At 74.3% G+C, this 53,260-nt stretch carries 45 protein-coding genes and 1 riboswitch (1 of these 46 only partly in view); of the genes, 18 read left to right on the forward strand and 27 right to left on the reverse strand.

Translation table 11 applies throughout. The features are described 5' to 3' along the window. Positions 1 to 682, forward strand: partial view of a 1-aminocyclopropane-1-carboxylate deaminase gene (locus tag E0F75_RS20785; protein ID WP_187624036.1) — the 3' portion only. The gene continues 338 nt to the left of window position 1, outside the view; only the last 682 of its 1,020 coding nucleotides appear in the window; its start codon lies off the left edge, out of view; its stop codon occupies positions 680 to 682. 17 nt (positions 683 to 699) lie between these two features. On the opposite strand, the gene E0F75_RS20790 is transcribed toward E0F75_RS20785, so the two are convergent. Both E0F75_RS20790 and E0F75_RS20795 read right to left on the reverse strand, forming a co-directional pair. Further along, positions 700 to 1,938, reverse strand: a complete 1,239-nt coding sequence (locus E0F75_RS20790) for a TerD family protein (RefSeq protein ID WP_187624037.1) — start codon at positions 1,936 to 1,938, stop codon at positions 700 to 702. Positions 1,939 to 1,974: 36 nt separating this feature from the next. Beyond that, positions 1,975 to 2,214, reverse strand: coding sequence for a hypothetical protein (locus E0F75_RS20795; protein WP_187624140.1), 240 nt, complete (start codon positions 2,212 to 2,214; stop codon positions 1,975 to 1,977). A 148-nt stretch (positions 2,215 to 2,362) separates the two neighbouring features. Between E0F75_RS20795 and E0F75_RS20800 the strand changes: the two genes are divergently transcribed. Next, positions 2,363 to 3,298 carry an AraC family transcriptional regulator gene (locus E0F75_RS20800; protein ID WP_187624038.1) on the forward strand — a complete coding sequence of 312 codons (936 nt, stop codon included), beginning with the start codon at positions 2,363 to 2,365 and terminating at the stop codon, positions 3,296 to 3,298. A gap of 309 nt (positions 3,299 to 3,607) precedes the next feature. Here the strand turns inward: E0F75_RS20800 and E0F75_RS20805 are convergent, their stop codons facing one another. Together E0F75_RS20805 and E0F75_RS20810 are read right to left on the reverse strand one after the other, a co-directional pair. Beyond that, positions 3,608 to 4,366, reverse strand: coding sequence for an SDR family oxidoreductase (locus tag E0F75_RS20805; protein WP_187624039.1), 759 nt, complete (start codon positions 4,364 to 4,366; stop codon positions 3,608 to 3,610). Positions 4,367 to 4,386: 20 nt separating this feature from the next. Next, positions 4,387 to 5,196: an NAD(P)-dependent oxidoreductase gene (locus E0F75_RS20810; RefSeq protein WP_187624040.1), complete on the reverse strand. Its 810-nt coding sequence runs from the start codon at positions 5,194 to 5,196 to the stop codon at positions 4,387 to 4,389. Between the two features lie 261 nt (positions 5,197 to 5,457). Between E0F75_RS20810 and E0F75_RS20815 the strand changes: the two genes are divergently transcribed. Both E0F75_RS20815 and E0F75_RS20820 read left to right on the forward strand, forming a co-directional pair. Beyond that, a complete protein-coding gene (locus E0F75_RS20815) occupies positions 5,458 to 6,390 on the forward strand; it encodes a 5-dehydro-4-deoxyglucarate dehydratase (protein ID WP_187624041.1) in 933 nt (310 codons plus the stop codon). Positions 6,391 to 6,437: 47 nt separating this feature from the next. Further along, on the forward strand, positions 6,438 to 7,637 hold the full coding sequence (locus E0F75_RS20820) for a hypothetical protein (RefSeq protein ID WP_229312764.1): 1,200 nt from the start codon (positions 6,438 to 6,440) through the stop codon (positions 7,635 to 7,637). Here E0F75_RS20820 and E0F75_RS20825 read toward each other — a convergent pair. After that, positions 7,634 to 8,341: a GntR family transcriptional regulator gene (locus E0F75_RS20825; RefSeq protein WP_187624042.1), complete on the reverse strand. Its 708-nt coding sequence runs from the start codon at positions 8,339 to 8,341 to the stop codon at positions 7,634 to 7,636. The two genes, E0F75_RS20820 and E0F75_RS20825, sit on opposite strands and share 4 nt — an antisense overlap. Positions 8,342 to 8,553: 212 nt before the next feature. Here E0F75_RS20825 and E0F75_RS20830 point away from each other — a divergent pair, with 212 nt between their 5' ends. Beyond that, positions 8,554 to 9,810, forward strand: coding sequence for an amidohydrolase (locus E0F75_RS20830; RefSeq protein ID WP_187624043.1), 1,257 nt, complete (start codon positions 8,554 to 8,556; stop codon positions 9,808 to 9,810). Further along, on the forward strand, positions 9,807 to 11,321 hold the full coding sequence (locus E0F75_RS20835; protein ID WP_187624044.1) for an APC family permease: 1,515 nt from the start codon (positions 9,807 to 9,809) through the stop codon (positions 11,319 to 11,321). The genes E0F75_RS20830 and E0F75_RS20835 overlap by 4 nt, the downstream gene beginning before the upstream one ends. Positions 11,322 to 11,382: 61 nt before the next feature. Here E0F75_RS20835 and E0F75_RS20840 read toward each other — a convergent pair whose 3' ends face one another. The 9 genes from E0F75_RS20840 to E0F75_RS20880 form a co-directional block, all read right to left on the reverse strand. Then, entirely contained in the window at positions 11,383 to 12,645 is a 1,263-nt protein-coding gene (locus E0F75_RS20840) for an amidohydrolase (RefSeq protein WP_187624141.1), read from the reverse strand. 186 nt (positions 12,646 to 12,831) lie between these two features. Further along, positions 12,832 to 15,618, reverse strand: coding sequence for a SpoIIE family protein phosphatase/ATP-binding protein (locus E0F75_RS20845; RefSeq protein WP_187624045.1), 2,787 nt, complete (start codon positions 15,616 to 15,618; stop codon positions 12,832 to 12,834). Further along, positions 15,615 to 17,681, reverse strand: a complete 2,067-nt coding sequence (locus E0F75_RS20850; protein WP_187624046.1) for a SpoIIE family protein phosphatase — start codon at positions 17,679 to 17,681, stop codon at positions 15,615 to 15,617. Before E0F75_RS20850 ends, E0F75_RS20845 begins: the two co-directional genes overlap by 4 nt. Before the next feature lie 129 nt (positions 17,682 to 17,810). Beyond that, complete coding sequence (locus E0F75_RS20855) at positions 17,811 to 19,007, reverse strand: MFS transporter (RefSeq protein ID WP_187624047.1); 1,197 nt, start codon at positions 19,005 to 19,007, stop codon at positions 17,811 to 17,813. Between the two features lie 94 nt (positions 19,008 to 19,101). Then, positions 19,102 to 19,542: a hypothetical protein gene (locus E0F75_RS20860; protein WP_187624048.1), complete on the reverse strand. Its 441-nt coding sequence runs from the start codon at positions 19,540 to 19,542 to the stop codon at positions 19,102 to 19,104. 220 nt (positions 19,543 to 19,762) lie between these two features. Beyond that, positions 19,763 to 21,211: a penicillin-binding protein 2 gene (locus E0F75_RS20865; RefSeq protein ID WP_187624049.1), complete on the reverse strand. Its 1,449-nt coding sequence runs from the start codon at positions 21,209 to 21,211 to the stop codon at positions 19,763 to 19,765. 199 nt (positions 21,212 to 21,410) lie between these two features. Continuing rightward, positions 21,411 to 22,070 (reverse strand): response regulator transcription factor, encoded by a 660-nt coding sequence (locus tag E0F75_RS20870; protein WP_187624050.1) that lies wholly within the window; start codon positions 22,068 to 22,070, stop codon positions 21,411 to 21,413. After that, positions 22,067 to 23,314, reverse strand: coding sequence for a histidine kinase (locus E0F75_RS20875; RefSeq protein WP_187624051.1), 1,248 nt, complete (start codon positions 23,312 to 23,314; stop codon positions 22,067 to 22,069). Before E0F75_RS20875 ends, E0F75_RS20870 begins: the two co-directional genes overlap by 4 nt. After that, the gene (locus E0F75_RS20880; protein WP_187624052.1) at positions 23,311 to 24,318 is read right to left on the reverse strand and encodes a hypothetical protein; all 1,008 of its coding nucleotides are present in this window, start codon (positions 24,316 to 24,318) and stop codon (positions 23,311 to 23,313) included. The genes E0F75_RS20875 and E0F75_RS20880 overlap by 4 nt, the downstream gene beginning before the upstream one ends. A gap of 175 nt (positions 24,319 to 24,493) precedes the next feature. Here E0F75_RS20880 and E0F75_RS20885 point away from each other — a divergent pair, with 175 nt between their 5' ends. Continuing rightward, positions 24,494 to 24,991: a cupin domain-containing protein gene (locus E0F75_RS20885; protein ID WP_187624053.1), complete on the forward strand. Its 498-nt coding sequence runs from the start codon at positions 24,494 to 24,496 to the stop codon at positions 24,989 to 24,991. 42 nt (positions 24,992 to 25,033) lie between these two features. On the opposite strand, the gene E0F75_RS20890 is transcribed toward E0F75_RS20885, so the two are convergent. Continuing rightward, positions 25,034 to 25,804, reverse strand: coding sequence for an IclR family transcriptional regulator (locus E0F75_RS20890; RefSeq protein ID WP_187624054.1), 771 nt, complete (start codon positions 25,802 to 25,804; stop codon positions 25,034 to 25,036). Between the two features lie 150 nt (positions 25,805 to 25,954). On the opposite strand from E0F75_RS20890, the gene E0F75_RS20895 reads away from it, so the two are divergent. After that, entirely contained in the window at positions 25,955 to 27,454 is a 1,500-nt protein-coding gene (locus E0F75_RS20895; RefSeq protein WP_308189591.1) for an aldehyde dehydrogenase (NADP(+)), read from the forward strand. Between the two features lie 15 nt (positions 27,455 to 27,469). On the opposite strand, the gene E0F75_RS20900 is transcribed toward E0F75_RS20895, so the two are convergent. Further along, entirely contained in the window at positions 27,470 to 28,477 is a 1,008-nt protein-coding gene (locus E0F75_RS20900; protein ID WP_187624056.1) for a zinc-dependent alcohol dehydrogenase family protein, read from the reverse strand. Between the two features lie 101 nt (positions 28,478 to 28,578). Between E0F75_RS20900 and E0F75_RS20905 the strand changes: the two genes are divergently transcribed. Then, a complete protein-coding gene (locus E0F75_RS20905) occupies positions 28,579 to 29,493 on the forward strand; it encodes an AraC family transcriptional regulator (RefSeq protein ID WP_187624057.1) in 915 nt (304 codons plus the stop codon). Between the two features lie 51 nt (positions 29,494 to 29,544). Here the strand turns inward: E0F75_RS20905 and E0F75_RS20910 are convergent, their stop codons facing one another. Then, a complete protein-coding gene (locus E0F75_RS20910; RefSeq protein ID WP_187624058.1) occupies positions 29,545 to 30,909 on the reverse strand; it encodes an MFS transporter in 1,365 nt (454 codons plus the stop codon). Between the two features lie 72 nt (positions 30,910 to 30,981). Here E0F75_RS20910 and E0F75_RS20915 point away from each other — a divergent pair, with 72 nt between their 5' ends. From E0F75_RS20915 to E0F75_RS20930, 4 genes are all read left to right on the forward strand, one after another. Next, positions 30,982 to 32,025 (forward strand): GlxA family transcriptional regulator, encoded by a 1,044-nt coding sequence (locus tag E0F75_RS20915; RefSeq protein ID WP_187624059.1) that lies wholly within the window; start codon positions 30,982 to 30,984, stop codon positions 32,023 to 32,025. A 68-nt stretch (positions 32,026 to 32,093) separates the two neighbouring features. Then, positions 32,094 to 32,570 carry a GNAT family N-acetyltransferase gene (locus tag E0F75_RS20920; RefSeq protein ID WP_187624060.1) on the forward strand — a complete coding sequence of 159 codons (477 nt, stop codon included), beginning with the start codon at positions 32,094 to 32,096 and terminating at the stop codon, positions 32,568 to 32,570. A 73-nt stretch (positions 32,571 to 32,643) separates the two neighbouring features. Next, positions 32,644 to 33,351 carry a DsbA family oxidoreductase gene (locus tag E0F75_RS20925; protein WP_187624061.1) on the forward strand — a complete coding sequence of 236 codons (708 nt, stop codon included), beginning with the start codon at positions 32,644 to 32,646 and terminating at the stop codon, positions 33,349 to 33,351. Between the two features lie 127 nt (positions 33,352 to 33,478). Beyond that, positions 33,479 to 34,537, forward strand: coding sequence for an aminotransferase class V-fold PLP-dependent enzyme (locus E0F75_RS20930; RefSeq protein WP_187624062.1), 1,059 nt, complete (start codon positions 33,479 to 33,481; stop codon positions 34,535 to 34,537). 139 nt (positions 34,538 to 34,676) lie between these two features. On the opposite strand, the gene E0F75_RS20935 is transcribed toward E0F75_RS20930, so the two are convergent. Then, positions 34,677 to 35,186: a MarR family winged helix-turn-helix transcriptional regulator gene (locus E0F75_RS20935; RefSeq protein ID WP_187624063.1), complete on the reverse strand. Its 510-nt coding sequence runs from the start codon at positions 35,184 to 35,186 to the stop codon at positions 34,677 to 34,679. A gap of 116 nt (positions 35,187 to 35,302) precedes the next feature. Here E0F75_RS20935 and E0F75_RS20940 point away from each other — a divergent pair, with 116 nt between their 5' ends. Continuing rightward, complete coding sequence (locus E0F75_RS20940; protein WP_187624064.1) at positions 35,303 to 36,370, forward strand: alkene reductase; 1,068 nt, start codon at positions 35,303 to 35,305, stop codon at positions 36,368 to 36,370. Between the two features lie 120 nt (positions 36,371 to 36,490). Here the strand turns inward: E0F75_RS20940 and E0F75_RS20945 are convergent, their stop codons facing one another. After that, positions 36,491 to 37,594: an aminotransferase class V-fold PLP-dependent enzyme gene (locus tag E0F75_RS20945; protein WP_187624142.1), complete on the reverse strand. Its 1,104-nt coding sequence runs from the start codon at positions 37,592 to 37,594 to the stop codon at positions 36,491 to 36,493. Between the two features lie 106 nt (positions 37,595 to 37,700). Here E0F75_RS20945 and E0F75_RS20950 point away from each other — a divergent pair, with 106 nt between their 5' ends. Next, on the forward strand, positions 37,701 to 38,786 hold the full coding sequence (locus E0F75_RS20950) for an amidohydrolase family protein (protein WP_187624065.1): 1,086 nt from the start codon (positions 37,701 to 37,703) through the stop codon (positions 38,784 to 38,786). 21 nt (positions 38,787 to 38,807) lie between these two features. Here E0F75_RS20950 and E0F75_RS20955 read toward each other — a convergent pair whose 3' ends face one another. Continuing rightward, positions 38,808 to 39,377, reverse strand: a complete 570-nt coding sequence (locus E0F75_RS20955) for a GNAT family N-acetyltransferase (protein WP_187624066.1) — start codon at positions 39,375 to 39,377, stop codon at positions 38,808 to 38,810. After that, on the reverse strand, positions 39,374 to 41,647 hold the full coding sequence (locus E0F75_RS20960) for a penicillin acylase family protein (protein WP_187624067.1): 2,274 nt from the start codon (positions 41,645 to 41,647) through the stop codon (positions 39,374 to 39,376). Before E0F75_RS20960 ends, E0F75_RS20955 begins: the two co-directional genes overlap by 4 nt. Positions 41,648 to 41,739: 92 nt before the next feature. Between E0F75_RS20960 and E0F75_RS20965 the strand changes: the two genes are divergently transcribed. Both E0F75_RS20965 and E0F75_RS20970 read left to right on the forward strand, forming a co-directional pair. Continuing rightward, positions 41,740 to 42,459 (forward strand): siderophore-interacting protein, encoded by a 720-nt coding sequence (locus tag E0F75_RS20965; protein ID WP_187624068.1) that lies wholly within the window; start codon positions 41,740 to 41,742, stop codon positions 42,457 to 42,459. 311 nt (positions 42,460 to 42,770) lie between these two features. Further along, on the forward strand, positions 42,771 to 43,781 hold the full coding sequence (locus tag E0F75_RS20970; protein ID WP_187624069.1) for an SCO1860 family LAETG-anchored protein: 1,011 nt from the start codon (positions 42,771 to 42,773) through the stop codon (positions 43,779 to 43,781). Between the two features lie 165 nt (positions 43,782 to 43,946). Here the strand turns inward: E0F75_RS20970 and cobC are convergent, their stop codons facing one another. Continuing rightward, entirely contained in the window at positions 43,947 to 45,503 is a 1,557-nt protein-coding gene (gene cobC, locus E0F75_RS20975) for an Rv2231c family pyridoxal phosphate-dependent protein CobC (protein ID WP_187624070.1), read from the reverse strand. Positions 45,504 to 45,524: 21 nt separating this feature from the next. Here cobC and E0F75_RS20980 point away from each other — a divergent pair, with 21 nt between their 5' ends. Then, positions 45,525 to 46,253 carry a ZIP family metal transporter gene (locus tag E0F75_RS20980; RefSeq protein ID WP_187624071.1) on the forward strand — a complete coding sequence of 243 codons (729 nt, stop codon included), beginning with the start codon at positions 45,525 to 45,527 and terminating at the stop codon, positions 46,251 to 46,253. Positions 46,254 to 46,255: 2 nt separating this feature from the next. Here the strand turns inward: E0F75_RS20980 and E0F75_RS20985 are convergent, their stop codons facing one another. The 5 genes from E0F75_RS20985 to E0F75_RS21005 form a co-directional block, all read right to left on the reverse strand. Beyond that, positions 46,256 to 47,668 (reverse strand): cobyrinate a,c-diamide synthase, encoded by a 1,413-nt coding sequence (locus E0F75_RS20985; RefSeq protein ID WP_187624072.1) that lies wholly within the window; start codon positions 47,666 to 47,668, stop codon positions 46,256 to 46,258. Beyond that, the gene (cobO, locus tag E0F75_RS20990) at positions 47,662 to 48,270 is read right to left on the reverse strand and encodes a cob(I)yrinic acid a,c-diamide adenosyltransferase (RefSeq protein ID WP_187624073.1); all 609 of its coding nucleotides are present in this window, start codon (positions 48,268 to 48,270) and stop codon (positions 47,662 to 47,664) included. The genes E0F75_RS20985 and cobO overlap by 7 nt, the downstream gene beginning before the upstream one ends. Then, the gene (locus E0F75_RS20995; protein ID WP_187624074.1) at positions 48,270 to 50,333 is read right to left on the reverse strand and encodes a putative cobaltochelatase; all 2,064 of its coding nucleotides are present in this window, start codon (positions 50,331 to 50,333) and stop codon (positions 48,270 to 48,272) included. Before E0F75_RS20995 ends, cobO begins: the two co-directional genes overlap by 1 nt. Positions 50,334 to 50,445: 112 nt before the next feature. Beyond that, positions 50,446 to 51,993, reverse strand: a complete 1,548-nt coding sequence (locus E0F75_RS21000; protein WP_187624075.1) for a cobyric acid synthase — start codon at positions 51,991 to 51,993, stop codon at positions 50,446 to 50,448. Beyond that, complete coding sequence (locus tag E0F75_RS21005) at positions 51,990 to 52,967, reverse strand: cobalamin biosynthesis protein (RefSeq protein WP_187624076.1); 978 nt, start codon at positions 52,965 to 52,967, stop codon at positions 51,990 to 51,992. The genes E0F75_RS21000 and E0F75_RS21005 overlap by 4 nt, the downstream gene beginning before the upstream one ends. A gap of 33 nt (positions 52,968 to 53,000) precedes the next feature. After that, positions 53,001 to 53,133: riboswitch (cobalamin riboswitch) on the reverse strand. Positions 53,134 to 53,260 lie beyond the last annotated feature (127 nt).

A 53,260-nucleotide genomic window follows, 5' to 3' on the forward strand; every position in this document is an offset into this window, starting at 1 on the left:
CAACATCCTGATCAGCCGCCTCGCGGGCGCCGACGTACGCCTGGTGAAGGCGGGCTTCGGGATCGGCTTCAAGGAGAGCTGGGAGCTGGCCCTGAGGGAGGTCGAGGAGAGCGGCGGGACGCCGTACGCGATCCCGGCGGGCGCCTCCGACCACCGGCTCGGCGGGCTCGGCTTCGCGAACTGGGCGTACGAGGTGGCGGAGCAGGAGCGCGATCTCGGCGTCTTCTTCGACACGGTGGTCGTCTGCTCGGTGACCGGCTCCACCCAGGCCGGCATGGTCGCGGGCTTCGCCGCGCTCGCCGAGGAGGAGGGCGGACCGGCCCGCCGGATCATCGGCGTCGACGCCTCCGCGAAGCCCGTTCCGACGCACGAGCAGATCACCCGGATCGCCCGGGACACCGCCGTCCTCCTCGGCGTCGAGCGCCCGGTGACGGCGGCCGACGTCGAGCTGGACGAGCGCTACCACGCCGGGGTGTACGGCATCCCGGACGAGGCGACGCTCGACGCGATGAGGCTCGCCGCCCGCACCGAGGGCATGATCACCGACCCCGTGTACGAGGGGAAGTCGATGGCGGGACTGATCGATCTGGTGGACCGGGGGGAGATCGGCCGGGACTCGACCGTGCTCTACGCCCACCTCGGCGGCCAGCCCGCCCTCAACGCGTACAGCGCCCTGTTCTGAACCGGGGACCCGGCCGCTCAGAGTGCCTGGGCGGCCGGCTTCACCATGCCCCGGACGGTCCGCGACTTCACGAACTCGCCCATCGCCGTCATCTCCCACTCGCCGGTGAACTGCTTGATCAGCTTGGCCATCATCACGCCGGTCTGCGGCTCGGCGGTGGTCAGGTCGAAGCGGACCAGCTCCTCGCCCGTCGCCGCGTCGATCAGCCGGCAGTAGGCCTTGGCGACCTCGGTGAACTTCTGGCCGGAGAACGAGTTCACCGTGAAGACCAGACCGGTCGCATCGGCGGGCAGCCGGCCGAGGTCGACGACGATCACCTCGTCGTCGCCCGCGCCCTCACCGGTGAGGTTGTCGCCGGAGTGCTTCACCGAGCCGTTGAGGATGGACAGCTTGCCGAAGTAGCAGCTGTCCAGGTGGTTGCGCTGTGCCCCGTACGCGATGACGGAGGCGTCCAGGTCGATGTCCTTGCCCCGGTACGCGGGCTCCCAGCCGAGGCCCATCTTGACCTGGGAGAGCAGCGGACGGCCGCCCTTGACCAGGGACACCGTCTGGTTCTTCTGGAGGCTGACCCGGCCCTTGTCGAGGTTGATCTTGCCCGAGGGGGCGGGGGCCGCGGGAGCGGACGGCGTGGCGGCCGCGATCCGGGGGTCCACCGGGGCGACGGGCGGCGCCGGCGGGACCGGGGGCGCCACCGGCGGGGCGACGGGGGCGGGCGGGGCGACGGCGGCGGGCGCGGCCGGGGCGGCGGCGGGCTCGTCGTCCACCGAGACGCCGAAGTCGGTCGCGATGCCCGCCAGGCCGTTCGCATAGCCCTGGCCGACGGCGCGGGCCTTCCACGCGCCGTTGCGCAGATAGATCTCGACGACGACGAGCGCCGTCTCGTTGGCCAGCTGCGGCGGGGTGAAGGTGGCGAGGACGGTGCCGTCGTCCGCGTTGCGAAGGGTGGCGGTGGGCTCGATGCCCTGGAAGGTCTGGCCGGCGGCGTCGGGGCTCGCGGTGACGACGATCCTCTCGATGCCGGCCGGGACGGCGCCGGTGTCCACCAGGATCGCGTCGGGGGCGGCACCGCCGCCGGAGCGGTAGGTGACACCGGGGCCGGACGGCTGGTTGTAGAAGATGAAGTCGTCGTCCGAGCGCACCTTGCCGTTGGCGCCGAGCAGCAGGCCCGAGACGTCGAGCCGCACCGGGGCGGCGACGTCCACCGCCACGCGAGCGACGGTGAGGGGGATGTTCGAGCCGGGGGTCATAGCGGTCATGCCAGGGCTAACGATCCGGGCGCCTTTGCCGTTCCCTTACCCTCGGCCGGTTCGGCCACCTTGATTACGGGGGTGGTTCCTGGCCTGCCGCTCGTTGCCGAAGCGGTACGAGCCCGTCCACCGGGCCATGACGAGCTGGGCGTCGCCCGACCCGACCTCGGCGAGGAACTTCTCCGCGCGGGCACCGCGCAGCACGCCCGCGGCCCGGCCCAGGTGGGTGAGGACCACCGAGCCGTCCCGGCGCTGTTCGTACGTGAATCCATGAGGTCGTGGCATGCCGGGCATCCTGCCGTTCCCGGTCAGATCCGTCATATGAATATTCTTTCGACCCATGGGTGCAGTGGGGGCGGAGGGGCCGGTGGAACCGGCGGGGGCGGGGGGCGCTGTGGGCACGGTCGACGGGAACTGTTTTCGGACACAGGACGTGGACGAGGCGCGCGTCGAGCTCGACGCCCGCTACTACGCGAACCGGATGGACCTCGTCGACCGTGAGCGGCGCCCCTTCGCGGCGCGCTTCGACACGGTCGTGCTCGGCCCGCTCGTCATCGGCGACCTGAGCTGCGGGGCCGATGTGCGGATGAGCTTCGGGGAGCTGGGCGCGTACCACCTGAACGCGCCGCTCAGCGGGCGGATGGAGATGCGCCAGGGCGGGGCCCCGATCGTCGCGACGGAGACCGAGGCCCTGCTGCTCGACCCGGCGGGCGACACCTTCCTCGACCGCTGGACCGGGGACTGCCGGACCCTGTCGGTGAAGGTCGGGGCGGCCGAGCTGCGCGACCGCCTGGAGGCGCTGACCGGCCGCCCGCCCCGGGGCCCGCTGGTCTTCGCGCCCGGCCTGGACATCACCCGCGGACCCGGTCTGAGCTGGGTGCGCTTCGCCCGCCAGGTCGCCGCGGAGGCGCTCGCGGGCGAGGGCCTCGCCCGGCACGAGCTGGTGGCACGCCCCTTGCAGGAGGCGCTGCTCAACGGGCTGCTCCTGGCCGCCGAGCACCCCTGGCGCGAGGCGCTCGCGCATCCGGGGGAGCCGCGGCGGCCGGCCCCGGTCAAGCGGGTGATGGACGCGGTGCGGGAGCGGCCCGAGCATCCCTTCACGACCACCGAGCTGGCCGCCCTGGCCCGGGTGAGCGTGCGCCGCCTGCAGGAGTCGTTCCGCGAGTACGTGGGGATGTCGCCGATGGCGTACGTACGGGAGGTCCGCCTCGACCGGGTCCGCGAGGAGCTGCGGGCGGCCGCGCCGGACGAGGTGGGCGTGAGCGAGGTGGCCTGGCGCTGGGGCTTCGCCCATCAGGGCCGCTTCGCGGCGCGCTACCGGGCGAAGTTCGGCGAGTCGCCGTCGGAGACCTTGCGCGGGTGCCGCTGAGGGTGTCGTCCGCACCCGCGCCGGGGGCCGTGCGCCGGTCGGCAGAGGTCCGGCGTGCGCCGGGGCGCGCAAGGGGGCGCGTAATTCGCTGACCGGCGGGGTTCCACGCTTCAACCCACCGCGCATTCCGGACAGAGGTCGCGTTCCGCGGCTCGCGATGATCTTCATCCGGGCCTACGGTGAGCAGGTCCGGCCGCCAGCGTGTGCGCCGTGACCCGGGCCCCGGCCGGCTCCCCCGTATCAGTCCGGCCGGGTCCTGCGTATCCCTCCTGCCCGCCTCCGCGGCTCCCGCCGCTCACGCCGGGACTCTCACGCGAGCCCTCCGTTGCTCATCAGCAGCTGCCCGTTGATCCACTGCCCTTCGGGCGAGCAGAGGAAGTCGACCAGGTGCGCGGTGTCCCGGGGGGTGCCGAGGCGGCCGAGCGGCGTCTGCCGCGCCAGCTCCTCCCGGAGCGGCTCCGTCATCCAGCCGGTGTCCACCGGACCCGGATTGACGACGTTGGCGGTGACCCCGAGGTGTGCGAGCTCGCGCGCGGCGGCCAGCGTGATGCGGTCGAGAGCGCCCTTGCTCGCCCCGTACGGGAGGTTCCCCACGGTGTGGTCGCTCGTCAGGGCGACGACGCGGCCGGTCCCCGGAGGGCCGGCGAAACGCCGGCCGTACTCCCGGATCAGCAGCCAGGACGCGCGCGCGTTGACCGCGAAATGACGGTCGAAGCTCTCGACGGTGGTGTCGAGGAGCCCGGAGTCGACCGACTCGCAGTGGCACATGACGAGGGCCGTGACCGGGCGCCCGAGCCGCTCCTCGGCCGTGTCGAAGACGCGCCCGGGCGCCTCGGTGTCGGCGAGGTCGGCCTCGACGGCCGTGCAGGCGGCGCCCCGCGCGGCGAGCCGCCGGGTGACGGCCGCGGCCGCGCCCCGCTCCTCGCCCCACTCCATGCGCCGGTCGTACGGGGTCCAGTACGTGAACGCGATGTCCCAGCCGGACTCCGCGAGGCGGTCGGCGATGCCCGCGCCGATGCCGACCGTACGGCCGACGCCGGTCACGAGGGCGAGCGGACGGTGGTCCATGGGGATGCTCCTGTCGTCGTTCAGTGCGGCCACCGGGGCGGGGTCACGCAGAAGTGGCCGCCCAGGTAGAGGGCGTCGGCGCTGTCCTCCGGGGGGAAGCCCTTGTCGGCGATGAGCTTCTCCGCGTAGACCTCCGAGTCGTCCCGGGGGGCGAAGCCGAGCGCCCGGGCCGAGGAGAGGTCCCACCACGCGCGCGTGTTGGCGGACGAGCCGTAGACGACCGTGTGGGCCACCTCCTCGGCGGTGAGCGCGGCGTGCAGGAGACGGGCGCAGTCGGCCGGGCTGAGCCACATCGACAGCATCCGGACCGAGGTGGGCTCGGGGAAGCAGGAGCCGATGCGGACCGAGACGGTCTCGACGCCGTGCAGGTCCCAGTAGAGCTGGGCCAGGTCCTCGCCGAAGCACTTGGACAGGCCGTAGAAGGTGTCGGGGCGGTGCGGGGTGCCGACCGGCACGAGCGGGTCGCCCTCGCGCGGCTGCCGGGTGAAGCCGACGGCGTGGTTGCTGGAGGCGAACACCACGCGCGGGACGCCCTCCTCGCGGGCGGCCTCGTAGAGGTGGTACGTCCCGGCGATGTTGGCGGCCATGATCTTGTCGAAGGTCGACTCCAGGGAGATGCCCGCCAGGTGCACGATCGCGTCGACGCCCCGGACCGCCTCGCGCAGCGCAGCGCGGTCCGCGAGGTCGGCGACGATCGCGTCCGGCGCCCCCGGCACGGGGGCGACGTCCAGGAGGCGGAGCTCGTAGCCGTACGGGGGCAGCAGCTCCCGCATCAGCGTGCCGACGCCTCCGGCGGCGCCGGTGAGCAGGACGGTGCGGGGTACGGCCATGGAGCGGATCTCCTCCGTCGAGCGGCACGCGGTGATGTCCCTCCGCGCACCCGTGGCATTCACCTGAGTGGCATTCACAACCGTGGACACGCTAGGGAGCGGCCCGACGGAGCGTCAAGAGTGTGCGACAGGGCGCGTTCTCTCCTTGACCGGCCCTTCCGCACTGTTCTAGCGTGCGAGGCGTCAGCGTTCAAGAATATGGATGACAGTCATAACTGTGCACGAGATGGCCCTGCACGACGGACTTCCCTGGGAGCGACCGTGACCACTGCCCCGCTCGCCGGCCGGCTCGACGGCCTGCTGTTCTTTCCCGTCACCGCCTTCGCGCCGGACGGCTCCGTCGACCTCGACACCTTCCGCGCCCATGTGCGCGCGGGCGTCGACGCGGGCGCCGCCGCCGTGTTCGCCTGCTGCGGCACCGGCGAATTCCACGCCCTCACCCCCGAGGAGTTCCGGGACTGCGTCGCCGCCGCCGTCGAGGAGACCGCCGGCCGCGTCCCCGTCGTCGCGGGCGCCGGCTACGGCACCGCCCTCGCCGTCCAGTACGCCCGGCTCGCCGAAGAGGCCGGCGCCGACGGGCTCCTCGCCATGCCGCCGTACCTCGTCGTCGCCGACCAGGCCGGACTGCTCCGCCACTACACCGAACTCGCCGCCGCGACCTCGCTCGACGTCATCGTCTACCAGCGCGACAACGCGATCCTCACCCCCGCCACCGCCGTCGCCCTCGCCCGTACCGACGGGATCATCGGCCTCAAGGACGGCCTCGGCGACCTCGACCTGATGCAGCGGATCGTCAGCGCCGTCCGCGCCGAGGGCCTCGACCTGCTCTACTTCAACGGCCTGCCGACCGCCGAACTCACCGGCCCCGCCTACCGGGGCATCGGCGTCACCCTCTACTCCTCCGCCGTCTTCTGCTTCGCCCCCGACATCGCCCTCGCCTTCCACCGCGCGCTCACCACCGGCGACGACACCACCGTGAACCGGCTCGTCGACGACTTCTACCGGCCGCTCGTCGAACTCCGCGCCCAGGGCCGGGGATACGCCGTCTCGCTCGTCAAGGCCGCGGTACGGCGGGGAGGCCTGGACGTGGGACACGTACGGCCGCCGCTGAGCGAGCCCGCGCCCGAGCACGTCGACGCCCTCATGCTGCTCGTCGAGCAGGGACGGGCCGCCCTGAAGGAGCTCGGCGCGTGAGCGGGGACGCGGCGGTCGCCGGGACCGCCGGGACCGGTGGCGGTGGCATGCGCGCCGGTGCCTTCGTCTACCCCTGGGACGTCGACGGCGATCCCGCCGCGCCCGGACTGCTCGCCGAGCTCGGCCTCGCGCAGGTCACCCTCGCCGCCGCCTACCACTCCACCCGGGCACTGACCCCCCGTCACCCCGCCCACCGGATCGTCACCGCCGAGCACGCCGCGGTGCTCTACCCGCCGGACCCGGACCGCTGGGCCGGCCGGCCGCTCCGCCCGTACCCGGCGGGGGAGTGGGCCCCCGGCGACGCCTTCGGGCGGGCCGCCGAGGCCCTCGCGCCCACCGGCCTCGAGGTGCACAGCTGGGTCGTGCTCGCCCACAACTCCCGGCTCGGCGCCGAACATCCGGAGACCTCCGTCGTCAACGCCTACGGCGACCGCTACCCCTGGGCGCCCTGCGTCGCCCGCCCCGAGGTCCGCGCCCTGCTCGTGGACCTGGCCGCCGAGGCCGCCGTACGGCCGGGCGCCGCCGGCACCGAGCTGGAGTCCTGCGGCTGGTACGGCCTCGCGCATCTCCACGCCCACGACAAGACCGGCGGCGTCGCCCTCGGCGAGCGCGAGCAGTACCTGATGTCGCTCTGCTTCTGCCCCTCCTGCCGGGAGGGGTACGGAGGCGAGGGCGCCGATCCCGACGAGCTGGCCGCCGCCGTGCGGGGCGCCCTTGAGCCGGTATGGGCCGGATCGGGTCCGCCGGGCGGGCTCGGCGCCCTGGAGGCCGCGGCCGGGACCTGGCGCGCCGGGACCGCCCGCACCTTCCAGGAGGCCGCCGTGGCCGCCGTACGGGCCGCGGCCCCGCCCGGCTTCCGGGTCCTGCTGCACGCCGACCCCGCCCCGTACCGCTGCGGCGCCGACACCGGCACCGACCCGGCGCACGTCCTCGGTCTCGCGGACGGGGTGGTCGCCCGGCCGCACCGGGTCGCGGAATTCGCGGCCCACGCGCGCGTGGACACCGTCCTCGCGGCGAACCTGTCCGTCGTCACCGGCATGGGCGGCGCGCCCGACCGGCTGGCCGACGCGGCCGAGCGGGCCCGCGAGGCGGGCGCCACCGAACTGCGGCTCTACCACGCAGGGCTGGCCCCGGACGAGGACCTGGCCGCCGTCCGGACGGCCCTGCGGAAGCTGGGCCAGAGACTCCCGGGGCGCCGGGCGGGTGTCCTGCCGATCGGGCCGGACACCCCTCGGGGCACCCTCTAGGGCGCCGGCTCCGGCTCCCCCGGGGCCGCCGCCAGCAGGCGGGCGGCGGAGGCGCGGGTGTCCGCGACGTGGGTGCGGGCCAGCGCCTCCGCGCCGTCCTCGTCGCGGTCGCGGACGGCCTCGTAGAGCCGCTCGTGGGCCCCGCACATCGGCTCGCCGTCCGACTGCGCCGAGGTGAGCCGGAAGAGCCGCCGCAGCCGGGAGTCGAGCGGGGCCATCAGGTCCACCAGGAGCGGGTTGCCGGAGAGTTCGACGATCTGCCGGTGGAAGTCGGCGTTGAGGGAGACGGCCTCGCGGAGCCGTCCGGACTCCGCCGCCTTCCTGGCCCGCGCCAACAGCCGCTCCAGGTCCCGCAGCTGAGCGGGGGTGGCGTGCCGGGCGGCGAGCCGCGCGGCCAGGCCCTCCAGGTTCTCCCGTACGTCGAAGAGGTACTCGGCGTCCGCCGGGCCGAAGTCCGCCACCACCGAGCCCCGGCGCGGCTGCACCGAGAGGAAGCCCTCCGACTCCAGACGCTGCATCGCCTCGCGCACCGGCACCCGGGAGACCCGCAGCTCGTCGGCGATCTCGCGCTCCACGAGCCGCATGCCCGCCGGGTACTCGGCCTCGATGATCCGCTCGCGCAGCTCCACATAGACCCGCTCCCGCAGGGACTGGTGGCTGTCCCCGATGGCGGTGCCGCGGGCGGCGGGGCGGTGGACGGTCATGGGGGCGGCTCCAGTCGGGTGGATGTCGTGCTCCTTCGATCTTCGCAGACCCGTTCCCGGGGGAACCGTCCGCCCCGGCCCGGGAAACTCGGCCCCCGCAAACCGTTGCCTGGTATTCGGTATACCAGCTACCTTGGCGCCGCACCGCGCTCACCAGGGGAGATTTGGCCATGGCCCCCTTCGAGCCGTACGGAATCCGCGAAGGAGAAGCCATGAGCGAGGCCCCGGCCCCGCCGCCCACCGCAACCGACGAGCCCACCACGCTCGTCCGCAGCACGCTCCCCGACGGCCGCACTGCCGACGTCCACCTCCGCGACGGCCGCGTCCACGCGGTCGAGGACCACGTCCCCGGCCGCCCCGTCCCGCCCGGCGCCCTCGACCTCGCCGGTGCGCTGCTGCTGCCCGCCCTCGTCGACGGGCACGCCCACCTCGACAAGACCCTCCTCGGCGCGCCCTGGCGTCCGCACCGCGCCACCGCCACCCTGCGCGAGCAGATCGCCGCCGAACGCGCGTCCCGCCGCACCGAGCAGGTGTCCGTCGCCGAGCGGGCCGCCGCGCTCGCCTGCCGGATGGTCTCCCTCGGCACCGGTCACGTCCGCTCCCACGTCGACGTCGACCCCGACACCGGCCTCGACCATCTGCACGCCGTCCTCGCCGTGCGGGAGAACTTCCGCGACCGGCTCGGGATCCAGCTCGTCGCCTTCCCGCAGAGCGGGGTCGTCACCGCGCCCGGCGTCGTCGACCTCCTCGACGCGGCCCTCGCCGACGGCGCCGACCTGATCGGCGGCCTCGACCCGGTCGGGTTCGACGGCGACGCCGACGGCCAGCTCGACACCGTCTTCGGCCTCGCCCAGCGCCACGGCAAGGGCATCGACCTGCACCTCCACGACGGCGGCGAGACCGGCACCGCCCAGCTGCGGGACATCGCGGCCCGCACCGCCGCGCTCGGCCTCGGCGGCAAGGTCGCCGTCAGCCACGCGTACGCCCTCGGCGACGTCGACGACGCCGAACTCGACCGCACCTGCGCGGCCCTGGCCGCCGCCGGGGTCGCCATCATGACCAACGGCCCCAGCGGCCCCGTGCCCCCCGTCCTGAGGCTGCGCGAGCAGGGCGTCCGGGTCTTCGCGGGCTCCGACAACATCCGCGACACCTGGTGGCCGTACGGCACCGCCGACATGCTCGAACGCGCCACGGTCATCGGCCTCAGGGCCGGACTCATGACCGACGCCGAACTGGGCGCCGCCGCCTCCCTCGTCACGGACGAGGCCGCCGCCGCGCTCGGTCTCACCGGGTACGGCCTCACCCCGGGCAGCCGCGCCGACCTGGTCGCGATCGCCGCGGGCTCCGTCGCCGAGGCCGTCGCCTCCCACCCGCGCCGCCTGCTCGTGCTGCACGGCGGCCGGGTCGTCGGACCCTTCGCGGACGACACCTACCCCGCACTCGTACCGGCCGCCGGAGGAGCGAGATGAGCACCGGAACCACCCCTCGTACGCCCCGGGCGGCGACGCCGGAGACGGGGAAGCCGGAGACGGGGGAGCAGGAGGCGGGGAAGCAGGAGGCGGGGAAGCTCGCCTCCGGCCGGATCGGCACCTTCGACCTCGTCTTCTTCGTCGTGGCCGCCGCCGCGCCGCTCACCGTGCTCGCCGGGGTCGCGCCCTTCGCCATCGGCATCGGCGGCCCCGGGGCCCCGCTCGCGTACCTGGTCTCCGGGGCGCTGCTTGCGCTCTTCGCCGCCGGATTCACGGCGATGAGCCTGCACGTCCGCAACGCCGGGGCCTTCTACGCGTACGTGGCCCGCGGTCTCGGCCGCACCCTCGGCGTCGGCACCGCGTACGTCGCCGTCGTCTCGTACAACCTCATCACGCCCGGAGTCGCCGCGGCCTTCGGCTACTTCGCCGCCGGGTCGATCCACGACTCCACGGGCGTCGACGTGCCGTGGTGGCTGCTCTCCGGGGTCTGCGTCCTCGCCGTCGGCGTGCTCGGCTGGCTGAAGGTCACGCTCAGCGCCAAGGTCCTCGGCATCGCCCTGGTCCTGGAGGTCCTGTCGCTCGTCGTCATGGACGGCGGCATCATCGGCGAGCGCGGCACGGCAGCCCTCGACACCGCGTCCTTCGCGCCCTCGACACTCGCCGCCGGCGGGGTCGCGGGCATGTTCGTCCTGGTCATCGGCGCCTTCACCGGCTTCGAGGCGACCGCGATCTTCGCCGAGGAGGTGCGCGAGCCGCGCAGGACCGTGCCCCGCGCCACCTTCATCGCGATCGGTTTCCTCGCGGTCTTCTACTCCGTGGGCTGCTGGCTGATCATGGGCGCCTTCGGCACCGACAAGGCCGTGGAACTGGCCCGCGCGGCCGATGGACCGGAACTGACCTTCCGGGCGGCCGAGTTGTACGCCGGACCCTGGCTGGCGGACGCCATGCACGGGCTCATCGTCGTCAGCGCCTTCGCCGCGACCCTCGCCTTCCACAACGCCGCCGCCCGCTATCTGTACGCCCTCGGCCGCGAGGGCCTGCTGCCCCGCCGGCTCGGCGCGGTCTCCGGCAGGCACGGCTCGCCCGGCGGGGCCGTCGTCGCCCAGACCGCCTTCAACCTGGCGATCGTCGGCGCCGGAGCGCTCCTCGCCGCCGACCCGTACGGCGAGGTCTTCCTCTGGACCAACAGCGTCGGCGTCCTCGGCATCATGGGCATGCAGGCCCTCGCCGCGCTGTCCGTCTGGGCCTACTTCCGCCGCGACCGCCACGGCCTCTCGGCGGCCCGGGTGGTCTGGGCCCCGCTCGTCTCCTGCGCGGGCCTCGCGGTCCTCACCGTCCTCGCGGTGGTCCACTTCGACCTCCTGACGGGCCGCACGGGCGCCGTGAACACGGCCCTCCTCGTCCCGCTCCCCGTGGTCCTGGTGGCCGGCCTCCTGGTCGCGCTCCGCATCCGGCGCACGGACCCGGAGCGGTACGCCTCCCTGACGACGGTGGACGTGGAACGCGACTGATCCGGTACGGGGGCGGGGCCGTGCCCCGCCCCCGTACCGCCCGGTCGTCCGCATCCGGTCGTCAGACCAGGCGCCCGTCCCTCGCCACGACCCGGCCCGCCCGGACCACCAGGTCGCGGCGGGGGAGGTCCACGACCACCTGGGGGAGGCACTCGCCGTCGACGAGCATGAAGTCCGCCGGGGAACCCGGCCGGAGGTCCGCCCTCGGGAGGCCGAGGAGGGCCGCGCCGCCGTCGGCCGCCAGCCGGAAGCATGCCTCGAGATCCTCGTCGAGCCGCAGGTCCAGGGCCCAGGCCGCGAGCCAGGCGCGGTGCAGCATGTCCGCGTTGCCGAACGGGCTCCAGTTGTCCCTGACCCCGTCCGAGCCCAGCCCGACCCGTACTCCGCGCTCGGCGAGCCGCCGGAACGGCAGGATCGTCGTCACCGAGAGGGCGACCGTCGTGAGGGCGATGTCCGCCTCCGCGAGGAGGTCCGCCGTATCGTCGAGTTCACGGCCCGACAGACCGGCCACCGCGAAGGCGTGCGCCACGCTCACCCGGCCCTGGAGCCCCAGCGCGCGCGTGCGGGCCGCGATGTCCCGCAGCGGGGCCAGGCCCTGCTCGCCCCGGTCGTGCAGATGGATGTCGAGACCCAGGCCGTGCTTCTCCGCGAGCGCGAAGACGGTGCCGAGCTGGTCGCCCCCGGCCGCCTCGCCCGCCGCGTCGAAGCCCGCCGGGTCGATGCCGCCGACGTGCGTCACCAGACCGCTCGCCGCCGCCTCCGCGAGCAGCTCGGCCACCCCCGGCGTACGGACCACGCCGTGCTGCGGGAAGGCGACCAGCTCCACGTCCACGATCCCGGCCAGCTTCGCCGCCGCCTCGGCCACCCCCTCGATCCCGGAGAGGCCGTAGGCGGGAGCCACGTCCGCGTGGGCGCGCATCGCGCGCGTGCCCTGGGCCGCCGCGTGCGACATCAGCCGCAGCGCCCGCTCGCCCACCGGCGCCGGCAGCGCGCGGGCGAGCTCCACGTCCCCGGCGACGTACTCGGCGATGCCGTCCGCCGGGCGCCTGCCGCGCCAGGGCTCGCCCCAGGACGTCTTGTCGGGGTGGATGTGCGCGTCGACCAGGGTCGGCAGCGCGAGCCGCCCGCCGCCGTCGACCCGCTCGACGACGGCGCCCTCCGGGACCTCCGGCACCAGCACGCCGTCCACGGCGATCAGGTCGCCGGCCGGGCCGCCGAAGGGCCGTACGTCGTGGAACAGGGTCGCGGTGCGGGGCGGCGGCGGGGTCACGGGAGTCTCCTCGGAGCGGTCGGCGGTACGGAAAGCGGTGCCGCGATCTGGTATACCACGGAGCTCCCAGGGGCCCCCGGGCCCTGCCCCCGGCCCGCCCTCGCGCCATCCCTGGCCCTCCCTCTGTTCCACCCCGGCCCCTCCCTCTGCTCCACCCCCCCCGCTCCACCCCGGCCCCGTCCCCTGCTCCACCCTCCGCTCCACCCCGGCCCCGTCCCCGCTCCACCCGCGCCCTGCCCCTCACCAGGCCAGATCCTCCAGCGCGTCCAGATCCGGCACCGCCGTCACGACCGGTTCCGCGTCGTCCGCGCCCACCCGCAGCTCCGCCCAGATCGTCTTGCCGCGCCGGCCGTAGCGGGTGCCCCAGCGGTCCGCGTACTGCGCCACCAGATACAGCCCGCGCCCGCCCTCGTCCGTCGCCGCCGCGTGCCGCAGATGCGGCGAGGTGCTGCTGCCGTCCGACACCTCGCAGATCAGCGTCCGGTCGTGGAGCAGCCGTACCCGGACCGGGTCGGCCCCGTACCGCACCGCGTTCGTGATCAGTTCGCTGAGGACCAGCTCCGCTGTGAACGCGAGCCCGTCGAGCCCCCACTCCGACAGCTTCGCCGCCGCCGCGTTCCGTACCGGCGAGACCGCCGACGGGTCGCGCGCCACCTCCCACTCCGCGATCCGCTCGCGGTCGAGCAGCCGGGTGCGGGCCACGAGGAGAGCGATGTCGTCGCGCGGCGTGGGCGAGAGGAGGGTCGCGAGGACGTCCGCGCAGGTCTGCTCCGGGCTGCGGTCCGGGCGGGCGAGGGCGGACCGCAGCAGGCCGAGACCCGTGTCGAGGTCCCGCCCCCGGTCCTCCAGGAGCCCGTCAGTGAAGAGCACCAGCTTGCTGCCCTCCGGCAGCAGCAGCTCCGTCGCCTCGAACGGCACATCGCCCAGACCAAGACCCAGCGGCAGCCCCGGCGCCAGCTCGGGGAAGTCCACCCGCCCGTCCGGAGCCACCAGGGCCGGTCCGGGATGGCCCGCGCTCGCCACCGTGCACACCCCCGACGCCGGGTCGTAGATCGCGTACAGGCAGGTCGCGCCGGTGATGCCCTCCTCCCGCCGGCGCTCCTCGCCGTCCGGCCCCTCCGACTCCCGGTCGTCGATCCGGCCCGTCAGCTCGTCGAGATGCCCGAGCAGCTCGTCCGGGGGCACGTCGAGGGTCGAGAAATTGTGCACCGCCGTCCGCAGCCGCCCCATGGTGGCCGCCGCGTGCAGTCCGTGCCCGACGACGTCCCCGACGACGAGCGCCACCCGCGCGCCCGGCAGCGGGATCACGTCGAACCAGTCGCCGCCCACCCCCGCCTTCGCCGGGAGATAGCGGTACGACACGTCCACCGCGCTCTGCAACGGCAGCACCCGGGGCAGCAGGCTCCGCTGGAGCGTCACCGCCATCGCGTGCTCCCGGGTGAACCGGCGCGCGTTGTCGATGGCGACCGCCGCCCGCGCCGCCAGCTCCTCCGCGAACGACAGGTCCTCCTCGCCGAACGGCTCGGGCGTGTCCGCGCGCCAGAAGTTGGCCATCCCCAGGACCACCCCACGGGCCAGCAGCGGCACCGTGAGCAGCGAGTGCATGCCGTAGGCGAGAGCCTGCGCCGCCCCCTCCGGGTCCTGCTCCCGCCAGCCCTCCGCCGAGGCCAGCTCCGCCTGCGCCACCGCGTGCCCCGCGTTCAGGGCCGTCGCCATCGGGGTGCTGCGGACGTCGAACCGAATGGTGTCCCCGACCGGCTGGAGCGGCTGGTCGGGCCGCAGCCCGCTCAGCGCCGTCCGCCGCATCTCCGTGGTCGCCGGCGAGGACGAGGGCGGCTCCTCGCCGCGCAGCACCGGTTCGAGCAGCTCCACCGTCGCGAAGTCCGCGAACCGCGGCACCGCGACCTCCGCCAGCTCCTCCGCCGTCCGTACGACCTCCAGGGTCGTCCCGATCCGTACCCCCGCCTCGTAGAGCAGCTGGAGCCGGCCGCGGGCCACCGCCGCCCGGCCGCTCAGGGCGGCCAGCTCGGTGGTGTCCCGCATCGTCATCACGCAGCCGGACTCCCGTCCGGCCGGGAGCGTGGGCCGTACGCTCACCGCGAGGAGACGGTCGCCCGCCCGGTGCACCTCGTCCGTCGCCGACCGGCCCGACTCCAGGAGCTCGACCGTCCGGGCATCGAGTCCGAGCTCCGAGACGTGCCGCCGCTCCATGTCCGGCGTGAGGCCGAGCAGACGGCGCGCCTCGTCGTTGGCGAGCAGCAGCCGGCGGTCCGGGCCCACGATCAGCACGCCTTCGCGCACCGCGTGCAGGACCGCCTCGTGGTGCTCCTTCATCCGGGTCATCTCGGTCGGGCCGAGACCGTGCGTCTGCCGCCGCAGCCGCCGGCTCACCAGGGCGGCCCCGCCCACGGCGAGCACGAGCGCGCCGCCCGCGGCGCCGATGAGCAGCGGCAGCCGGTCCCGCACCGCGTCCGTGATGTTCTCCACCTCGACGCCGCTGGTGACCATGCCGACGATCCGGCCCTGGTCGGTCACGACGGGGACCACGGCCCGTACGGCGTCGTTGGGAGCGCCCCGGAACAGCTCCGTGTAGGACTCGCCGTCCACCACCGCCCGGCTGAGGTCGCCGGTCGCCCTGCGGCCGATCAGCTCCGGGTCCGAGTCGGTGTAGCGCACGCCGTCCCGGCTCAGGACGGCGATGAAGTCCACGCCCGTCGCCCGCCGGGTCTCCTCCGCCCGTTTCTGGAGCACGACCGTCGGATCGGGCGAGGCGAGCGCCGCGTCGACGCCGGGCGCCTTCGCGAAGGCCTCCGCGACCGCGAGCGAGCGGACCTCGGCGTCCCGCTGGGTGTCGCTGCGCGCCTGGTAGAACGTCACGAACACGGCCGCCGCGATCACCAGGAGCGCGATCAGCGCCTCCAGGGCGAACACCTGCCCGGCCACGCTCCGCAGCCCCGTCCCGCGCTCACCGGGGCGCTTCCCCCGCGCCCCGGCACCCTTCCCGCCTGCCCCGTCCCGGGCCGTCATCCCGTGCTCCGGGCGATGAGCAGCGCCACGTCGTCCGCCGCGCCGGGCCGGCGCAGTGCCCGGAGGAGTTCGTCGCAGGTCTCCTCGAGGGGCCCGCGCATGTCGTCGAGGAGGCCCACGAGCAGCGCGAGCCGCTCGTCGATCGCGTCGTGGCGGGTCTCGATCAGACCGTCCGTGTAGAGCACGAGCCGGTCCCCCGGCCGGAAGGGCACCCGGGTCGTACGGAACGTGCCGCCGCCCACCCCCAGGGGCACCCCCGGCGGTACGGTCACCAGCTCGGCCGGGCCGTCCGCCGGGACCCGTACCGGCGGCAGGTGCCCGGCGTTCGAGATCCGGCACCGGCCGAGGGCCGGGTCGTACACGGCGAAGAGACAGGTCGCGATGTAGTGCTCCAGGCCCGCCGTGATCCGGTCCAGATGCCGAAGGACCTGGGCGGGCGGGAGATCGAGGTCGGCGAACGCGCAGGTGGCGGTCCGCAGCCGGCCCATCGTCGCCGCCGCGTCGATCCCGCTCCCCATCACGTCCCCGACCACCAGCGCCGTCTTGTCGTCGGGCAGCGGGATCACGTCGTACCAGTCGCCCCCGACCTCGCTCGACGCCTGCGCGGGCTGGTAGCGGGCCGCGACCTCCAGACCCGCCCGATCCGGCGGCACGCCCGGCAGCAGGCTGCGCTGGAGCGTCACCGCCGAGTTCCGCACGCTCTGGTACCAGCGCGCGTTGTCGATGCTCACCGCCGCGCGGGCCGCGAGTTCCGTCGCGAGCAGCACGTCGTCCCCGTCGAAGGGCAGCCGGTTGCGGTCCCGCTTGAGGTCGAGCGCGCCGAGCACCTCGCCGCGCGCGATCAGCGGCACCGCCAGATACGAGTGCACCCCCGCCCGGGCGAGCAGCTCCGCCGCCTCGGGGTTCCGCGCGATCCGGGACAGGTCGCCGGGGCCGATGTGCTCCACCAGGACGGGCAGCCCGGTGTGCACACACCGGGTGACGAGCCGGTCGGCCCCGTACATGGTGATCGCCCCGGGCGGGTCCGCCGCCGGCAGGGCCTCCGTCCGGCCCGCGGCCTTGACCGCCAGCGCCCGGAACAGTTCGGGCCCCTCCTCCGGCGCGCCGGGTCTGCGCAGGGCGAGGACGGAGTCGAGGACGTCGACGGCGGCGATGTCGGCGAGCTCCGGCACCACCACGGAGGCGAGCTCGTCGGCCGTCTTCTCCACCTCCAGGGTGGTGCCGACCCGGGCCGAGGCGTCGGCGATGAGGGCGAGCCGCCGCCGGGACCGGTCGGCGTCCGCGTCCGCCCGCATCCGCTCGGTCACGTCGATCACGGAGGCGGCGACCCCCAGGATCCGGTTCTCCGGCCCTTCCAGGCGGTAGAAGGACAGCGACCAGGCGTGATCGTGGTCCGGGTCGGCCGGGGTCCGTCCGACGGTGGGATGGTCGAGCAGCGGTGTGCCCGTCGCCAGGACGGAGCGCAGCGCCGCCTCGAGGGTCGGGGCGTCGACCTCGGGCACCATCTCGCCGATCCGCCGTCCCAGGTGCAGCGCGGCCGGGATCCCGTTGATGCGTTCCAGGGCCGGGTTCACCAGGACGTAGCGCAGCTCGGTGTCCAGGACGGCGAGGCCGATCGGGGACTGGGACACCAGCCGGTCGGAGAGCGCGAGCTCGGCCTCGACCCGTTCGACGGCGGAGCGGTCGGCGGCGATCCCGAGCGCGTACAGACCCCCCAGGTCGTCGGTGAGCCGCATGTTGCGGAACTCCACGTTCCGAACGCTGCCGTCCTTGTGCCGCACGGGGAAGACGCCCGCCCAGGTCGTGCCCTCGCGCAGCACCTCGCCGAAGAGGCGCTTCGCCTCCTCCCGGTGGTCCGTGCCGACGACCAGCCGGGCCATGTACTGGCCCAGGGCCTCGTCGGCGCGGAAGCCGAAGAGGTCCTCGGCCTGCGGGCTCCAGAGCACGATCCGGCCGTGCGCGTCGATGACGACGGCGGCGACCCCCAGTACGTCGAGGAGGCCCTTGCCGTCCAGGGGCACCCCGACCCGCCCCGTCGTCCCCGGGAAGGAACCGGCCGTCACACTGCCCTCCTCCCGCCGCGCCGCGCTTTCTTCCATGCTCGCCGCCCACCGGTCGCCCCGCACCGCGAGCGCCGCGGGGGTGCCCGGCCCGACCGGACGGGACACCCCCGCGGGGCGGAGACGGAGCCGTCAGCCGGCCGGGACGGACGCGTCCCCGGCACTCGGCTCCCGGTCGCGCCCGCGCCGCCCCCGTACCGCGACCGCCGCCGCCCATCCCGTCCCCGCGAGCGCGAGCAGCGGCAGCAGGACGCGGACGTCGACCAGGGCGACCAGACCGGCGCCGAGGGCGAGGGCCAGCGCGTTCGGGGCCATGACCAGGGTGTGCGCGGTGGCCGCCACCCGGCCCACCGCCTCCGCGGGCGCCTCCCGCTGCACGGCCGTCACCACCGCCACGAGCACCCACGGCATCCCCAGGCCGATGGCCGCGCTCGCCGCCAGGGCCGTCGCCTCGTACGGCAGCGCCCGTACGCCCACCGCCACCGCGAACAGGGCGAGACCGGCGGCGGCGAGCGCCCGCTCGGGGATCCTGCGCAGCAGCGGGCCGGTGACCAGCCCCGCGAGGACCGAGCCCACGCCCTGCACCGCGTAGAGCACACCGGCGTACGCGGGGGCGTGCCCGAGCCCCCGGTCGACGACCGCGTAGATCGCGGCCCCGTTCACCCCGGCGAGCAGCATCGTGAACGCGCCCGTCGCGACCAGTGGCCGCAGGACCGGCGAGGCGAAGAGCAGCCGGGCGCCCTCGGTGGTCTCCCGCCACCAGTGCCGGGACTCCGGCCGTGCCGGGCGCTCCTCCCGTACGGGGATCAGCGCGAAGAGGCCGGCCGCGAGCGCGAAGCTCGCCGCGTCGAGCAGCGCGACGGTCCCGCCGCCGTACGCGGCGAAGAGACCCGCCGCCGCGAGCGGGGCGATCAGCTTCGTCGACTCGTTCGCGGTCATCCGCAGCCCGTTGAAGGTGCCGAGCCGCTTCTCGTCCATGACGGTTCCGACCAGGGCCTGCTCCGCCGCCTCGTGGACGGCGCCCTGCGCCCCGTACACGACCAGGACGGCGAAGAGCAGCCACACCCGGTCGGCCGAGTCCACCCACAGGAGGACCGGGAGGAGCGCGGCCATCGCCAGGTCGAGGACGATCAGGAGCGGCCGCCGCCGCACCCGGTCCGCGAGCGTGCCGAGCAGCGGCCCGAGGAGAACGGGCGCCCAGAGGGCGAAGGCGGCCAGGGCCGCGAGACTGTCGGAGCCCGTCAGAGATTTGACCCAGATCCCGGAGACCAGCCACATCGCCGTCGTACCGAATCCGGACACGACGACACCTGTCAGATACCAGCGCATGGCCACAGGCTGGTCTCTGAGGTGGCCCCGGGGGATCGGGCATCCTCCCTAGGAGGTCGGGGAGGTGCCCACCTTCCCCCTCAGGGGCCGGGCGTCACGCGCCGGCCCCCTGCTCCTCGTACGGAGGCTCCGCGTGCGCCTTCTCGTACCGCAGGGCGAGCCCCGTCACCACCGCGCCCAGGCCCTCCCACAGGCCCACGCCCAGGAATCCGGCCGGGGCGCGGCCGCTGACGACCGCGAGGGTGAAGACCGCGCAGGTGAGGAGCCGGAAGGGGACCGTCCAGCGGAAGAACGGCTTCCAGTCGGCGAGCGCGGCAAGGACGTAGTAGACGCCCATGTTGAGCGCGGCCATCGAGGAGGCGGTGAGGAAGACGAGCGTGTGGTCGCCGTCCGCGCGCTCGCCGTCGGGCACCGGCTCGAAGCCCATCACCGTGAGCAGCGCGTCCGGTACGACCAGGCCCACCACGCCCAGTACGGCGGCGAGCACGCCGAAGACCGCGATCGTCCAGCCGGACAGGGAACGGGGCAGGCGCACGGCGGTCCTCCGCGAGGTAGTGCAGGATCAGCGGTTCGGTGAACGAGCTTCGAATGCGTGCTCGGTCGCGAGCGTGACCCTGCATATCGCGTGACGGGCCCCGACGGCCAATCGGGGCCCGGCTCACGTCACTTCACGGCTCCTGCTCCCGTCATTTCTCGGCGCCCGCCCAGGTCGCCTCACCGCTCCCGCCCAGGTCGCCTCACGGCTCCCGGCCGTCTCATTTCAGTGCCGCCGCCATCATCTTCTGCGCCACCGGGGCCGCCAGCCCGTTGCCGCTGACCTCGGAGCGGGCCGCGCCCGAGTCCTCGATCAGCACCGCGACGGCCACCTGCTTCCCGGTCGAGGGGTCCTTCGCGTACGAGGTGAACCAGGCGTACGGCGTCTTGCTGTTGTTCTCACCGTGCTGTGCGGTACCCGTCTTGCCGCCGACCTCGGCCCCACTGACGGCCGCGTTGGTGCCGGTGCCCTCCTCGACCACGGTCCGCATCGCGCTGCGCAGCTGCTCGGCCGTCGACGAGGAGACGATCCGCTCGCTGTCGCCGTCCTTGAAGGTCGTGAGCGGGTCGCCGTCGGAGTCGACGACCTCCGACACCACGTGCGGCGCGGCCAGCAGACCGTCGTTGGCGATCGCCGCCGACACCATCGCCATCTGCAGCGGGGTGGCGGTCACGTCGAACTGGCCGATGCCGGTCAGCGCCGTCTGCGCCTTGTCCATGCCGGACGGGTAGACGCTCGCGTAGGCGCGGACCGGGACGTCGAGCTCGGCGTCGTTGAAGCCGAACTTCTCCGCCATCGCCTTCACCTTGTCCTGCCCCAGGTCGGCCGCCATCTTGGCGAAGACGTTGTTGCAGGAGTAGCGGAGCGCGGTGCGGATCGTCGCGTTCTCGCAGGGCGCGGACGCGTTCTCGTTCTTCAGCACGGTCCGGGTGTTCGGCAGGGTGTACGGGTCGGGGCTCTCCGTCGCCGTGTCCACCGAGCCGTACAGACCGTCCTCCAGGGCCGCCGCGGCGACGACCAGCTTGAAGGTGGAGCCGGGCGGCAGCGGCTGGCGCAGCGCCCGGTTGACCAGCGGCTTGTCCTCGTCGGTGGTCAGTGCCTTCCACGCGTCGCCGTCCGTGGTCCCGGAGATCTTCGACGGGTCGTAGGACGGGGTCGAGACCATCGCGAGGATGCGGCCGGTGGCCGGGTCGACGGCGACGGCCGCGCCCTTGGTGTCCCCGAGTGCCCGGTAGGCGGCCTTCTGCACGTCCGGGTCGATCGTGGTGACGACCGTGCCCGGCTGCTGCTGCTTGCGGGTGAGGGCGTCGAGCGGGTTCTTCAGCCGGTCGTCGGTGCCGTCGAGGACGTCCGAGTAGATGCCCTCCAGCTGGGTGGCGCCGTACGCCTGTGAGCTGTAACCGGTCACCGCCGCGTACAGCTCGCCGTCCGTGTACGTACGGCGGTACTCGAGGTCCGTTCCCTCCGTCTTCTTCGAGCCGGTGACCGGCGAACCGGCCACGACGATGTTCCCGAGCGGCTGCGCGTACTGCGCGATCGTCTTCCGCCGGTTCTTCTTGTCGTCCGCGAGCGCCTTCCCCTCGTACGCCTGCACCCAGGTGGCCCGGCCCAGCAGGGCGAGCACCAGGAGCAGCACGAAGACCGAGGTGCGCCTGATCGTCTTGTTCATCGCACTTGTGGGGACGAACGGCTCGGTGGGGGACGTTCCGGATGTGGCCGGTTTCTCAGCGAACCTTCATGCGGGGCGGGCGTCGGTGTGGCCGCCGTCACCCGGCGTACGAGACGCGCCGGCCGCCGTCACCCTGCCGCACAAGATGCGCCGGCCGCCGTCACCCCGCCGTACGAGCCGGGCGTCCGGGCGCTCGCCGTCATCCCGTCCGCACGAACCCCGACTCGTACGCCAGGATCACCGCCTGCGTGCGGTCGCGGGCGCCCGACTTCGCCAGGACCGATGCCACGTGCGTCTTGACCGTGGCCGCGCCGACGCCCATCCGGCCCGCGATCTCCGCGTTCGTGAGGCCCGTCGCCACCAGGCGCAGCACCTCCGCCTCCCGCTCGGTGAGCCGCGCCACCCAGGGTGGTGCCACCGGCGGGCGGTTGCGGGCGTGCTCGGCGGCCAGCCCGCGTACCGCCGCCGGGTAGAGCAGCGAGTCGCTCCGGGCGACCAGCCGGACCGCGCTCACCAGCTCCTCCGCCGCCGCCCGCTTGAGGAGGAAGCCGGCCGCGCCGACGCGCAGCGCGTCGTACACGTACGCGTCGTTCTCGAAGGTGGTCACCACCACGATCCGGGGCGGCTCCGTCATCCCCGCGAGGATCTGCTCGGTGGCCCGGATGCCGTCGATCTCCGGCATCCGTACGTCCATGAGGACGACGTCCGGCCGCTCGGCCCGCACCACCGACACCGCCTCGGCGCCGGTGGCCGCCTCGCCGACGACCTCCAGGTCCGGCTCCGCGTCGAGGATGACCCGCAGGGCCGTCCGCACCATCCGCTCGTCGTCGGCGAGCACGATCCTGACGGGGGCGCTCATCGGGGGATCCTGACCACGAGGCGCCAGACGCCGTCCGCCGGACCGGCCGCAGCGGTGCCGCCGAGCAGCCGGGCGCGTTCGCCGATGCCGCGCAGGCCGCGACCGCCGTTCGGGCGGACGGCCGGCGGCCGCGCGGGCAGGGGGTTCTCCATGGTGATCTCCAACTCCTCGGTTCGGGCGTCGAGCCGTACGGCCACGGGCTCCCCGCCCGCGTGCCGGGCCGCGTTCGTCAGCCCTTCCTGAACGATCCGGTACGCCTCCCGGGACAGCGCCTCCGGTACGGGGGCGAGGTCGCCGGACACGGTCAGTGCCACCTTCGGTCCCGCGCCCCGCACCAGGGCGTCCAGGGCGTCGAGCCCCGGCCCGGGCCCGGGGCCCTCCCCGGCGTCCTCGTCGCGCCGCAGCAGCCCGAGGACCCAGTCCAGCTCGCCGACCGTGCGCCGGGTGGTCTCCTCGATCGCGGTCAGCGCCTCCCGGACGAACGCGAGGTCCGCCCCGTCACCACCGTCCAGGACCCGCCGGGCGGCGCCCGCCTGGAGGGTGACCGCGCTCAGCGCGTGACCGACCGAGTCGTGCAGCTCCCGGGCCAGCCGGTTGCGGGACTCCGCCTCCACCGCGCGCCGCTCGGCCGCCGCGAGCCGGTCCGCCGGACTCGGCCCGAGCAGCCGGGGCGCCCCCCGGGCGAGCAGGGCCCCGGTCGCGGCGGCCGCGGCGGCGAGCGCGAGCAGCATCAGGAGCCCCGCCGGGAGCGCCGCCCAAACCCACCAGGGCCGGTCGAGACCCCAGAGCCGGCCCAGCTCCGACTCCCGCAGTGCCGGCGAGAACGGCACCGCCATCACCGACACCGCGAACGGCGGCAGGGCGAGCGTCGCCCCGCTGATCAGCGCCCCGGCGCCCAGGTGCAGCGTCCACCAGCCGGCCGTCCGGGCCTTCGCGTCCCGGCCCCGGGCCGGGCCGTCCGCGAACCGGTCCTCGGGCACCCCGCACAGCGCCCGCGCCGCCGCCACCGACATCGGCCGGGCCAGCGGGAACAGCGCGGCGACCGCGACCAGCGGCAGCCCCACCCCGTACGCGCCGAACTGCACCGCGAGGCTTCCGGTGAACAGGCCGCCCGCGCCGAGCAAGGCCCCTACGACCACGGAGCCGACCATCCAGAACGGCATGAACAGCGCGCCGCCCACGATCAGATGGAGCCAGCGCCGCCTGGCCCGCTGCCCGAGGAGGGCGACCGCGCACCGTCTCACGCCTCGGCGCTCCGCCGCCGCAGGATCACGGCAAGACAGGCGGCGAGGAGGAATCCGGTGATCATTTCGCCAGCGTAGGTCAGCTGGGTCAGGGCCGTGACCTGCTTGGCGGGATCCGTCTCCGGCATCAGCGCGACCAGCGACATGTAGGCGCCCCAGCAGCCCACCGTGCCCGAGCCGGTCCACGCGAGCGCCAGGGCGGTGCGCACCTTCAGCCGGCCGGGCCGTCGCAGGACGAGGAACAGGGTGAAGGCCACGGCGACGACGAGGAACACGCTCCACTGGAACTCCAGCACCGTGAAGTCGGCGTCGCGCTCGACGATCTGCCGGGGCGACAGGCCCTCGGTCGCGCCGGACAGCCACATCACGTGGAGCGTGAGGGGGAAGAGCGCGACGGCGGCGGCGACCAGGGCGGTGGCCCGTACCCCGGGCCCGGAGACGCGGGCGGACAGCCCGCCGAGCCGGCCGCGCCAGAGGTGGCCCCAGCGGTCGCGGGCGTACAGCACGAAGAGGGTCCCGAGGGAGAGGCCCTGGAGGATGAAGCCGCCGTAGACGACGGCGAAGACCCAGGAGTGCAGGAAGGGTTCGGCGGGCGCGGCGGCCTGATCGTCGCCGGTGAGGACGGCGACCGCGAGCTGGGTGGGGTAGCCGGTCATGATCGGGGCGAGCAGTCCGGTCGCCGCCCACATGGGGAGCGCGAGGAGCCAGGCGGGCACCCGCCGCCCCCAGGGCTGGGTGAGGAGCAGGGCGAGGACGATCACGAGGACGTCGGCCAGTACGGAGACCGAGTTGGCGACGGCCAGCGTCTGCCGGTGTTCCAGGAGCACGCTTCCGGCGGGGATGCCGATCTCGCTGCCCGCCACCCAGGCGATCTTGATCGAGATGTACGGGAGGCAGGCGAGGATCGCGAGCAGGCGCAGGGCCCGGCGGGCGGGGCCGGGGCGGTCCCCGGCGCGGGGCGCGGGAGCGGGTGCGGGGGAGGGGAGGAGCTCGGTCTCGGTCATGGCTCCAGGCTCGTGGCGGGACCCCGGGTGCCACGTCCTTCCCACCGGTGATCCTCCTCCGCCGCACGGCGGAGGAGGAGGTCGGTCGAGGGGTGCCGGGTGCCAGAATTGACCCACACTTTTCTAGATCAATTGCACCCGACTCAGGGGTCAATGACCCTCTAGAGTAGTGATCATGAACGAGAACGCGCCCTTCGCCCCGGTCCTGACCCGCGCCGCCACCGCCGAGACCACCGCGGACCCCAGCAGTGTCATGACCCTGCTCGCCGACTCCGGCGCCACCGGCGGACAGCTCACCAGCTACCGCTCCACCTTCGCGAAGGGAGCGGTCGGCGCCCCGGCGCACTTCCACACCAAGGCGTCGGAGATGTTCTACGTGATCGACGGCTCGCTCCAGGTCCTCGTCGGTGAGGAGCTGTCCGTCCTGGAGAAGGGCGACTTCCTGCTCGTCCCGCCGCACACCGCGCACGCCTTCGCGGCCGCGCCCGGCGCCGAGGCCGACGTCCTCTTCGTCTTCACGCCCGGCATGGCCCGCTTCGACTACCTGCGCCTCCTCGGCCGTGTCATGCGGGGCGAGGCGAGCTTCGAGGAGATCAAGGCGTCCTCGGAGCAGTACGACAACCACTACGTGGACAGCCCGGTCTGGCAGAAGGCGCTCGCCGAGCGCGGATGACCTGCTCGTGGGGGGCGCCTGAGACGCCCCCGGTGGGGAGCCTCAGAGGCGGCGGGTCGCCAGCGTCAGCCGGTCCCGCGCGTCGAAGAGCGCGTCCTTGATCATCTGCTCGTGTGCCGGGGTGAGCCGCGCCACCGGCACCGAGCAGCTGATCGCGTCCCGTGCCGGGGTCCGGTACGGGATGGCGACGCCGAAGCAGCGCAGCCCCAGCGTGTTCTCCTCGCGGTCCACCGAGATGCCCTGCTCGCGGATGACGCGCAGTTCCTCGATGAGCTGCTCGCGGTCGGTGATGGTGTGCTCGGTCAGCGCCGGGAGGGTCTCCGGGAGCAGCTTGCGCACCTGGTCGTCGGTGTGGGTGGCGAGCAGCGCCTTGCCGAGCGAGGTCGAGTGCGCGGGCAGCCGGCGACCGACCCGGGTGAACGGCCGCAGGTAGTGCTGGGACTGACGGGTCGCCAGGTAGACCACGTTGGTGCCGTCGAGGCGTGCCAGGTGGATGGTCTCGGTGGTGTCGTCGGAGAGCCGGTCCAGGGTGGGCCGGGAGGCGGCCACCACCTCGTCGCCGTCGATGTAGGAGGTGCCGACGAGCAGCGCCCGTACCCCGATGCCGTACCGCGTGCCGGTCGCGTCCGTCTCCACCCAGCCCAGCTCGACCAGGGTGCGCAGCAGCATGTACAGGCTGGACTTGGGGTAGCCGACGGCCTCCTGGACGGCGGCGAGCGAGTGCATCCCCGGGCGCCCGGCGAAGTATTCGAGCAGCTCCACGGTCCGCACCGCGGACTTCACCTGCGCTCCGCCCATGTCGGCAGTCGCCATGACCCTCGCCCCTTTTCCGTCGTGCCGTCGCCCCCTGGCCTGCCGGCCGGACGGGGCCCCTTGTGGAGACGGCCGGGCCGTCCCTAGAGTCCCGTACGGATGCGTTCATCTACGGGAACTGTGTTCAGAATACCGAACAGGGGCGTGGCAGTGGCGGCAGAACCAGTGTGGAGTGTGGACCCCCGGACGGGGAAGCCGCGCGAGCAGGTTGCGGTGGAGGCCGCGGCGGAGGATGTCGACCGGTCCGTACGGGCCGCGCACGAGGTCCGCGAGGCCCTCGCCGACCGGACCGTACGGGCCGCCTTCCTGCGTACCGCCGCCGACCTCCTCCAGGAGGCCGGTGAGCAGATCGTCGAGACCGCGGACGCCGAGACCGCCCTCGGTCCGGTTCGCCTCAACGGCGAACTCGCCCGTACGACAGCCCAGTTGAGAGCGTTCGCCGAGGTCGTCGACGAGGGCTCCTTCCTCGACATCCGGATCGACCTGCCCGACCCCGGAGCCATTCCGCCCCGGCCCGACCTGCGCCGCTGGAAGATCCCGCTCGGCGTCGTCGCCGTCTACGCCGCCAGCAACTTCCCGCTCGCCTTCTCCGTCCCCGGCGGCGACACCGCGAGCGCCCTCGCGGCCGGCTGCCCCGTGGTGATCAAGGCCCACCCCGACCACCCGGCCACCGCGGAACTCTGCGCCTCGCTGCTGCGCAGGGCCGCCGCCAAGGCGGGCCTCCCCGAGGACGTCGTCGTCCTCGTCCACGGCTTCGACGCGGGCGTCGAACTCGTCCGCCACCCGCTCGTCGCGGCCGCCGGCTTCACCGGCTCGGTGCGCGGCGGACGGGCCCTCTTCGACGCGGCCGCGGCCCGGCCCGTCCCCATCCCCTTCCACGGCGAACTCGGCTCCCTCAACCCGGTGGTGCTCACCCCCGCCGCCGTCGAGGAGCGGGCCGAGGAGATCGGCGCCGGGCTCGCCGGCTCCATGACCATGGGCGCGGGCCAGTTCTGCACCAAGCCCGGCTTCGTCCTGGCCCCCTCGGGCGAGGCGGGCGACCGGTTCGTGGGGGCGCTGACGGACGCCCTGCGCGACACCGAGCCGGCCGTGATGCTCGACCACCGGATGCGGGGCAACTTCCTCGCCCACACCCACGAGATGGCGCTGAACGACGGCGTGACCGCACCGGTCCACCCCGAGCCCGGCGGCCCGCACACGGTCAAGGCCGGCTTCATGGCGGTCACGGTCCGGACCCTGGTCGACGGCGACCACCGGGACCTCACGGAGGAGTGCTTCGGCCCGGTCACCGTCGTCGCCCGCTACGACTCCCGTACGGAGATCACCGAGGCCCTCGCGCGGGTGCCCGGCAACCTCACCGCCACCCTGCACATCGCCGAGCAGGGCCGGGACGAGGACGCCGCCCCCCTCCTCGCCGAACTCACCCCGCTCGCGGGCCGCGTCCTCGTCAACGGCTGGCCCACCGGCGTCGCCGTCGCCGCCGCCCAGCACCACGGCGGCCCCTACCCGGCCACCACCTCCACCGCCACCTCGGTCGGCGCGACCGCGATCGAGCGCTGGCTGCGCCCGGTCACCTACCAGTCGACCCCCGGCCACCTGCTGCCGCCGGAGCTCCGCGACGACAACCCGCTGGGCCTGCCCCGCCACTGAGCCGGCCGCCGGCCGTCACCCCCCGACGCGCACCACGATCTTCCCGAGGTGCACGTTGGACTCCATCAGCCGGTGGGCGTCGGTGATCCGCTCCAGACCGTCGAAGGTCTCGGCGATCACCGGCGCCAGGGAGCCGTCGCGCAGACCCGCGCCGATGAACCCGGCCACCCGGCGACGCCCTTCCCCGGTCCTGACGAGCGCCCCGTTGGCGTAGGTGTGGACCGTCTGCGGCCAGTTCATCGACAGGGCCGCCGGCCGAGGATCGAGCCAGCCGTACAGCACGGCCGTGCCGCCGGGCCGCAGCGCCTCGCCGAGCCGGGCGAACCCGGGCCCGCCGATCGCGTCGAAGGCGAGGTCCGCGCCCGCCCCGCCGGTGATCCGCCGCACCTCGTCGACCACGTCCTCGGTGTCCGTCGTGATCACCCGCGCGGCCCCGAGCTCCAGGAGCCGCTTCCGCTTGTCCTCGCCGCGCGTGGTCGCGACCGGTACGGCTCCGACCCGCAGCGCCACCTGGATCGCGGCCGTCCCCACCCCGCTGGACGCCCCCGTGATCACCACGTGGTCGCCGGCGCCGAGACCACCGGTCAGCACCATGCCGCCGTACGCGGTGGAGTACGTCAGCCAGACCGCCGCGGCCGTCACCGCGTCCACCCCCTCGGGCCGGGCCACCAGATACTCCTCCGGCAGCACCACCCGCTCCGCGTACACCCCGTGCGTCCCGAAGTCGAAGTTGGCCGCCGCCATCACCGGGTCACCCGGCGCGTACCCGGTGACCCCCGCCCCGACCGCCTCGACGACCCCCGCCGCCTCGTAGCCGAGCCGCGAACCCGGGAGGGTCGCCGGGTAGTAGTAGGTGCCCGAACGAAACAGCGCCTCGGCGCGGTTGAGCCCGATCGCCTCGACCCGGACGAGCACCTCGCCGGGCCCGGGGGCGGGCAGCGCGACCTCCTCCACGGTGAGGACCTCGGGCCCGCCGACCTCATGGAAGAGAACTGCCTTCGTCGTCATGCCTGTTGTCGTCATGAGGAAGACGCTAGGAGCGGGAGGGAAGACGATCCATGTCCCGATGGCTCCCCCTGATGTCCGATCGTCTCGCGCGCAGGGACAAGGAGTACGGTGCCGGGATGGACGTACTGAGCGATGCCATCGCCGCCATGCGCACCGGACGGCCCCACTCCTCCCGCACGGTCAACTTCGCCCCCTGGGGCATCCGCTTCCCGGCGAGCAAGGGCGCCGGATTCCATGTCGTCCTCCAGGGCACCGCCTGGCTGCTGCCCCCGGACGACACCGCCCCGGTCCGGCTCGGCCCCGGTGACGTCGTCCTCCTCGCCCACGGCACCGGCCACGGCCTCGCCGACCGGCCCGACACCCCGCTCGTCGACGCCCTGCCCGCCCCCGACGGCTCCTGGCCCACCCCGCCCGTCCGCGGCCCGATCGGCGCCGAGGAGACCCTGCTCCTGTGCGGCGCCTACCAGCTCAGCCGCGCCCGCGCCCACCCGCTCCTCACCGAGCTGCCGCCGTACGTGCACATCCCCGCGAGGGTCGGCGCCCACCCCCGGCTGCGCGCCGCCGTCGACCTGCTCGGCGCCGAACTCGCCGAACCCCAGCCGGGATCCGACGCGATCGTCCCCGCCCTGCTCGACACCCTCCTGCTGTACCTGCTGCGCACCTGGTGGCTCACCGAACGCGCCGACCGCTCCACCGGCTGGTCGGCCGCCCTCGCCGACCCGGCGGTCGCCGTCTCCCTCGGCGCCCTCCACGACGACCCCGCGCGCGCGTGGACGGTCGAAGAACTCGGCGCCCTGGCCGGCCTCTCCCGCGCCGCCTTCGCCCGCCGCTTCACCACCCTGGTGGGCCGCGCCCCCCTCGCGTACCTCACCTGGTGGCGCATGACCACGGCGGGCCGCCTCCTGCGCACCGCCGACCTTCCCCTCCGCTCGATCGCCCAACGCTCCGGCTACTCCTCGGAGTTCGCCTTCGCCAAGGCCTTCAAGCGGGAGTACGGGCTGGCCCCGGGGCAGTACCGCAAGGGCGCCTGAGGCGACTCGCCCCGGCCCCGGCCCCAGCCGCCCGCCGGCCGGGCGGTCCGCTCAGCCCCGGCGGCCCGGCAGACGCAGGGAGGCCAGGGTCGTCAGGGTGAGGAGGGACGCGCTGATCAGGAGGCTCGTACGGAGGGCCGATTCCGTCGACGTCGCCGCCAGGGAGCCGAAGACGGCGATCGCGAGGGCGCCGGCCGTCTGCCGGACCGCGTTCAGGAGGCCCGCCGCCGTGCCCGCGCGGTCCGCCGGGACCGCCTCCATCATCGAGGCGATCAGCGGCGGCAGCGAGAAGCCCGCACCCAGGGCGAGGGGGACCAGGAGGAGCGCCTGGGCCGGCCGTGAGGTGTGCGCGTCGACCGTGAGCAGCCCGAGCAGGCCCGCCACCGCGACCGTCTGGCCGAGGACGATCGGCAGCCGCGCCCCGTACCGCGCCGCCACCCTCGCCGACAGGATGTTCACCCCGGCGAGGAGACCCGTCATCGGCAGGAACATCAGCCCGGCGGCCAGCGCCGAGAGACCCAGCACCTGCTGGAAGAAGAGGCTGAAGACGAACAGCATCCCGTAGAAGGCCACGCTGTTCGCCGAGCCCGCCGCCACCGCGACCGCCACCGTCGTGTTCCGGAACAGACCCAGCGGCACCACCGGGTGCCTCCGCCGCGTCTCGATCAGCAGGAAGGCGGCGAACGAGACCACCGCGAGCCCCAGCGCCCACCACGCCTCCGTACCGCCCTCGATGGCGGCGAAGGTCAGCGCCCCGAGCGCCGTCATCGCCGTCAGCTGCCCCGGCAGGTCCAGCGGGGCGGGCCTGCGCTCCGAACGCGCCACCCGGCTCAGCAGCGCAAGCGCGAGCAGCCCCAGCGGCAGGTTCACGAAGAAGATGCCCCGCCAGCTCCACGCCGTGGTCAGCGCCCCGCCCGCGACCGGGCCGAGCGCCACCGCGACCGTGCCGCCCGCCGCCCACAGCGAGACCGCCCGCGCCCGCCGCCCCGGATCGCCGTACGCCTCCCGCACGAGCGCGAGCGAGGCCGGCAGCATCACGGCCGCCGCCACCCCCTGCACCGCCCGCGCCGCCAGGAGCGCCGGAAGGCCCGGGGCCAGACCGCAGGCCGCCGAGGCGAGGACGAAGACGACGACCCCGATCCCGTACGCCCGGCTCGCCCCGACCCGGTCGGCGAGTGCCCCGCTGGAGAGCAGTAGCGCCGCGAAGGCCAGGGTGTACGCGTCGACCACCCACTGGAGCCCCGACATCCCGGCCCGCAGATCGGCGCCGATCGCGGGCAGGGCGACGTTCACGACGGAGGTGTCCAGGGTGATGAGCGCGAACCCGAGCATCGCGGCGGCCAGGGTGGGGCCGGGGGACTTCTGGGCGGGAGAGGGGGCGGCAACGGGAGCTTCGGCGAGGTCTGTTGAGGACATGCCCCCAGCTTCATGATCGGCGGAGCCGTACAGTAGTGGCCCGAATGCCATATGCCCGGAGGTTCTGGCCACATGACAGCCGAGTCCGCACCCCCGCCCCGCGTCCGTCGCGTCGCCGTGATCGCCGCCCCGCCCGTCTCGATGTTCAACCTGGCCATCCCCGAGATGCTGTTCGGCAAGGTCGAGATCGACGGCGCACCCGGGTACGAGACCGTCATCTGCGCCCCCGACCCCGGACCCGTCACCACCACCGGCGGTCTCGACCTGGTCGTCCCGCACGGCCTCGACGCCGTCGCCGGGGCCGACACCGTGGTCCTCGCGGGCAGCGGCTCGTACACCGACCCCGACCCGCGCATCCTCGGCGCGCTGCGCGGTGCCGCCACGGCCGGCAGCCGGATCGCCTCCATCTGCACCGGCGCCTTCGCGCTCGCCGAGGCCGGCCTGCTCGACGGCCGGGCCGCGACGACCTACTGGGCGTACAGCTCGCTGCTCGCCGCCCGCCATCCGGCCGTCGACCTCCAGGACGACGTGCTCTTCGTCCAGGACGGGCCCGTGCTGACCTCCTCCGGATACGCGGCGGGCATCGACCTCTGCCTGCACGTCATCCGCACCGACTACGGCGCCGCCGTCGCCAACACGGTCGCCCGGCTCGCCCTCGTCGCACCCGTACGGCCCGGCGGCCAGGCCCAGTTCACCCAGACCCCGCTGCCGCCCGAACGCGGGGTCTCGTTCGCCGCCACGCGCGCGTGGGCGATGGAACACCTCGACGAGCCGCTCGGCCTCACCGACCTCGCCCGGCACGCCGGTGTCTCCGTCCGCACCCTCTCCCGCCGCTTCCACGCCGAGACCGGCGTCAGCCCGCTCCAGTGGCTGCTGCACCAGCGCGTGGAGCGGGCGAAGGAGCTCCTGGAGACCACCTCGCTCGCCATGGACGGGGTGGCCCGCGCGAGCGGCCTCGGTACGGGGGACTCCCTGCGCCGGCACCTCCTGGGCCGCACGGGCCTCACCCCGAGCGCCTACCGGTCCTCCTTCAGCCGCCTGACGGCGGCGGGCGGGCCCGCCCCGGACGGCGCCGACCCGTCGCCGGTCGCCACGCCCGCGAGCACGCCCGCGTGACCGCCCCGGCGGCGATCGCGCTCACCCCCGCCGCAACCGCCCCGCCCTCCCGCGCGTCCTGAAGAACCATGATCCGACTCGCCACTCCCGCCGATCTCGACGCCGTCGTCGCCCTCCACACCGAGGCCCGCGCCACCTACTACCGAGGCCACATCCCCGACGCCGACTTCCTCGGACCCGGGGAGATCGCCCGCTCCCGGGCCGGCTGGGCCGCCGCCGTCGAGCGAGGGGCCGTCCTCTGCGCCGTACGGGACGGGGAGCTCGCGGGCATCGCCGCGTACGGGGAGCGCGACGGCCGCACACACCTCACCCAGCTCCACGTCCTCCCCGCCCGCTGGCGCGCGGGCGTCGGTACCGAGCTCCACGCGGCCTGCGTCGACGACTGGCGGGCCGCCGGGGTGACCGAGGCGCGCCTGGAGGTCTTCGAGAAGAACGAACGCGCCCAGGCCTTCTACGCCGCCCACGGCTGGACCCCCGACCCGGAAGCCCCGCGCGACGGCGACCACCTCGTGCTCCGGCTCACACTGGGACCGGAAACGGAATGAAATCCGCCGGTGGGGTCGTTGTCGCGACGGAACACCCCGAACACCCCGCCGCCGAACCCCGGAGAGAAGTCACATGCGCGTCGAGATCTGGAGCGACATCGCCTGCCCCTGGTGCTACATCGGCAAGGCCCGCTTCGAGAAGGGACTCGAGGCCTTCGCCCACCGCGAGGACGTCGAGGTCGTGCACCGCTCCTTCGAGCTCGACCCGAACCGCGCCAAGGGCGACACCGGCCCCGTCCTGGAGATGCTCGCCAGGAAGTACGGCCGCACCCTCGACGAGGCCCGCGCCATGGAGGCGCACGTCGCGTCCAACGCGCACTCCGAGGGCCTCGGCTACCGCACCGAGGGCCGTGACCACGGCAACACCTTCGACATCCACCGGCTGCTCCACCTCGCCAAGGACCGCGGGCTGCAGAACGAGCTCCTGGACCTGGCCTACCGCGCCAACTTCGCCGAGGAGCGCTCGGTCTTCGACACCGAGACCCTGGTGACGCTGGGCGTCGAGGCCGGTCTCGACGAGGCCGAGGTGCGGGCCGTCCTCGCCGACGGCTCGGCCTATGCCGACGCCGTACGCGAGGACGAGCGCGAGGCAGCCGAACTCGGCGCGAACGGCGTGCCCTTCTTCGTGCTCGACCGCCGCTACGGCATCTCCGGCGGCCAGCCCGCCGAGGTCTTCACCCAGGCCCTCGAACAGGCCTGGCAGGGCCGGGTCCTCCAGACCGTCGGCGGCGACGCGGCGGTCTGCGACACCGACGGCAGCTGCGAGGTCCCGGGCGCGTGATCGCCCACACCCGACCCGGCGCATGATCGCCAGCACCCCCTCCCACCTGCGGCGATAAGCGCGGCTTGGAGATTCCCCACGACCGAACCCCATTGACGGGTGATCGTGGGGAATCCAGGGTGAGGGCATGGAAACCCTGGAAAAGCCCCTCGGGGGCGCCGAGTTCGCGCCGAAGAACACCTACCTCAACACCTCCGCCTGCGGGCTGCTGCCGCGCCGCGCGATCGAGGCCGTCGTGCTCCTCGCGGAGGAGACCGCCGCCGGCCGGCCGGGCGGCGCCGGGGACTTCGAGGTCGTGAACGAGGCCCGCGCCACCTACGCCCGGCTCGTGGGCGTCGCGCCCGAGCGCGTCGCCGTCGGCAGCTCGGTCGCCGTGCACTGCGGCATGATCGCCCAGTCGATGCCCGCCGGGTCCGAGATCCTCTTCCCCGAGGGCGACTTCTCCTCCGTCATCACCCCCTTCACGATCCGCGGCGACCTCAGGACCCGGTTCGTGCCCCTCGACCGGCTCGCCGAGTCCGTCGGCCCCGACACGGCGCTCGTCGCCTTCTCGGCCGTGCAGTCGGCGGACGGCCGGACCGCGGACTTCGCGGCGATCCGGGCCGCTGCGGCAGCGCACGGCGCCCGGACCCTCCTGGACGCCACCCAGTCGGCCGGCTGGCTGCCGCTGCGCGCGGGGGAGTGGGACTACACGGTCGCCGGCGGCTACAAGTACCTGCTCTGCCCACGCGGGGCGTCCTTCCTCACCGTCACCGAGGAGGCGCAGGACTCGCTCCTCGCGATCCACGCCAACTGGGTCACCGGCGAGGAGCTGTGGGTGAACAGCTACGGCCCGGTCCGTGAACTGGCCGCCAGCGCACGCCGCTTCGACGAGCCCGCGGCCTTCCTCTCGTACTACGGGGCGGCCCGCTCGCTCGCGCTCCTGGAGGAGATCGGCATCGAGCGGATCGAGGCCCACGTCAAGGGGCTTGCGGCCCGCTTCCGCGCCGGACTCGTCGCCCTCGGCCACGCGCCGGTCATGGACGAGTCGGCGGTCGTCGCCGTCCCCGGCATCGGGGACCGCGAGGACGCGCTGCGCGAGGCCGACGTCCTGCTCTCCGCCCGCGCGGGCAATCTGCGCGCGTCCTTCCACCTGTACAACACGTCGGCGGACGTGGACCGCGCCCTGGAGGTCCTGGCGGGCTGACACCCGTACCGCGCCCGTGGGGGGACGTAGACGCGAGGGTGCCGTGCGCCCGCGGGGGTGATGGGTCCGCGCGAGGGCGCCCCGCGCCCGCGGGAGAGGCGCGTCCGCGCGAGGGCGCCGTGCCTCCGGGGCGTCCCGCTCAGCAGCCGCGCGGCGGGGCCGGGCATTCGCCCGCCTCGCCCGCCTCCTCGCGCAGGTTGTCCGCCACGAGGCCGAGGAGCCGCGCCAGCTCGGCCCGGTCGTCCGGGCCGAGCCCGCTCAGGGAGGCCTGCTCCAGGTCGGACCAGACGCCCTCGACACCGGCGCGCAGCGACCGGCCCTCGTCCGTCGCCTCGACCAGGACCGCACGCCGGTCGGCGGGGTCGGGGCGGCGCAGGACGAGGCCGCAGTGCTCCATGCGCTGGAGCATCTTGGTCACCGTCGAGGCGTCGACCCCCAGGGACTGGATCAGCTCGGACTGGCGGACCGGTCCGCAGTCCCAGAGCCGCATCATCATCATCTCCTGGCCCGGGTAGAGGCCGAGCTCCCGCAGTCGCCGCCCGGCGGCGATCCGGTGCATCCGGGCCACCCCGGCCAGGGCGACGCTGACGGGGCCGCCGTGGGCGGCGGAGGGCGCCGTCTCGGTACAGACGGGGTCGGTTCCTGACATCGCGGGCTCCTCGTGAAGGTCTCCCCACAGATTACCTTGGCTGGCCAAGCAATGGGTTACAGTGGCATCCGGGCCAGATACTTGGCCGACCACATAAGTTTGTGAAGGGGACAGCCATGACCACCGCCTTCGACCCCGTCGACCTCGCAGGGACCCGGCTCGCCAACCGCATCGCGATGGCCCCGATGACCCGCAGCCGCGCCGAGGGGGACAGCCGCACCCCCACCGCGCTCGTCGCCGAGTACTACGCCCAGCGCGCCTCGGCCGGCCTGATCATCACCGAGGGCACCCAGCCCAGCGCCGTCGGCCAGGGCTACCCCAACACCCCGGGCCTGCACAGCGCCGAGCAGATCGCCGCCTGGCGCGAGGTCACCGGCGCCGTCCACGAGCGCGGCGGAAAGATCTTCGTCCAGCTGATGCACGCCGGCCGGATCAGCCACCCCGTCGTCCTCGGCGACGGCCTCCACCCCGTCGGCCCGTCCGCCGTCGCCCCCAAGGGCCAGCTCTTCGCCGGCACCGGCCTCATCGACTTCGTCGCCCCGCGGGAGCTCACCGCCGACGAGATCCGGGAGACGATCGCCGGCTTCGCCGAGGCCGCCCGCAACGCCGTCGACGCCGGCTTCGACGGCGTCGAGATCCACGGCGCCAACGGATATCTGATCCAGCAGTTCCTCGCCTCCGGCTCCAACCACCGCACCGACGAGTGGGGCGGCCCGGTCGAGAACCGCATCCGCCTCGCCGTCGAGGTCGTCAAGGCCGTCGCCGCCGAGATCGGCCCCGAGCGCACCGGCCTGCGGATCTCCCCGGCCAACACCTACAACGACATCGCCGAGACCGACACCGCGGAGCTCTACCCCGCCCTCGTCGCCGCGATCGACCCCGTCGGCATCGCGTACCTGCACGTCACGGAGCCCGCGCCCGAGATCCGCGAGCTGACCCTCGCCCTGCGCAAGGCCTTCTCCGGCACGTTCATCCTCAACCCCTCCACCGAAGGGCCGACCGGCGCCGACGCGCTGACCCTGATCGAGGACGGCACCGCCGACCTCGTCGCGTACGGGGCGCTGTTCCTCGCCAACCCCGACCTGCCCGCCCGACTGCGGTCCGGCGGCCCGTACAACACCCCGGACCCGGCGACCTTCTTCGGCGGCGACCACCGCGGCTACACCGACTACCCGGCGCTGTAACCGGAACACCCGGAGCACCAGGAGCATCCGGGGCACACCCGAAGCGCGCGGAAGGGGCGGAGTCCGACACCGGACCCCGCCCCTTCCCCGTCCCGTACGCAGTCGGCGTACGCGGATCGATCAGACCGCCCAGGCCTCCGTGACCGCCCGGCGCGCACCCTCCAGGTCCACCGCGCGGCCCGCCTCGCCGAGCGCCGCGCCCAGGGCGGCCAGCGAGGACTGCACGGCGCCCGGAGTCGCGTCCACCCCGTAGTGGTTGACCCGGATCATCTCCTTGGCCAGCGCCCCGCCGCCCGCGATCAGCGGCAGCGACGGATCGGCGGCCAGCGCCTTCGCCACCAGCTCCGAGGCGTCCGTACCGGCCGGCACGCGCAGCGTCGTCGCGACCGGCGCCGCGTCCTTCGCCTCGTGGACGTACGGCTCCAGGCCGCCGCCCAGGGCCAGCGCGCCCGCCCGGGTCGCCGCCGCCGCGGCGGCGTGCCGCGCCATCAGCGCGTCCAGACCCTCCGCCTCGATCCGCTCCACACACGCCTCCAGGGCCAGCATCTCCAGCTGCGCCGGAGCGTGCAGCAGCGTCTTCCGGCCGCCGTCGATCCAGCGCTCCTTCCAGTCCAGGAGGGAGAGGTACGAGCGGCGCGGCGCGGCCGGGTTGGCGGCGAACCGCTCCCACGCCCGCGCGCTCACCGACACCGCCGACACACCCGCGGGCCCGCCCATCGCCTTCTGCGCGCCGATGATGCACATGTCCACGCCCCAGGCGTCCGGCAGGACCGGCTCGGCGCCGATCGACGCCACCGCGTCCAGGTAGAACAGGGCGCCGTGCGCCCGCACGACCTCACCGATCTCCGCCACCGGGTTGGTGTTGCCGGTCGCCGCCTCCGCGTGCACCAGGGACACGAAGTCGATCTCCGGGTGCGCGGCGAGCGCCTGCTCCACCTGCGCGGCCGTCACCGCCGCGTGGAAGGGCACCTCCAGGTCGACCACGGTCGCGCCGCAGTCCCGCAGCCAGTTGCCGAAGGTCTGCCCGTACGGCCCCGTGACCACGTTCAGGGCGGTCGATCCGGCCCGCGCACCGCTCCGGATGCACCCCTCAAGGGGGAGCAGCGCCTCGCCCTGGGTGATCACCACGTCCTGCTCCGTGGAGAGCAGCGCGGCCACCCGCCGCTCGATCGACGCGAAATGCGCGGCGGTCAGCGGGGCCAGGTCCAGGAGCGGATGTGTCACGGTCACGGCGGTGCCTTCTTCGACTCGGATTCGTGCGGGCGGAACTCCGGATCAGGGTACCGAGGGGCCCTCCCCGGCCGGGGTCCCGTCCTCGTACAGTGCAGACATGAGTGATCGCGCGGTGCTGCACGTGAAGGGACGGGTGCTCGTCGGCCCCGAGGACGTACGGGACGAACTGTGGTGCGTCGACGGGCGGGTCACCTTCGACCGGCCCGCCGCCGAGGCGGTCACCGTCGAGGGCTGGGTACTGCCCGGACTCGTCGACGCCCACTGCCACGTCGGCCTCGACCGGCACGGCCCCGTCGACGAGGCGACCAGTGAGAAGCAGGCCCTCACCGACCGGGACGCGGGCACCCTGCTGATCCGGGACGCGGGCTCGCCCTCCGACACCCGCTGGATCGACGAGCGGGAGGATCTGCCGAAGATCATCCGTGCGGGGCGGCACATCGCCCGCACCCGCCGCTACATCCGCAACTACGCCCACGAGATCGAGCCCGCCGACCTCGTCGCCTACGTCGGCCGCGAGGCCCGGCGCGGCGACGGCTGGGTCAAGCTCGTCGGCGACTGGATCGACCGCGAGGCCGGCGACCTCACCGCCTGCTGGCCGCGCGCCGAGGTCGGGGCGGCCATCGCCGAGGCCCACCGGCTCGGCGCCCGCGTCACCGCGCACTGCTTCGCCGAGGACTCGCTCCGTGACCTCGTCGAGGCCGGCATCGACTGCATCGAGCACGCCACCGGCCTCACCGAGGACACCATCCCGCTCTTCGCCGAGCGGGGCGTCGCGATCGTCCCGACCCTGGTCAACATCGCGACCTTCCCGCACCTCGCCGACGGCGGCGAGGAGAAGTTCCCCCGCTGGTCGGCCCATATGCGGAGGCTGCACGAGCGCCGGTACGACACCGTGCGGGCCGCCTTCGACGCGGGCGTCCCGGTCTTCGTCGGCACCGACGCGGGCGGCTCCCTCGCCCACGGTCTGGTCGCCGAGGAGGTCGAGGAGCTGACGAAGGCCGGCATCCCGCCGATCGACGCGCTCGCGGCGACCGCCTGGGGAGCCAGGGCGTGGCTGGGGCGTCCCTCCCTGGAGGAGGGCGCCCCGGCCGACCTCGTCGTCTACGGCGAGGACCCGCGCGCGGACGTCCGCGTCCTCGCGGCACCGCGCCGGGTCGTCGTCAACGGGCGGGTGGTGGGGTAGCCCCGCCGTGCCGCCGGATGATCAGCGGCGGGTCAGGAAGGCCAGCCGGGCCTTCTTCTCCGGGATGAAGACCTCCGGCAGGTCCACCTCGGGCAGCAGGACCTCCGGGCCCAGCTCGAACCCGGCGCGCACCATGCGGGCGATCGCCTTCTCGTTGGAGGCGTCCGGCTCCACGACCACACGGGAGTGGTCCCGCAGCGTGAAGCCGGCGAGCACGGACAGGAGCCGGCCGGTGAAGCCCGGCTGCGGGGCCGTGTTCGGCGCGATGAGGAAGTGGGCGCCGATGTCCCCGGGCTCCACCTCGTAGCACTCGCTGACGCGGTCGGCCTCGGGGTCGTACGTCTGGAGCAGGGCGACGGGCTCGTCGTCCAGGATCACCAGGAAGCCGTGGTGGGTGGTGAGCGAGTCCAGGTGCGCGTAGACGTCCCGGACCTGCTCGACGGTGGTGCCGACCATGCCCCAGAAGCGCGACCGCTCCTCGTTGACCCAGGCGTGCAGGAGCGCGGCGTCGCGCTCCGGCTCGACGGGCCGGACCGTGACGGTGCCGAAGCCGTCGATGCTCCGGACGTAGGCGGCGGTGGCGGTGGTCATCCCTGCTCCTTGGTGAGGTTCTGCCAGTCGGTGGTGACGGGGGCGAGGTCGCCCCTCAGCCACAGCGGAAGCTGGTCGCGGTGGTGCGGGTCGCCGGGCACGCCGGACGCGCCGAACGGCACGATCCAGCCGCTCCGTTCGCGGTCGGCGAGGTCCCAGACGTAACGGGCGGCGGAGGCCCGGGCGCTGCGGTCGGTCCACCCGGGCACGCTGGACGTGGAGAGCACGCAGTCGTGGTCCCCGGCGAGCCCCGGCCACTGCGCGTCGTCGGGGTCGGGCAGCGCCTGCCAGGGCGCGAGCCGGTGCGTCACGCCCCAGGCGGCCGGCGGCTCACCGGCGCCGACCTCGTCGAGCGCCTCGCGGACGATCCGGTCCACGTCCGCGGCGGGCACGGGCCCGGCCACGAGCAGGGTCTCCAGGGCGTAGGCGACGCGCGGCCCGAGGGCCAGCCAGGGCCGGAACACCTCGGGGTACGGGGCGGGTTCACGCAGCGCCGCGAAGGCCTCGTGGGCGGCGAACCGGCGGACGACGGCCCCGCGCACGGCGGCGTACAGACCGGCGCCGGTGCTCTCCGCGTCCATCCGCCGGTCCCAGGCGAGCAGCCGGTCGCGCACGGCGGAGGCGGCGGGGGAGAGGCCGGCGGGGGAGGGGCCGGAGCCGGCCTGCCCGGTCCCGCTGCCGCCCGCCCGCGCCACGGCCGCCAGGAGGCGGGCCGCCGAGCGGTTGTCGGTGTCCCGGTGGACGGCGGTGATGCTCTCCGGGGTCCAGTCGGCCGAGGCGCCGAGCAGCGCGTCGATCCGGTCCGCCCGGTGCGGCGGGGCGAACTCGATGCCCAGCGGCGCGGCGAGGCCCCGGGCGTTGGCCATCACGGCGTGACCGTCCACCTCGGCGCGGGGCAGCGGCGCCGGAGCGTCCTCCCACGCGTGCGCCGGGTCCCAGGCGGGCACGATCCGCAGCGAGTTGGCCCGGTGCCGTACGGGCACCCGGCCGGCGACCCGGTGCAGCAGACCGCCCCCGGTGTCGGCGGCCAGGACGACGTTGACCGGCTCGACCCAGCCGTCGAGGGCCGTGTCCACGTCGGCGACGGTCCGGGCGCGCAGCAGCGCGGGCAGCACCTCGAACCCGAGCTGCCCGGTGACACGCGGCGGGTACCGCAGAGCGACGCCCTCCCAGGCCGAGTCCCGGTCCCGCGAGGCGTGGTCCTGCGAGGTCTGGTCGTGTGGCCCCCCGTTCTGCGGGGCCCGGTCCCGTGAGGCCCCGTCCTTCGCAGCGCCCTCCTCCGCAGCGCCCTCCGGCGCAGAGCCCCCGGACGCGGCGCTCCCCGGCTCGTCGTCCCTCCCGATGATCACCGGTCCGCGCTCGGTCTCGATCACCTCGACCACGACCGGCTCCCCGTCCGCGACCTCGATCGTCTCGGTGTGCGTCGTCGCCGGGCGCCAGCCCTCGGGGCCGTACGCCTCCACCCCGCCGTCCGGGAGCCGCCGCAGCCGCTCCCGGTAGAGGTCCTGGTAGTCCGACATCGCGTTGGTGATCGCCCAGGCCACCGGCCCGGTGTGGCCGAAGTGGGCGAGTCCGGGGATGCCGGGCACGGCGATGCCCACCACGTCGTACGCGGGGCAGGCGAGCCGGATCTGCTGGTAGACGCCGGGAGCCTCGATGAAGCGGTGCGGATCGCCGGCCACCAGGGCCGCCCCGCTCGCGGTCCGTCCGCCCGCGACCAGCCAGCCGTTGGAGCCCGAGGTCCCCGGCCCGTCGGTCGCGAAGAGCTCCGTCCACTCCTCGCCGAGCCGCCGGGCGACCTCCTCGCGCCACAGCTTGGTGGGGAAGCCGGCGAACAGGATGTGGGTCGTCAGCCAGACGGCGAGCGGGGTCCACGGCTCCCACCGGCCGGGTGCGAGGCCGGTCTCGGCGAACTCGGGCGCCCGGCCGGCCCCTTCCGCCAGGCCGTCGTTGACCCCGTCCACGTACGCGCGTACCCACGCCGCCGTCCGCGCGTCCTCGCGCTCGAGCCGCTCGAAGCAGCGGCGGGCGGTGTCGGCGAGCCGGGAGCGCCGGGCGAAGGTGTCCCAGCCGAGCTCGGCGGCGCCGAGGAAGGCGGCCGTGGTGCCCTGGGCCCGGTGCCGCTCGACCTCCAGCTGCCAGGCCCGGTCGCGGGCGGTGACCCGGCCCTGTGCGAAGGCGAGTTCGTCCTGGTCCGCGGCGCGCAGATGGGGGACGCCCCAGGCGTCCCGGTAGACCTCGATGCTCACGGAGACCCCGATCCCGTCCATGTACCTGACATGGCTCCCGCCATGTCTTCTGCGATTTTCTTAGGTTAGGCTGACCTAAATTAATCTACAGGAGTTCAGGGGAGGGGATTGCGGTGGGTCACGGCTGGCAGGGTGCCGTTCTCAAGCTGATGCGGGGCAAGGACTTCACGTTCACCGTGACGGGGGCCGAGCAGGTCACCGAGGACTACCGCAGGGTGCACTTCACGGACGGCGGTCTGCTCGCCGCCGCCGGAATCCACCCCACGATGTGGGTCCGGATCTGGTTCGAGAACGCGGGCAAGCCGCACCAGCGCGCGTACACCCTCGTCGACCCCGACCAGGGGGCCGGCACCTTCAGTCTGGAGTTCGCCCTCCACGACGGCGTCGCCAGCCACTGGGCCCGCGCCTGCGCCCCGGGCGACACCGTCGAGGCGACCCTCCAGGGGACCGGCTTCGACGCCCCGGAGCCGCGCCCCGGACGGCTCCTCGTGGTCGGCGACCCGGCGTCGCTGCCCGCCGTCAACTCCCTGCTCGACGCGCTCCCGGGCGTCCCCGCCACCGTCTGGTTCGAGACCCAGCACGCCTCCGACGAGGAGCTGCCGGTCCGGCTCGACCCCGAGCACCACGAACTGCGCCGGGTGCCGCGCGGGAACGACGGGGCCGACCTGGTCGCCCGCGTGAAGGCCGAACTCCCCGCCCTCGCGGACTCCGACCCGTACGTCTGGATCGCCTGCGACACCGCGACCACCCGGACCCTCGCCACGTACGCGCGCAAGGAACTCGCGCTTCCCAAGGAGCGCGTCCACGCGCTCGGGTACTGGCGCGCGGGCTGACCGCCCTCTCCTGATGCGCCGGGTTGACGATCCGTTACCCCGGCGCACGGCGGCTCGTTCACACCCTTCCCTGGGGACCCGCTGTGTGCCCACGCGTGCGAAAGACGCGGGGCACCCGGGAACGGTTGTGTCGAAAAAAATCGAATATGAACACGGAAACCCCCCTTTGGAGTGAACTCACGGCAGGCGACTGTCGGTTCACTCTCCGTGCGTAAAGATTCCGGTGTCTCAAGTCGCCGAGGCCGCGCCGACCCACCGTCCCCGTGGTGAGCGGCCGGCGACGCCATGTCTCTTGTGGGGGTTCCACCATCTTGAACAGCAACACCTTCCGCATGCCCGTCCGCCGTACCGCCGCAGCCGCGACCGTCGCCGCCCTGGCCGTCGGCCCCGTGCTCCTCGCGGCCCCGGCGGCACAGGCCACGGGCGGCGAAGGGCGCGCCACCGCCGTCGTCCTGCGGACCGGCCTCGACGTCTCCCTCCTCGGCAAGACGGTCGACGTGCCGCTGCGGGTCTCCCTCAACGAGGTCAAGGCGCCGGAGACCGAGAACGAGACCGCGCTCTCCGTGAAGGTGCAGGGGGCCGAGAACGGCAAGCCGATCGACATCCTGGCCGCCGACGTCGCCACTTCGAAGGCCACCGTGGACGAGAAGAAGGCCGAGGGGTATGTGAACCTCGTCAAGGCCCGGGTCCACGTCCCCGGAATCCCGCTGCTCTCGCTCATCGAGGTCCAGAAGGTGACCTCCAAGGCCCTGTGCGAGGTGGGGAGGAAGCCCGTCGCCGAGTCCAACGTCCTCGGCCACGTCACCGTCTTCGGCAAGAAGACCACCCTCTCCACCGGCGGCCGGACCCAGGTCAGCGTGCCCGGTGTCGGACAGGTGACCCTCGACCTGTCCCGTACGTCCACCACCTCGCGCACGGCGGCGGCGACCGCCCTCGAACTCAAGGTGGAGGTCGACCCCCTGAAGCTCGGCGTCGCCGAGGTCAACGGCACCGTGACCCTCGCCGAGGCCACCTGCGAGACGCCCAAGGGAACGGCCCCGACGGAGCAGCCCACCGAGGAGCCCACCGGGAAGCCGACCGAGCAGCCCACCCAGGAGCCCAGCGAGCGGCCCTCGGAGCAGCCCACGCAGCAGCCCTCGGTCAAGCCGAGCGACGCCGGCGGCATCAAGACCAACAACGGCGGCACCACGCCCACCCAGAACCTCGCCGAGACCGGCGGCAGCTCCACCACCCCGTACATCGCGGGCGGGGCGCTCGCGCTCCTCGTGGCCGGCGGCGGCGCACTCGCGCTGACCCGCTCGCGCGCCCGCTCCCGAGGCTGACGGTCCGAGGGGGACGCGCAGGGGCATGCGCCGGGGGGCGCGGTGGCCGGAGGCTCCGGGGGGAGCCTCCGGGGGGAAGCACGGGTCCGGGGAGGGCGACGGTGACGACGTCGCCCTCCCCGGACCCGTGTGCGCGATGCGCGTCGGTCGCCCGACGGCGGCCGCTCAGCCGCCCATCAGCAGGGCCTGGTCGAGGGCTTGGAGGAAGCGGTTCGTCGTGGCCCGGTCCCGGACCGCGATCCGCAGCCAGTTCCGGTCGAGCCCCGGGAAGGTGTCGCCCCGGCGGGCCGCGAAGCCCAGCGACCGCAGCCGCTCCCGGATCGCGTCCGCCCCGTCGATCCGCAGCAGCACGAACGGGCCCTCCGATCCCGGCACCGTCCGCACCTCGTCGAACTCCGCGAGCCCGGCGAGCAGATGGGCCCGCTCGACCCCGATCCGGTGCGCCGCGTGCTCGGCCTCCGCGAGCGCCGCCCGCGACATGCACGCCTCCGCCGCCACCAGGGCCGGCGTCGACACCGGCCACAGGGGCTGCGTCCGCTCCAGGGCGGCGATCGTCGCCGGCTCGGCCAGCACGTACCCGATCCGCAGTCCGGCGAGCCCCCACGTCTTGGTGAGGCTGCGCAGCACCACGAGCCCCGGCACATCGGTGCGCCCGGCCAGCGACTCGCGCTCGCCCGGCACCGCGTCCAGGAACGCCTCGTCGACCACCAGGGTCCGCCAGGGTCTCGCCAGCGCGGCGATCGAGGCGGCGGGGTGCAGCACGGACGTGGGGTTCGTGGGGTTCCCGATCACCACCAGGTCCGCGTCCTCGGGGACCGCCGCCGGATCCAGCCGGAAGCCGTCCTCCTCGCGCAGCAGCACCCGGCCCACCTCGTGGCCGACGTCGCGCAGCGCCGCCTCCGGCTCGGTGAACTGCGGATGCACCACGACGGGCCGCCGCACCGGGAGCGCCCGCGCGATCAGCACGAAGGCCTCGGCCGCGCCGGCCGTGAGCAGCACCCGGTTCGAGGGCAGATCGTGCCGCTCGGCCACGGCCGCGCGCGCGGCCCGGCCGTCGGGGTAGGCGGCGAGTCCGGTCAGGGAGTCGGCGATCCGCTCCCGCAGCCAGTCCGGTGGGGTGTTCGTCCGGACGTTGACCGCCAGATCGATGAGTTTCTCGTCCCGTACCTCGGCGTCACCGTGGTGGCGCAGGTCGTGGGCGTCGGTATGCAGATGCATGTCCATGGCCGCCGTCGTGTGGGGGGTGGGGATGGTGGGGGGTGAGCCAGGCTCGCCAGCGATGTACCCGTGAGTTCGGGGCAACAACCGTACGCCTGGGGCGTCTTCGTTCGGGCGAAACGGGACGGAAGCGGCGAGAGCGCACGTTACGCGCCGGGTTTTCCGCTTCGGTACGAGCAGCCCGACGGACGTGCCCCCGCCCGCCGCGAGCAGCGCGGCCGCCTCCGCCACCGACGCCGTACCCGTCGCGGCCAGCGGCCGCGCCGACGGATGCGGTACGGGCACGGCCGCGAGCTCCTCCGCCGTGAACGCCCGCACCGGGACGCCGAGCACCTCCGCCGCCCCCGTGATCCCCGGCTCCGCCGCCCGCGCGTCGAGCGTGGCGAGCGAGCGGACGCCCGCACGCGTCAGCCCCGCCTCCCGCAGAACCGCCTCGACCAGGGCGAGGACCTCGTCCACCGGGACCCCGGCCCGGGCGCCGACACCGAGGTGCGCGGACGCCACCCCATCCGATACCAAAGGCCCATGGCTGTAGTCGTCGCGCTCGGCGCGTTCCTCATGACGCTCTTCGGAGGCTGGGTCGCGGGACGCGTCACCGACCGGCGCCACCTCGTCCTCGGCCTCGCCGGCGGACTCATGCTCGGCGTCGTCGGACTCGACCTGCTGCCCGAGGCCCTGGAGGCGGCGGGCGACGAGGTCTTCGGAGTCCCGGAGGCCCTGCTGCTCTTCGTCGGCGGCTTCCTCCTCGCCCATGTCGTGGAGCGACTCCTCGCCGTACGCCAGGCCGCACACGGTGTCGCGGCCGACGAGAGGGTCCCGCAGGTCGGCATGACGGCGGCGGCCGCGATGGTCGGTCACAGCCTCATGGACGGCATCGCGCTGGGTGCCGCCTTCCAGGTCGGCGGCGGCATGGGCGCCACCGTCGCGCTCGCCGTGATCACCCATGACTTCGCCGACGGCTTCAACACGTACACGATCACCAGCCTCTACGGGAACGCCCGCCGCAAGGCCATCGGCATGCTCGTCGCCGACGCCCTCGCGCCGCTGGTCGGCGCCGCCTCCACCCTGCTGTTCACCCTTCCGGTGGAACTCCTCGGCAGCTATCTGGGGTTCTTCGGCGGCGCCCTGCTCTACCTGGCCGCCGCCGAGATCCTGCCGGAGGCCCACCACGACCACCCCGCCCGCTCCACCCTGCTGTGCACGGTGGGGGGCGTCGGCTTCATCTGGCTCGTGGTGGGCGTCTCCGGCGGCTGATCTCACCTGCAGTGCTCCACGAAACGCGCGGCGGCCTCCGGGGATCCCGCCCAGTGGGTGTGGACATAGCTGGCGTGCACGCCGCCCTGCACGAAGCCCTCGACGCGCCGCTCGGGCTGCCGCAGCCCCCACGCGGCCGCCGCACCGGCGCCCGGCTCGATGACGGTCCGGTGGAACTCGTGCCCCCGCATCCGCGCCCCGGCGGGCGCGAGCACGCTGTCGCTCACGGCGACGGCGTCCCGGTACCCGAGGGTGAGCCGCTCGGACATCCGCGCGTCCGCGTCGAGCACCCCGCACATGGGGGTGCCGTCGAGCGACCGCGCGAGATACAGCAGCCCGGCGCACTCGGCGGCGACGGGCGCGCCGGAGGCGGCGAGCGCGGCGACGGCCTTCCGCAACGGCTCGTTGGCGGACAGCTGCTCGCCGTACATCTCGGGGAAGCCGCCGCCTATGACGAGCCCGCTCGTCCCCTCGGGGAGGGCTTCGTCCCGGAGCGGGTCGAACGTGACGACCTCGGCGCCGGCGGCGCGCAGGAGCTCGGTGTGCTCGGCGTACGAGAACGTGAACGCCGCGCCTCCTGCCACCGCGACCACCGGTGTGGGCATGCGTTCCGCCGGGGCGATGGGGGTACCCCCGGACGGAGTCCGGGGGAGGGTGGGCACACCGGAACCACCGGCGTGCAGCCGCTCCCCGACCTCAGCCACCCACGGCTCGCAGTGCAGCTCCGGCGCACTGCGGGCCAGTGACAGAAGCGCCTCCAGATCGCACCCGGCCCGCACCTGCTCCGCCTGCGCCGCGACAGCGGCAAGCGCCGCCGCCTGCCGCTCGGCCACCGGCACAAGCCCCAGATGCCGTGACGGAGTCGCCACCGCGGGCGCCCGTCGAAGGACACCCAGCACCGGCACCCCGGACTCCCCGAGCGCCTCCCGCAGCAGATGCTCGTGCCGATCCGTCGCGACCTTGTTCAGGATCACGCCCCCGATCCGCACCTCCGGATCCCAGGACGCGAACCCGTGCACGAGCGCCGCCACCGACCGCGACTGCGAGGACGCGTCGACGACCAGCACCACCGGCGCCTTGAGCAGCTTCGACACCTGTGCGGTGGAGGCGAGTTCGCCCTGGTCGGCGGCCCCGTCGTACAGGCCCATGACACCCTCGACGACCGCCAGGTCGCACCCGCGCGCCCCGTGCTCGAAGAGCGGCGCGATCAGCCCCGTACCGCACATGTACGCGTCGAGGTTGCGGCCCGGCCGCCCCGTGGCGAGCGCGTGGTAGCCCGGGTCGATGTAGTCCGGTCCGACCTTGTGCGGCGAGACCGCCAGACCACGGCCGGCGAACGCGGCCATCAGGCCGGTCGCGACCGTGGTCTTGCCCGCGCCCGACGAGGGCGCGGCGATGACGAGACGTGCTACCACTCGATGCCCCGCTGGCCCTTCTGACCGGCGTCCATCGGGTGCTTGACCTTGGACATGTCGGTGACGAGATCCGCGAAGTCGACGAGCTCCTGCGGCGCGTTGCGGCCGGTGATGACGACGTGCTGGTGCCCGGGACGGTCGCGCAGCACCTCGACGACCTCGGCCGTGTCGATCCAGCCCCAGTGCAGCAGGTACGCGAACTCGTCGAGGACGTAGAACGTGTACTTCTCCTCGGCGAGGTCCCGCTTGACCTGCTCCCAGCCCTCGCGGGCCTTCTCCTCGTGCGACTGCTCGCCCTCGGCGACCTCGCGCTGGATCCAGGACCAGCCCTCACCCATCTTGTTCCAGGTGACGGTGCCGCCCTTGCCGGTCTCGCCGAGCGCCTTGAGGGCGTTCTCCTCGCCGACCTTCCACTTGGCCGACTTCACGAACTGGAACACCCCGATCGGCCAGCCCTGGTTCCAGGCGCGCAGCGCCATGCCGAACGCGGCGGTCGACTTCCCCTTGCCGACGCCCGTGTGCACCATGACCAGCGCACGGTTGCGGCGCTGACGGGTGGTGAGACCGTCGTCGGGAACGACGGTCGGCTGTCCCTGCGGCATTAAGCGGCCCTCCTGGCAGTGGTCTTCCGGTTTCCCTGTACGTCCCGGACGAGGCCGGCGATCGAGTCGGCGCGCAGCTCGTCCAAGGTGACGGCGGTGCCGCCGAGTTCACGGGCGAGCTCCCGGGCCAGCCCGAGCCGCACCGGTCCGGTCTCGCAGTCGACGACGACGGAGGCCGTGCCGTCGGCGGCGTGCAGCCGCGCCGCGCGGGCGGCGAGCGCCACCGGGTCGGCGCCGCCGCCGGTCGCCCGCCCGTCGGTGACGACGACGAGCAGCGGGCGGCGCGAGGGGTCCCGCAGCCGCTCGACGCGCAGGACGTCATGGGCCTTGAGGAGACCGGCCGACAGCGGGGTACGGCCACCGGTCGGGAGCTTCTCGAGACGGGCGGCGGCCGCGTCGACGGACGAGGTCGGCGGCAGCGCGACCTCGGCGTCGCGGCCGCGGAAGGTGATGAGGCCGACCTTGTCGCGCCGCTGGTAGGCGTCGAGCAGCAGGGAGAGGACGGCGCCCTTGACGGCGCTCATCCGCTGCCGGGCCGCCATGGAACCGGAGGCGTCCACGGCGAAGAGCACCAGGTTCCCCTCGCGGCCCTCCCGGGTCGCCTGCCGCAGGTCGTCCCGGCGGACCACGAGTCCGGGGCCGGTCCGCCCACGGGCCTTCTGGTGCGGGGCGGCTGCCTGCACGGTGGCGGCCAGGTGCAGCTTGGTCAGCGAGCCCCGGGGGCGTACGGATCCGGTGGTACGGCCGTGCTCGGTGCGGGCCCGGGAGCGGCGCCCGGCCGCGCCCTCGCCGAGACCGGGGACGCTGAGCACCTTCGTACGGAAGGGCTCGGAGGCGGCGACGGCGGCGCGCTCACCGGAACCGGCGCCCTGCGGGGCGGGTTCGGGAGAGGGTGCGGGCGGCGCGGGCGGGGAGGTCTCCTCGGGAGCGGGGGAGTTCTCGGCGGCGGGTCCGTCGCTCTGCGGCGGAACACCCCCACCGGGACCGCCGTCCCCGGGCCCCCCGTCGCCGGGCCCGTCGGGCTCGGGGTCCTCGTCCGGCTCCTGGTCCTGGCCCTTGAACTCCTCCAGGGTCTCGTCGAGCTTGTCCTCGTCGAGGCCGGGAGCGTCGAAGGGGGAGCGGCGCCGCCGGTGCGGGAGAGCGAGCAGGGCGGCCTGCCGTACGTCCTCGGAGGTGACCTCGGTGCGGCCGGCCCAGGCGGCGAGCGCGGTCGCGGTGCGGGCCATGACGATGTCGGCGCGCATGCCGTCGACCTCGAACGCGGCGCAGGTGGCGGCGATCTGGAGCAGCACGGCGTCGCCGAGCCTCACCTGGGGCAGCAACGCCCGTGCGGTGACGATCCGTTCGCGCAGCGCGGACTCGTCCGCGGCCCAGCGGTCGGCGAAGGCGGCGGGGTCGTCCTCGAAGGCGAGCCGCCGCCGGACGACCTCGACGCGCTGCTGCGGGTCGCGCGACGCGGCGACCTCGACGGTCAGCCCGAACCGGTCGAGGAGCTGGGGCCTGAGCTCGCCCTCCTCGGGGTTCATGGTCCCGACGAGCAGGAAGCGGGCGGCGTGCCGTACGGAGACACCCTCGCGCTCGACGTAGGAGGACCCCATGGCGGCGGCGTCGAGGAGATGGTCGATGAGGTGGTCGCTGAGCAGGTTGACCTCGTCGACGTAGAGGATCCCGCGATGGGCGGAGGCGAGGAGGCCGGGCTCGAAGGCCTTGACGCCCTCGCTGAGCGCCTTCTCGATGTCGAGCGAGCCGACGAGCCGGTCCTCGGAGGCGCCGACGGGCAGCTCGACCATCCGCGCGGGCCGCTCGGCCCCGGGCCCGGTCTCGTGGGGCCCGTCGGGGCAGCCGCCGTCGGGGGAGCCGGGATCACAGCTGAACCGGCAGCCGGCGACGACGGGCACGGCGGGCAGCAGCTCGGCGAGCGCGCGCACGGCGGTGGACTTGGCGGTCCCCTTCTCACCCCGCACGAGCACACCGCCGACGGCCGGGCTGACGGCGTTGAGCAGCAGCGCGAGCCGCAGGTCGTCCATACCGACGACGGCGGTGAACGGATACCGGGTACTCATCGGCTGGTCACTCCTTCAGATCGCGAATGTTCGAACGACGACCCGGGGCCGCCAGGAATCTTCGACACGTCGTGCGGGTGGTGCGGGTGGGGACCCGAACGCCGGGCGCGGCTCACGGCGCACCCGGCGGCACGAACGGCAGCCCCGAAGGAGCTCCCTCCTCGATCAGCCGCAGCAGCGCGTCCGTGTCCGCGTGCTCCTCGATCAGATCCCCCAGCCGGTCCAGCTGTTCCTCCCGCAGCGCCCCGAACGACGTGTCCGGCGCCGGTACGAACCGCCGTCCGGCCGCCGTCGCGACCTCCCGCAGGAACGCCCGCCGGAACCCGTCGCTCTCCAGGGAGCCGTGCCAGTGCGTACCCCACACGGAACCCACCCGACACCCGTCGAGAAACGGTTCCCCGCCCCGTACGTCCGCGATGCCGTGGTGGATCTCGTACCCCTCGACCCGTTCCCCGAGCGCCGAGCCCACCGGCCGGGCGAGCGTCTTCTCGCGCGCGAACCGCACGCGTACGGGCAGCAGCCCGAGCCCGTCGACGGACCCCGCACGGGACTCGACCTCGTCCTCGATGTGCTCGCCGAGGACCTGGAAGCCGCCGCAGATGCCGAGCACCGGACGGCCCTCGGCGGCCCGCCGCGCCAGCGCGTCGGCGAGCCCGCGCTCCCGCAGCCAGGCGAGCGCCTTGACCGTCCCGCGCGTCCCCGGCACCACGACCAGGTCCGCGTCGACGAGCTCCTCCGCCCGGTCCACGAACCGCACGACGACACCCGGCTCGGCGGCCAGCGCGTCCACGTCCGTGAAGTTGGACATCAGCGGCACCGCGCAGACGGCGACCCGCAGCACGTCCTCACCGACCGGCGGCGCGACGACGGACTCACGCACCGCGCCCCGCAGCGAGACCCGGAGGCCGTCCTCCTCGTCGATGCCGAGCCCGTGGGCGTACGGCAGGACGCCGAAGGTCCGCCGCCCGGTGAGCCCGTGCAGCATGTCCAGGCCCGGTTCGAGCAGGGTCACGTCACCGCGGAACTTGTTCACGAGGTAGCCCGCGATCAGCTCCTGGTCCTCGGGCGCGAGCAGCGCCGTCGTGCCGAAGAACTGGGCGAAGACCCCGCCCCGGTCGATGTCGCCGACCACGACGACGGGCAGCCGCGCGGCCCGCGCGATGCCCATGTTCACGATGTCGGTGCGCCGCAGGTTGATCTCGGCCGGACTGCCGGCGCCCTCGCAGATCACGGCGTCGTACGTGCTCCGCAGCTCCTCCAGGCACGCGATGACCGGCTCGAAGAGCTCCTTCTGCCGTCCCCCGCGCAGCGCCTTCCCGGGGGACGACCCCCCAGGCCCCCCGAAGAACCCGCGGGCGCTCAGCTCACCGACCGGCTTGCCCATCAGGACGACCTGGCTGGACCGGTCGCTGCCGGGCTTGAGCAGGACGGGGTTCATCAGCGCGGTGGGTTCCACCCGCGCCGCCTGCGCCTGCATGGCCTGGGCCCGCCCGATCTCGGCCCCCTCCCTCGTGACGAAGGAGTTGAGGGACATGTTCTGCCCCTTGAACGGCGCCACCTTCACACCCTTGCGGACCAGCCAGCGGCAGATGCCGGCCGTCACGACGCTCTTGCCGGCGTCGGACGTGGTCCCGGCGACGAGCAGTCCCCCACCCCTCATGCGTTCCTCCGCTTCCGGGTCGACGCGGCCAGGGCGCCGATGATCAGCCGGCCGCCCACACAGGCGGCCAGAGTGAGTCCGGTGACCCGGCGCGACAGGCGTACGGCCCGGTCGATGTCGGTCACCTCGACGGCCCGCCCCTCCCCGTTGAGCACCGGACGGTGCTCGACCCGGCCGCCGTACGACAGGGTGCCACCGAGGCGTATGCCGAGGGCGCCCGCGAAGGAGGCCTCGACGGGGCCCGCGTTGGGGCTGGGGTGCTTCGCCGCGTCGGCCCGCCAGGCGTTCAGCGCACCGCGCGGGTCTCCGCCGGCGACGGTCGCGAGGACGGCCGTCAGCCGGGCCCCGGGCCAGCCGGCCACGTCGTCGAGCCGGGCCGAGGCCCAGCCGAAGCGGCGGTGGCGCGGCGACTTGTGGCCGACCATCGCGTCGAGGGTGTTGACGGCCCGGAAGCCGACGAGGCCCGGTACGCCCGCGACCGCGCCCCAGAAGAGGGCGCCGACCACGGCGTCGGAGGTGTTCTCGGCGACCGATTCGACGACCGCGCGGGCCATCGCGGGTCCGTCCAGGGACTGCGGGTCGCGCCCGCAGAGATGCGGCAGCCGCTCCCGGGCGACGTCCAGGTCCCCGGCGGCGAGCGCGCCGCCGATCGCGCGGGCCTCCCGCCCCAGGGTCGTACCGCCGACGACGGCCCACACGGAGGCGGCGGTCAGGGCGACGGCGGCGGCCGGCCGGTTCCGTACGGCCCGGGCGGCGAGCGCTCCGAGGGCGACGGTGGAGCCGGCGCAGACGGCGGTGTGCAGGGCACCCCAGCCGCGGTGGTCGTGGTGGAGGCGGTTCTCGACCGCGGCGGCCGCCCGGCCGAACGCGGCGACGGGATGTCCGCGGCGGGGGTCGCCGATGAGCAGATCGACGGCGAGACCCGCGGCCGCTCCGTACGCGAAGACACCAGTGGTACTGCTGCGGCCGGGCATGGCGCATGTCCTCACTCAGGGTCCGCGCCCTGGATCGACGTGACCGGCGGCGAGAGTTCCTGGCTCCCGGACCCTTCGGATCCGGTCACAGTGGCGGGACCGCGCCGGATTCGCACCGGACTTCCTCTACTGCCGCCGTAATGGCCTCGGCAGTCCACCACGGCCCGAGAACAGCCGTCAACTCACCCTTGACCTGCAGCGGGTCACTGTGCGAAGCACCACAAACACACCGGCGGGGCGGGCCGCACCCGAAGGTGCGGACCGCCCCGCCGGTCACGCTCGGACCGTCAGGC

Source organism: Streptomyces sp. CB02980 (genome assembly GCF_014451325.2).
Taxonomy (GTDB): domain Bacteria; phylum Actinomycetota; class Actinomycetes; order Streptomycetales; family Streptomycetaceae; genus Streptomyces.

Coding starts and splice junctions, on each gene's coding strand:
- E0F75_RS20790 (WP_187624037.1), bottom strand. CDS start 1,938: ATGACCGCTATGACCCCCGGCTCGAACATCCCCCTCACCGTCGCTCGC.
- E0F75_RS20795 (WP_187624140.1), bottom strand. CDS start 2,214: ATGCCACGACCTCATGGATTCACGTACGAACAGCGCCGGGACGGCTCG.
- E0F75_RS20805 (WP_187624039.1), bottom strand. CDS start 4,366: ATGGACCACCGTCCGCTCGCCCTCGTGACCGGCGTCGGCCGTACGGTC.
- E0F75_RS20810 (WP_187624040.1), bottom strand. CDS start 5,196: ATGGCCGTACCCCGCACCGTCCTGCTCACCGGCGCCGCCGGAGGCGTC.
- E0F75_RS20820 (WP_229312764.1), top strand. CDS start 6,438: ATGCGCGCCGGTGCCTTCGTCTACCCCTGGGACGTCGACGGCGATCCC.
- E0F75_RS20825 (WP_187624042.1), bottom strand. CDS start 8,341: ATGACCGTCCACCGCCCCGCCGCCCGCGGCACCGCCATCGGGGACAGC.
- E0F75_RS20830 (WP_187624043.1), top strand. CDS start 8,554: ATGAGCGAGGCCCCGGCCCCGCCGCCCACCGCAACCGACGAGCCCACC.
- E0F75_RS20835 (WP_187624044.1), top strand. CDS start 9,807: ATGAGCACCGGAACCACCCCTCGTACGCCCCGGGCGGCGACGCCGGAG.
- E0F75_RS20845 (WP_187624045.1), bottom strand. CDS start 15,618: ATGACGGCCCGGGACGGGGCAGGCGGGAAGGGTGCCGGGGCGCGGGGG.
- E0F75_RS20855 (WP_187624047.1), bottom strand. CDS start 19,007: ATGCGCTGGTATCTGACAGGTGTCGTCGTGTCCGGATTCGGTACGACG.
- E0F75_RS20865 (WP_187624049.1), bottom strand. CDS start 21,211: ATGAACAAGACGATCAGGCGCACCTCGGTCTTCGTGCTGCTCCTGGTG.
- E0F75_RS20870 (WP_187624050.1), bottom strand. CDS start 22,070: ATGAGCGCCCCCGTCAGGATCGTGCTCGCCGACGACGAGCGGATGGTG.
- E0F75_RS20880 (WP_187624052.1), bottom strand. CDS start 24,318: ATGACCGAGACCGAGCTCCTCCCCTCCCCCGCACCCGCTCCCGCGCCC.
- E0F75_RS20885 (WP_187624053.1), top strand. CDS start 24,494: ATGAACGAGAACGCGCCCTTCGCCCCGGTCCTGACCCGCGCCGCCACC.
- E0F75_RS20890 (WP_187624054.1), bottom strand. CDS start 25,804: ATGGCGACTGCCGACATGGGCGGAGCGCAGGTGAAGTCCGCGGTGCGG.
- E0F75_RS20900 (WP_187624056.1), bottom strand. CDS start 28,477: ATGACGACAACAGGCATGACGACGAAGGCAGTTCTCTTCCATGAGGTC.
- E0F75_RS20905 (WP_187624057.1), top strand. CDS start 28,579: ATGGACGTACTGAGCGATGCCATCGCCGCCATGCGCACCGGACGGCCC.
- E0F75_RS20910 (WP_187624058.1), bottom strand. CDS start 30,909: ATGTCCTCAACAGACCTCGCCGAAGCTCCCGTTGCCGCCCCCTCTCCC.
- E0F75_RS20915 (WP_187624059.1), top strand. CDS start 30,982: ATGACAGCCGAGTCCGCACCCCCGCCCCGCGTCCGTCGCGTCGCCGTG.
- E0F75_RS20920 (WP_187624060.1), top strand. CDS start 32,094: ATGATCCGACTCGCCACTCCCGCCGATCTCGACGCCGTCGTCGCCCTC.
- E0F75_RS20925 (WP_187624061.1), top strand. CDS start 32,644: ATGCGCGTCGAGATCTGGAGCGACATCGCCTGCCCCTGGTGCTACATC.
- E0F75_RS20930 (WP_187624062.1), top strand. CDS start 33,479: ATGGAAACCCTGGAAAAGCCCCTCGGGGGCGCCGAGTTCGCGCCGAAG.
- E0F75_RS20935 (WP_187624063.1), bottom strand. CDS start 35,186: ATGTCAGGAACCGACCCCGTCTGTACCGAGACGGCGCCCTCCGCCGCC.
- E0F75_RS20940 (WP_187624064.1), top strand. CDS start 35,303: ATGACCACCGCCTTCGACCCCGTCGACCTCGCAGGGACCCGGCTCGCC.
- E0F75_RS20950 (WP_187624065.1), top strand. CDS start 37,701: ATGAGTGATCGCGCGGTGCTGCACGTGAAGGGACGGGTGCTCGTCGGC.
- E0F75_RS20955 (WP_187624066.1), bottom strand. CDS start 39,377: ATGACCACCGCCACCGCCGCCTACGTCCGGAGCATCGACGGCTTCGGC.
- E0F75_RS20960 (WP_187624067.1), bottom strand. CDS start 41,647: ATGGACGGGATCGGGGTCTCCGTGAGCATCGAGGTCTACCGGGACGCC.
- E0F75_RS20980 (WP_187624071.1), top strand. CDS start 45,525: ATGGCTGTAGTCGTCGCGCTCGGCGCGTTCCTCATGACGCTCTTCGGA.
- cobO (WP_187624073.1), bottom strand. CDS start 48,270: ATGCCGCAGGGACAGCCGACCGTCGTTCCCGACGACGGTCTCACCACC.
- E0F75_RS20995 (WP_187624074.1), bottom strand. CDS start 50,333: ATGAGTACCCGGTATCCGTTCACCGCCGTCGTCGGTATGGACGACCTG.
- E0F75_RS21000 (WP_187624075.1), bottom strand. CDS start 51,993: ATGAGGGGTGGGGGACTGCTCGTCGCCGGGACCACGTCCGACGCCGGC.
- E0F75_RS21005 (WP_187624076.1), bottom strand. CDS start 52,967: ATGCCCGGCCGCAGCAGTACCACTGGTGTCTTCGCGTACGGAGCGGCC.